Source organism: Spirosoma gilvum, from assembly GCF_054776815.1.
The window spans coordinates 1-56978 of the sequence record NZ_BAAHBH010000014.1 but is presented as its reverse complement, the minus strand read 5'-3'; the positions used below and the strand labels follow the sequence as shown (position 1 = coordinate 56978).

The window sequence follows — 56978 nt, the reverse complement described above, 5'->3', positions numbered from 1 at the left end:
TATTAATTTGATTATCAACTTATTATGTCTACCTTTAACACAATCAGTTCACACTGAGTTTCTTCTCCGTCACCTACATTCTCATCTGTCGGTCAAGTTTCTCCTCATCCGATAGACTTATGAACCCGGAAACGCTGGTATCAATGAATACCCAGGCCCGTCAGCGATTCAGTCAACATTGTCACGCATTGACCAATCGGATTATTAGTCTACAAACCAGCAACGAACAACTTTCCGGCCAGCTAGAAACCCTCATTCAAAAGAAGGTACTGCTGATTGATCGACTTAAGACAGCCTTAGCAAGATAGAGTTGCAAGAAAGCCATTGTAAAGACAAAGCTTTCTTCGCTTTGCTCGTCGGTTTCCGTTTTATCATAAACTTACATACCGAACCTGATAACGATGTAGCTTCGTACGCTAAATCCATATTGGCTTCCAGGCATGAAACCAGCCCTATTTTTCCTTCTGCTTTTAATGGCTCACTCCGGCCTGACCCAACCCAGACTAACTCCCGTACATAAGCCTGACATTCCTTCATCTGCCAGATATACCGGCCAGCTTAAACAAGCCGTTCGCTGGACCGACAATACCGGAGATCAGTTAGTGATTCTGACCGAAACCGGCCCGCAACAGTCGACAAAAGGTCAGGACGATTATCGGGAAGCTGCCTTATATGCCTATCATTATGCACTCGACGCTAGCGGCAGTCGGCTGACCTGGAAAGTGTATGATTTCGTAACGGAATGCCCCGTTGATATTGAGCTTTATTTTGTTGCTAAGACCTTCGCGGTAACCGACTTAAATAAAGACGGCAAAGCGGAAGTATGGCTCATGTACAAATCGGGCTGCCATGGCGATGTTAGTCCGATTTCCATGAAAATCATTATGTACGAGAATGGCAAGAAGTATGCAGTCAGGGGAGAAACTCGTGTGAAAGTGTCTGCAACCGAGTACATGGGAGGCAGCTATAGTTTCGATGCCGCGTTCAAAAGTGCTCCATCGCTATTCCGGCAATATGCCTCAACGCTTTGGCAACAACATCAACAGGAGACCTACACCAACTAGCTTCTGTTCGTTCGGTTTATTAGTAGATACGTTCGCGGCTTGGTACACTTCATCCAGTCAGCGATCAGGTCAATTTTAATTTTATCAGGCAAGTTGTACCTGGGGTTGTACATACCCCTCCCACTGTTCACGAGCGGAATGGCTGGATTTGAGTTCTTCAACTACTTCATGAATCCGTCGGCGCCCGATGGGGAGGACGGCCCCATTCTGCATCGTTATCTGCGCTATAATACAGGAAATAACGTGGCAACTATGAACATAATCCGGATTTATGAGGCTGGCCTTATGAATTCGGATGAAGTGTGGCCACCGGGTATGATACCATTTCAAGGTCCTACTGGACAGGATAACTGATCCGTTTTGAAGATAAACCGAACTATAATTTACATCCCCCGTCAGGTAAATCACCTGGCTAGGGTCAAACTTATGCTGGATTTGGGCAGCCGCTAAACGTTTCATGAGTAAGGTAAGAACACTGGTTGGCACAGCAATATACTACACTAAAATTTTGTTACCAAATTTTATTTTTGATAACTAATAATAAACTATGATAATTTATTATTAATATTAAGTACAAAAACAAGGCACAATCATTTATTTAATTTCAATTTTTCTTACTAAAGCCAATACCTGAAGAAAGCCTTATCGGTAGTGTCGTTAAAGGCTACAATTTTTACTGTTCAACTAACCCTATCATCAGGGCAAGACTGCTCGCCAGACTGTGGCACGGCTGATTCCATAGTTGATAGTCAGACGCTTGTATAAGCCGTGCCACAGTTTACAATGCACGCTCATCAGGGCAGATAAGGCCACAGGCTAATCAGACTAGATTCGCATAAAACAGACCCAGTCAAAGCGGCTGGGCCTGTTTTAATTACCGTCAAATTTTATTAGCACTTTAGCGAGACTATATAGTCTATAGGCAAATTAGCCAAAACAGAGGGTAATTACAGACGCTCACTAAGGTATTTCTTACGAAACCTCAGAAAATCTTTCTGAACCGATCCGCTTATCAACTTCTCCTGTGAAATTCTGGCCTGATTACCCGCTCATAGCTCAGGGTTGGCCACTACACTACCCTACCTGTTAGCTACAGAATAAGAGGAGTTTATTCTGCCAACAGCGGATCATACTACCATTCAGACAAAGGCTTACTCAATCCAGACAACGATTCTGTCAATTGAATCAAAGGCACCCTGTGAATTGTGCTGGCAGGCAGGACCTTTGAGCAAGCTACGTGTAGCAAAGAGCAATTCTATTCATTCGAATCTAATCATGTAAAGTCATGAAAAATGTATTTTTTCTATTGTATGGGACCCTGTTCAGTCTCCTCCTCTCCTGCAACAAGCCGGGCACTGAGTCGGTCGGTCCTGATCCATCGAGTCCCGAACGTGGGGTTGTTAAAGGCCGGGTTGTTGATGCTCAGGGGCTTCCTGTCCGCAATGCCGAAATCGTTGCCAGTAGTACAGATTATTACAGCAAAACCTCAACGGGTTATACCGACGCTGATGGGTACTACCGGTTTACGATCCCAACCGGTATCGCCGAAGGCTCATATAGCGCTGATGGCACCCTGACAATCGCCTATCATGGCAAACAAGTCAAAGTGGCCCTGTATCGGTCCGATAGCCGTGTCTTTTCGGCCTATGATGGAGCTGTTCGAAATTTTGTCTTTCGCCTGACGGGTCCCCGCAGTCCCGACGACGATGACTATGCCACTCCTTTAGGCGCTACGCTGGAAGTACATCCTCACCCCGGTCGTGTCGACGCTAGTCAGGTCGATATAATCCTGGAACCGGTTGGTGCGTTACTCGACGGCAGTACCGGCAAGAAACTAACCCTACCACTCGGCGATGGTAGTACTGACCTGGAAGACATTCCGCTGGGGTACTATAAAATCACGGCCCGAAATCGATCGACGGGTCAATTGTTGGGCGTGAAAATAAAGGATACGTCTGCTCAGTATACTTCATCGCTGACATCCCTCTTTGAAGACGACAATTTCGAAGGCAGTACAGAATTCAGGCTGGTTCTGCTGGTCGATACGCTATAAACTTACGGTCTGTTTGCCGGCTTTCAGGGGTAACGATTTGCCTTTCCAGCGTAAGGTACCCGTCAGATTAGCCGGTAAAGTTACACTGCCAGTCAAGCCGCCTGTCGATGTTTTCTGGAACTGCACGCCAATCTCGCCCAGGGGGTGCGGCATTTTACCATCCACCGTTGTCAGTTCACCCAGGAATGGCTCGATCCGCACGGTCCGAAAACCCGGTTCGCCTGGGCGAATGCCGCAGGTAATGGACAAAAACTCGTACAAAGGCGATGCACTCCAGGCATGACAATCGGAGCGGGTCGGTTCGGGATTTTCGGCAAAGGTGGTCAGTCCCATTGCGAGCATATCCCGCCAGGGTTTTAGCTGAGCAATGAACTGGTCGCCCATACCCGTTTTTTTCAGCGCTTCGAACAAATAAAACTTGAAGTAAAACGTAGCCTGCGTTAGTGAGGTATCGGCCATGGTTTTCTGTAACAGGTTCTTTTGCTGCTCAACCGGAACGGCGTTGGTCAGTACGGCCAGTATGTTGGCATGCTGACTGAACGAGTTTTTATCCGGTGTATCGGCAAACAGACTACGGCTGGCATCCCAGCATTGCTCGTTAACGGCTTTACTGAGTCGACGGGCCAGTTCGCGGTAGTGTTCGGCCCGTTCGTTCTGGCCGTAATGCGCCAGCAAATCGCCCGCCCGCATGTACGTGTAGGCTTGTTGCAGCGACAGAATACTCGAACCGCCCTTCCGCGCGCCGTTCGGAACTCCACCCGAAATCTCGTCCTTTGCATTTTTCCACTTCGACCAGTCGACAAAGTTCCACCATTCCAGCGGCCCGTTTAGCCCTGTTTTTGCAATCCGCTGTTCGTGCCAGTCCAGTACACTCAGCATACCCGGCAGAAGCGCCTTTATAAACGCATCGTCCTGCCGGTGCATCCAGTAGTCATGAATCATGCAAACCCAGAATAATGAAAACGTCGGAATCACCTGCAAATCGACCGAAGGGTAACGGCTTTGTGTCAGCCCATCGCTGAATCGGCTGTGGTCGTAATCCATGATGGCCTTGCGCATTAGCCGATCATCGCCCGATACATACAGCGAAATCAGGGCCTGAATGCGCGTATCGCCCGTGTACTGCAACTGCTCGTAGTAGGGGCAATCGTAGTAGGTTTCACCCGCACAGAGCCGGGCCGTTCGCCAGCCTACGTTCCAGAGCGATTTCAGCGTCGTATCGCTGGTTGTAAACTGCGCTTTCTCATCAAACGGATAGCCTGTAAACCGCCCGATCAAATCGTCTAAAACAAGCGGTTCGTCTTTCGTTTCTACCGTCAGTTGCAGGTAGCGATAGGTGCGGAACCAGAGGGGGCGAAACGTCCGTTTATCGGTTCCATCCGCCACAAACTGATCATCGAAACCGCGTAGGGTTCGCCCATTTACCTCATTCCGATTTCCTTTCTGGCCTTTGGCATCGATCAGTGCTTCGGCGTAAGAGAGGGTAACCACGGCTCCCTTTCCTTTGCTGACTGTCAATTCAGGATACGCGTTGGTCAAATTGCCCTGATCGAGCAAAAACACCGCCTTCGTATTCTTCGACACCGTCACGGGTGAATTCCCCTGCAAAAATGAATCGTCCATTTTTCCATTCTCCGTCCGTCGAACACTGGCCAGTCGAATGGGTTTCTCCTCCATCATCGGAATGGTTCGGGGCACTAATCCCCAGTTGCCATCCGACCCCAGGCCACGCGGTTTTGCCGGGAAGCCAAACGCCTTTGCAGCTACCCAGGCTTTGTCGTCAAAGGTTGGCAGTTCCCAACCCCACGGATACTGTGCCGCATCGACCCGGTCGCCATCGCCCATCACGATGTAGGTACGCAGTTTGGGAATGTCGTTTTTAATGGGCGAATAGGCGAGGTTATGAAACACCTTCCAACTGGCATCGGTATTGGCGATTTTTTCGGCATCGGTATCGCCCTGAACGATGAACCCAAGCTGGTAACTCATCTGCGCAAAGGGTGCTCCCTCGCCCATGTACCACACCTGTGCCGCCAGTACATTCCGACCGGCCTGTAAGTACGGAGCTAAATCCAGTGTTTCGTAGTTCCAGTTCAGCAAATCGCTGCGAGCGGGGCCCAGCGCAATAGCCTTCCCATTCACAAAAAACCGATAACGATTATCGGCTGATACATGCACCACAAACCGGGCGGGCTTTTGGGCCAGGTCGATGGCTTTACGAAAATGATAAATACCATATTGACGGGCTGAAGTGGTTGGTGGTTGGCCGGTGCCATGAACAATCCACCGGGCCGACCAGTATTGCGAGGTCCAGGGCGATGGGGTCGAAGGCGTTTGAGCAACGGCAACAACCGAAACAAAGAAGAGCAGGGCAAGAAAACGAGCATTCATACCTACAAAAGTGAGCAATTCAGAGAAAATAATGCTGGTCGTTGGCTCGAAACCTGTTGCAAATCATAAGAACCGATAACTTGCAACAGGTTTCGTCGGCCCTTCCTGTCTGTCCGGCGATTCCGTAAAATCTAATTCCATCCAATAAGCGAATGTATTTTCTTGGATTCGACCTCGGCAGCTCGTCTGTCAAAGCCTGTTTGATTGAAGCCGAAAGCGGCAAAGCTGTTGCATCGGCTTTTTTTCCTCAACCCGAAATGGTGATTGAAGCACCGCAGCCGGGTTTTGCCGAACAGCAACCCGACATCTGGTGGCAAAACGCCTGTTTGGCAAGCAAAGCCGTTATGCAGCAGGCAGCTATTCAACCCGGCGACGTAAAAGCCATCGGCATTTCGTACCAGATGCACGGGCTGGTGGTTGTCGACAAGGATTTCAATGTATTACGCCCATCCATCATCTGGTGCGACAGCCGGGCTGTACCCTATGGCAATGCCGCGTTTGATGCACTCGGCCACGAACGGACCTTACACCATCTGCTCAACTCACCGGGCAATTTTACAGCCGCTAAACTGGCTTGGGTAAAAGCCAACGAGCCGGATGTATACGCGCAGGTTGCCCACTTTATGCTCCCTGGCGACTATCTGGCGGCCCGCATGACTGGCGACATTGTGACGACGGCCTCTGGTCTGTCGGAAGGAGCCTTCTGGGATTTTCAAGCCAATGAACCTGCGCAATTTTTACTAGACTATTTCGGATTTGACTCGGGGCTTATTCCAGCTATCAAACCCACCTTTGCGCCACAGGGGGAACTATCAGCTTCAGCAGCCGCTGAACTGGGCCTTGCCGCCGGTACGCCCGTAACGTACCGAGCAGGCGACCAACCCAACAATGCCCTGTCGCTGAATGTGATGGAACCGGGGCAAATTGCCGCCACGGCAGGAACATCGGGCGTTGTGTATGGCGTTAGCGATCAGGCAAAATACGATCCACAATCACGGGTAAATACCTTCCTGCACGTGAGTCATACGGCCGAAGCGCCACGGTATGGCGTGTTGCTGTGCGTAAACGGTACGGGCATTCTGAATAGCTGGCTTCGAAACCAGGTGCTGGGCCGCTCGATCAGCTATGCCGACATGAACGTGCTGGCTCACGAAGCGCCTATTGGTGCTGATGGCCTGGTTTGCCTTCCCTTTGGTAACGGAGCCGAACGGATGCTCGAAAATGCCGATCTGGGGGCTTCGTTTCATGGCCTGCAACTGACCCGTCATGGCTTGCCTCACCTGATTCGGGCCGCGCAGGAAGGGATTGTGTTTGCCCTATATTACGGCATCCAGATCATGGAGAGTGTGGGTGTCGGACTGCAAACGATCCGGGCGGGCGAAGCCAACATGTTCCTGAGTCCGCTTTTCCGGGACACTTTAGCCAACCTGACGGGTGCTACCATTGAGTTATACAACACTGATGGCGCTCAGGGAGCCGCTCGTGGAGCCGGACTGGGCCTTGGTTATTACAAAAATGCACAGGAAGCCTTTTCGGGCCTTCACGTTACGAAAACCATTGAACCCGACATGCGGGCGCAGGAAGCGTATCGGAACGCCTACGAGCAGTGGTTGTCAAAATTGGACTCTCATTAAAGCAACGTTATTAAACAGTTTGTATATTCACGCAAAAACACACCATGAAACAGCTAGCTTTACTCTTAATGCTATCGGCAGGAGTTTGGGGTTGTATGCCGAATGTTCAGGTTGTTACATTGCGGGGCTCGAATGTTAGTCCTTCGCAGGAAGGGTTGGTGCTGGATAATGATACGCTTACTCTCCGCTACAATTTCGCCAGCGAGCGAGGGTTGATGCATCTTACTGTATTAAACAAACTGAACAAGCCCCTGTATGTCGATTGGAAACGCTCGTCGTTTATCATTGGGCAGGACAAAGTCGATTATTGGTCTGATGTGTCTGATGTCAATTTAACCGGTTCTGCATCGCGATATAGTCGCTATGCCTCCCCCGTCTATCTGAGTGGGACAATTAGTAAACAAGATCCGATTGCCTTCATTCCGCCCCAAACCAGGCTCGAAAAGAAGCAGTTTATTGTGGTTCCGCAAGGCAGTGTACGCCTAACGGGCCCATCTACTACGGAACAGGAAAAAGCGAAGTGGACCGATCGAAAAAAGCCCGTCGATATTATCAATTACGCGTATTCGGTCGATCAGTCGCCGTTAACGTTCCGTAATTACCTGACGCTTTCGACCGATAAGGATTTCAAGACCGAATTCACCATCGATACCAAGTTCTGGGCCTCTGGCGTGAAAGTGCTCCCTCGTGATCAGATTCTTAGTCAGCAATCTACCAGCAGTTATGACGGAAGAGGCTATTACATACCCGCAGACTTCAAACAGCCTGATGCTTTTTACGTCCAATTACCGACTCAATAACCGATAAACTCATTTACGAACAACGTACGTCAATGAACCCTATTTTCGCCAAACTGAATTACAGAGCCCAGTCTGAAATTGCTGTAATTAACGCACCCGACGAGTTTTTACCCGTTATGGATGAAATGCGCTCACTGGCTACGATTGTCACCGAACCCGATCAAATTCAGGCTGGTACGTTTGCCATTGCTTTTGTCAAAACACAGAAAGAAGTGGATGCGATCAGCCAGCAGGTAAGCGAAAAAATACAGGGCGATGGCCTGCTTTGGCTGGCTTACCCGAAAGGATCATCGAAAAAATACAAATGCGATTTCAACCGTGATACGGGCTGGGCTACCCTTGGTCAGTTAGGTTTTGAGCCAGTCCGAATGGTAGCCATCGATAACGACTGGAGCGCCCTGCGATTCCGGCGGGCCGAATACATTAAAAAAATGACCCGTAACGAAAGCGGAGCCCTTTCCGAACAAGGCAAAGCCAAAGTACGTGGGGAAGCGTAACGTTGATTGACGTTTGTGGTGTCAGATGCCCACATCTGACACCGTGAGGTTTCTCAAAACCGAACAAAAAGAACCACTCGGTTTTGAGAAACCTCACGGGTCGGGTTTAAGAACCCGACCTCACGTACAGCATTTTAAACCGTAACCTAAACTTGATTAAACGATGTACACAATCATTGGACTGGGAGGCATCGAGCTTATGTTTATTTTACTCGTTGGTGGATTCTTACTTATTCTTCCCATTATGGCGCTGGTCGATGTGGTTCGCAGTGAATTCCGTGGACCAAACGATAAGCTGGTCTGGGTTATTATCGTTGTTTTCCTTAACATTATAGGCGCTTTACTCTATTTCTTTATTGGACGAAACCAGCGTATCTCATGAAATTACTCCTATCGATTATCGGGCTATGCCTGGCTATGTCTTCCTTTGCTCAGTCGCAGGATGAAGCGGCTGTCAAAACAACCATTAACCTGATGTTTGATGGCATGCGTAAAAGCGATTCCACGCAGATCAAGAATGCGTTTATGCCCGGTGCTTCGCTGCAAACCATTGCCCGGAATAAAGAAGGTGTAATTTCGGTCCGCAACGAAGACATTGGAAAATTCGCGACTTCGGTGGCCAAGTATCCAGCCTTTACGCTCGATGAACGCCTGTCGGGTATGGAGATAAAGATTGATGCTGAGTTAGCAACAGCCTGGACACCCTATGTTTTTTATCTGAAGGATCAGAAAAGTCACTGCGGTGTGAATGCCTTTACGCTCGTGAAAGTAAACGGCAACTGGAAAATTCAGAACATCATCGATACCCGTCGGAAAGACAATTGCCCGGATCTACCAAAACCCTAAACGTATTACGATAAACCCCAATTCGGTGGCCGTTTTTCCAGAAAAGCGGCCATACCTTCTTTGGCATCAGGCGTTTGCTGAAGCTGCTGAAATTGCTCGTACAGAAAAGCCTGCTGTTCACTCGATGGCAGGCTTTTTAATTGCTGAAACGCCCGAAGTCCAAACTGCATAGCTGTGGGCGAAAATTGTTTTAACTCATTGACCAGGTCAGCCACCCCACGATCCAGTTCATTCGTCGGTACCACATGCGTAACCAATCCCACGGCCTTCGCATCAATCGCGGAGAGCGTTTGTGCCCGTAAGCATAAGTCTAATGCCGTACGGGCAGGCATAATCTCAAGTAACACAGCCAGTACCTGGAATGGGAACAACCCGCGTTTTACTTCCGGCAAACTAAACGTTGTGGCTTCAGACACCACCACATAGGTACTTCCTCCTACCAGCAAAAACCCACCGGCATATACCGGACCCTGCACGCGTGCAATACAGGGCTTATGTAAACCCGCTATCAACTCGCCCAGTCGAACAGGTCCCGATGGTTCGGGTACGGTAGGCTTTTCGCCATCGCCCAGCGAAAGACTTTTCAGGTCCATACCGGCGCAAAACGTATCACCTTCGGCCGCCAATACTACGATCCAAACATCGTGATTGTAATGCGCATAAGCCAGCGAAAACGCCAGCTCGGCCAGCATCGGCGGATGCAACGCATTCTTCTTCTGAGGTCGGTTGAGCTTGATGGTCAACACATGATCATCGAGCGTGGTGAGCAGGTAGCGAAACCCTTCAGCGGGCATCTGAGCAGCTTGTTCGGCAGTGTATAACATGGCTGAAAGGTAGGAAATTACCGTTTACAAAATCTTTTCAGAGCCGATATATGGTTATGTACTCATTTTGAGTTATGTGGATAAATAAAGCTTTTCCTATACTTACCCATGAGAACCATTACGCTTCTGTGCCTGATGCTGTTAGGCATTACAGCCGTTCGTGCAACGCATTTGCTGGGGGGCTATGTCCAGGCAACTCCGATTTCTGGCCCTTCCCTTACGTATCGGGTTTCAGCCGTGCTCTACATGGATGAGATCCGTGGGAAACAGGCAGCCGATCAGGCTAATGCCATCCAGCTCTGCCTGGGCGATGGCACCACCGCCACTGCCTATCGAGCCAATCGACTTATCACCAACGACAATACCACCAGTATCAACAGTTACACCCTCATCCATACCTACTCAGCTCCCAGTACGTATACGGTAAGTTTTGTGTTGTCGAGCCGAACTGGTGTTCAGAATATTACCAACGCCGATACGCAACTCTTCTCGCTGAATACAACATTTCTAATTAATTCATCCAACTCAAACCAAACCCCAACAGCAGGCTTTCCCCAACTTCGTATTGGTACTGCCCGAAAGGCTACCCTCCTGCTGAAAGCAACTGATGCGGATGGCGATAGCCTGGTTTATGAGCTGGCAAAACCACTGGCGGGTATTGAGCCATGCGGTTGGAAAGCAGTACCTTCTTACCGATTTCCGAACGATATTACTCAGCAAGGCACGTTTAAATTGAATAGTCAAACGGGCGACCTCGTATGGGATGCTCCGGTAGCACTCGGTTATTACAGCATTTCGCTGCTGATTAGTGAGTACCGAAAAGGGGTGCAGATCAGTCAAACAACGCAGGAAATCACCGTGATTGTCGAAGATCAGCCGGGCAGTACGACACCCATTCCACCCTACGAACCCGCCACTGCTGGTACGGGCAGCATCGTCACCGAAACCGTTCTTTATTCCGACCCCGACATTATGTTCGTGACGTTTCCAAATCCAGTCGAGAGTCGTTTGCAAGTGGTTCTTCAGACGAGTAACCCAACGACGGCAACGCTGCAACTGTCGGACGTAAATGGCAAAAAACTTCAGGAATTAATCTTTAATCAAGCGGCCCGTCAACATGAACAAATCATGGGAATGGACGGCCTTAAGCCAGGAATTTATCTGCTCCGTGCCGATGTGAATGGACGTTCTTTCCTGAGGAAACTGATTAAAAAGTAATGCGACCACGCCAGCAATTCAACCAGTCCCTTATCGATGAAAACGTTCCTGCTTATTTGTTCAGCGTTGGTTAGTACGCAAGTGGTTCAGGCCACACATTTACTAGGTGGGTATATTCAGGCCAAATCAGTGGCGGGGTCGGCGCTGACCTACGAAGTAACACTGGTGCTGTATATGAATACCAGCACAGCCGCTACTTCTCAAACCACGTCTTCACTCATCTGTTTTGGCGATGGGAGTTCGGCCACAGCTACCCGCGTAAGTCAGCAAGCTGTTACGCTCAGTTCACCAGGCCTCTACTCAGGAGTTACCATTAGCCAGTATCGAATCATTCATACCTATGCTGGCCCAGGGACTTACACGCTAGCGACATCAATAGCCAATCGAACGCCTTCTAAAAACATTCTCAATAGCGACACGCAACAGGAGCCACTTACGTTAACAACGACCTTTTCAACAGTCTCAGCCAGTAACCAAACGCCAACCCTATCGATTCCGGCGACTGGATTTGAAGTTGCCCTGGCGCAGAAGGCTGTACTTTCGCTAAAAGCTACGGATGCCGATGGTGACAGTCTGGTCTATGAATTAGCCAAAGCCTCAACCAGCAACGCCAACGACGCATGCAATTACCATTTCCTATCCACCTACCAGTTTCCCAACGACCTGACTCATCAGGGGACATATAAACTGAATAGCCGAACCGGAGAATTCGTCTGGGATGCGCCTGTTCAACAAGGCTATTATAGCATCGTGTACACCGTCAACGAATACCGAAATGGAGTTCTAATTAGCCAGACGACGCAGGAAATCCCACTGGTTGTCGAAGACCGTCCTGGCACTCCTACACCTATCCCATCTTACGAACCGGCCATTCTGGGCAATGGCAGCGTCGTAACAGGTACCACACCTTATGCCGACCCCGACATCCTGTTTGTTACATTCCCAAATCCGGTCGATGGTCCAATGCAGGTTGTGATTCGGACCAGTAACCCGACAACAGCCACGATTCAACTGACGGATGTAAACGGCCGAAAAGTACACGAGTTGACGTTTTCGAAAGCATCGCGCCAACACGAGCAGGTCATTGGCATGGATAGCCTCACACCCGGTGTCTATATGATCCGCGCTGACGTCAATGGCCGGTCGTTGCTCCGAAAGATTGTGAAACGATGATGTTTGTCATGAACTGTGTCATGCTGACTACACTGTAATTTAAGTTTGCTTGCGTTTATCCTCCACGGTCTGTGTCCTCACAGAACGTTCATCCGGCAGGCAAACCAGGCTGGCGCACAAGCGGTCTGTGCGGACACAGACCGCGGGGAGGGCTCTCGTTTGTACTATTGGAAAACTTACATTACTAGTGTACTGACGAAGGAAGCATGACAAAACAAATTCAAAACAATTGCTTCCAGGTACCTTTCATCCAGTTGTATTTCAGTGTACTAGGGAGCGCCCGCCAGAAATATTTGTTCACCTCAACGGCAAAAGATGGCTGCATATAGCAGTTAATGGCGCAGCCTTCGCAGCCCGGCAAGCGACCTTCCAGGGCCACTAGTTTCTGCACGTCGTCGGAGCGGTAGAGGTCGTATAGGTTATTGTCAATGAGGAATTCTTTCAGTCCTAAATGATAGCAGGGCAGCACGAGCTTGTTCTCAGGCGAGATGACAATGGTGGTACTGCCCGCCCGACAAACGGGGTCTTCGACCTGATTACCTCCATTGCGTCGAAGCTGAATAAACGCGTCGTTCAGGTAAACATTCGACTGCTTCCCCCACCACGACATCTGCCGCAGCGCATCGTCTGAAAACCGCTGCCCCGTCTCGACTGTGTTGTACTCAAAAACCGGATTCAGGATCAGGACCAGGTCGTTTGGCCGACAGATTTCTTCCTGTAGCTGCCTGATCTGATGAACGTTGTGCTCAAATACAGTAAACAGAATATCAGGCCGTTCGCCCAGTTTTCGGGCAATGGCAATGGACTCCATCACCTTATCGAAGCACTTTACCCCACGAGATCGGTCATGTTCTTCAGCAACGGGCGAATCGAGCGAAAAGTGAAGCATATCGACCAAACCACGGAGCCGTTCGGCCTGTTTGGGGTACAGCAGCGCATTAGTGGTTACGGTCGTAATAAAGCCAAGCCGTTTGGCTTCCTGGAGTAGTTCGGGTAGTTGGCGGTGTAACAAAGGCTCACCACCCGTAAAATCGATAACCCGTACGCCCAGTCGTTTTAAGTCCCGCAGATTCTGGCGGACGTTTTCGAGCGTAACGTACGGAGAAGGCCGCTCCCATATATCGCAAAAACTACAGGTCGCATTGCAGCGATAGGTAATGTAGTAGTTGCAAAGAACCGGATGGGAGATTAGGCGCATGAGAAAGGAGCGAGGAGTTAGGAGCGAGTAGTGAGGAGTGAGAATGGCTGACGCATTAAGAAAAATATGCGCCAGCCATTCTCACTCCTCACTACTCGCTCCTAACTCCTAATAAGATTACACCAACATCCTAAACAACGTCACGACTTTCTCTTTCAGGTCTTTTCGATCGACGATGAAATCGAGGAAGCCGTGTTCGAGAACAAATTCGGCGCTCTGAAAACCTTTGGGCAGATCTTTACCGATGGTTTCGCGAATAACGCGGGGGCCTGCAAAACCGATCAGTGCTTCTGGTTCGGCAATATTGAAATCGCCCAGCATAGCATACGAAGCCGTAACGCCACCCGTGGTCGGATCGGTCAGGAGCGAGATATAAGGCAGTTTCGCTTTGTCCAGCAAGGCAAGCTTGGCCGATGTTTTGGCCATTTGCATCAGCGAAAAACCGGCTTCCATCATCCGGGCACCACCCGACCGAGAAATCATCAGAAAGGGCGTTTTGGTGGCAATGGCATGATCGATGGCTCGGGCAATCTTTTCGCCGACAACCGATCCCATCGAACCACCAATAAAGTTAAAATCCATGACGGCCATCGTAACGGTCAATCCGTTCATGGGGCCATAGGCCGTGCGCACCGCATCTTTGAGTCCGGTTTTCTCAATGGTCGATTTAATCCGTGCTGGGTAGGGCTTGGTATCGACAAATTTGAGTGGGTCGGCCGAGCGCATATTGGCGTCGAGTTCAGTGAACTCATTATCGTCAAACAGCAGCGAGAAATAGGCTTCCGAGCCAATTTTTTCGTGGTAATTGCAATGAATGCAGGTATAGGCATTGAGTTTATGCTCCCGCGTTTGCATTGCTTTTTTACAATTTGGGCATTGATACCACAACCCGTCGGGAGCTTCCCGCTTCATTTCGGTTGGAGTTTGAATACCCTTATCTTTTCGGACGAACCAGGACATTTTTCAGTTTGCGATTTTCTGGAAAGGGTCGTAAAGGTACGAAGAAAACAAGACCATCCTCTTAAAGTTACTGCTATAGTCAATCATCCAACTGTCGAATAGTTATAGAATCATCCTGTTCGACCTAAAACCAGATAGTCGTTTTTACGGCATATGGCTTTTTTATGCCCAATAAACGTGTTGTTTTGTGGTCATGAAACATATATTCACCGTTTTACTGCTGGGCGTTACCTTCTCGGCTTTCAGTCAGGCTTCGGTAGCCTACTACCCGTTCAATAGCCTGGTCACGGTCAGTACAAACGCAGACCGGGCTTTCTGGCTCGATGCCCGAATGCAAACGAACACCGTATTTGGCTCACTCAGCACCACTCTATGCCCGATGATCAACGTGGCCCGGAAACCACAGGTCAATTACTACACAGGGCTAGGTGTGCGATTCAATGTACTCAATAACCTCGACGACCGGGATATTCTGGAAGGGTATTCGCTTCACGTAGGGGTACGCGTGCGCCCACTGACGATGTTCCCCAATTTGCGCGTCGCCTTTGAACTTGCTCCGTACTCGCGCAAAGACTTTAAAACCGGCAATCTTCAGTCATTCCTGGGCCTGGTCTATCAGTTTAGCAAAAAACCAAAGCCTGCACAATAGGGTATCCATTACTGAACCGTTCTCCCGTGTCTGTGAGGACACAGACACGAAGATAGATACGGGTATCATCAACGATTCTCAATCTCAGTGGTTTTACTACCTCGCCCCTGCCGGTTGAATACCCGTAATTTGATCAGTCCTTTCGCTGGCAACGGTGTGGTGTACAGCGAGCTGTTCCGAGTGGGTTCTGAGCCGTCGGTGGTGTAGCGAATCTGAAAACCGGGGAATTGAGTATTCGCCAGTACCTTGCCATCGCGTAGGATCATCCCTGCGTTTGGAATCCGGTAGTTAGCTCCACCATGAACGGAATCGAGCCGGGGGAGTTCACGCTTACCCAATTGGTTGGCAAAAACAGACCAGTCTTTTCGATAGAGCGTTGCGGCAGTCAGGCTGTCTTTTTCGGTTGCCCAGGCCGGGCTCCGCGCCCACGAACGCTCGGCCAAAGCCAGCAAACGGGGTAGAATCATGTAGTCGAGCAGGGAATCGGACACCATGTTTTCGCTCCATAACGCCCCTTTCATTCCGACAATATGTTGCTGACCAGTAGGTGTTAATCGCTCTTTCCGATCAAAATAGCTGGCCGGTCGAGCGTTGCCGGTTACGTCGATACGGTTGTTTTTAAAATAGTCGAAGGGAATAAAGCTGTAGAGTTTATCAATATCCAGATAGCCAATCCAGGCATCCCCCGGTTCCTGAAATCCCGTACGGTTGGGCAGGTCGAAATATAAGTACTCGAAGCAGGCCAGCACGGTTGGATAACCGGCATTAGCGATTCGATAGGGCATATCTTCATTGCCCCCCATATTCCACCAGGCATCCAGCAACACCCGGTCATTGAGATAACCGGCTTCCTGTTTTACCTGCCGGGCTTGCGTAACGGGCGCTTCCTGAACCACCAGTTCTTCCCAGCCTTCCATTGTGAGCCCACGCGCTTTGAGCATATCCTTCACTCGACCGAAGAAATACCTCGACAAGGCATGTCCCGATTTGATCGAATCGGCTAGTTGCGCGTTCGCGCGGATCGCTGGCGACTGCTCCCAGGCTCCATGCGGTACTTCATCACCGCCAACATGCATCATTGACAAGGACGCTCCAGCTTCGGTATACATTCGCCGGACCTCATCGATTACTTTTTCAACAAACTGATACGTTGACGGCAGCGCAATGTTCATCACGTTATCGTTAAAACGCTGTGGACTGCTGTAGTGTGAACTATCCTGTGATTCATCGAGACGAAAGCGATTGGCCTCTGTTTCATTGCCCACTTTTCGATAGGTCTCATACCGATACCGCATAGCTTTGATGGCGGCCCGTGCATGTCCCGGCATTTCCAGTTCAGGAATTACACGGATGTGTCGTTGAGTAGCATACCGCAAGATCTCGATAAAATCAGCCTTTGTGTAAAAGCCACTTCCATACGAATGCTCGGCATCAGCTCCTGACCCGTAGGACGGTTGTAACTGTTGATAAGCCGCAAACGGATACCCGCGTTTGGCTCCTACTGTCGTTAGTTCGGGCAGTCCGGGAATTTCCAGCCGCCAGCCCTCGTCGTCCGTTAGATGAAAATGAAACACATTCAGCTTATACAACGCCATGACATCCAGCAACTTCAGAATGGCCTCCTTTCGATGAAAATTACGGCCAACATCGAGCATAAACCCCCGATAGGCAAAACGGGGTGCATCCGACACGGTTACAATCGGCAACTGGATCGTAGCCGAAGGTGACTGCCAAACCGTAGGTGGCAATAACTCCTTAAGCGACTGAATACCATAAAAAATACCCGCGCCATCCGCTGCGGTGATCAGGATTTGCTTTCCCTTTGTGACGAGCTGATAGGCTTCGGAAGTCATTGTTGCCCGTTGCAGTCGGATCGTAGCCGATTTATTTTCTGACGGATTCACCGCTACGTTTCGGCCGGTAAACCGTTGAAGCTCTTCGGCCAGGTAGTTGGCTTCGGGGAGAAATGAAGGGTCGGTCGAAATGGTAACGGCACCACTCAGCACAAAAGAACCTTTATCCTCCTGATACCGAACAGGGGCTGGCAGAATCTTAGGCAGTGCTGATTCTGGAATATCTGCTGTGTATTGGTTATCCGCATAGGCACGAGCGGCATCCGCGAACGACCATTTCTCAGCCTCCGGCAAAGGACCAATCGAAACCGTTTTTAGAGCAATCGCCTGTTGCGGTGCGGCATCATTGACCCAGAACAATCCCGACGGCACATCCTGATAGTTACCAATACGCCGACCGCCCACAAAATCCATTCTGGCCGATTCGCCCGAACCCAACCCATGGAAAGCCGTTGTTGGTGCGATATAAAATAGGTCGCCATTAACGTGTTGAATGGTAAAGTTTGGGTTAAGGGATGTAAGGGCAATATCATGATACCGCAGGCTAAAGTAGAGTTTCCAACCCGATGTGGGTACCGGAGTTGCGCTGGTATTCTTTAGGGTAAGGCTGGCCAGAAACTGGGGCTTTTCCTGATAGCGGTTTTGGCCGAGTTGCCAGCTTACCTGCACGGCACGGGCGTCGAACGACTCATTTTTTTGCGCCCAACCCGAATGCGTCATGAACAGGCTTAGCCAACCTAGATAGAATACAACGGTTCTGTGTTGCATCGCTTTCACAAATGGGCTCATTTTCGCACCAGTTTATCCCGAATTTCGCGCCAGGTAATCAGTTTGATGTTGTTTTTCTTTAGGAGTTCGCCACATGCCGGACTCATGAAAAAGTCGAAATCCTTTTGCCGCCACTCACTATGATAAATGGTATAACCCATCGTCACGGCCCGCATCTCGTCGGAATCATAACAGGTATGAATCAGCAGGCAATGTAGCCCTGGTTGCAGGTTGTTCAGGACTTTTTCGTAATACTGCGCCATACCGGCCTGATGATCGGCAGGGAGGGCCATGTAAATATTATCGACCACCACATCCTGCCCGTTCACAAAACTGCCCAGATTATCATAGCCACCGACCATCTTCAAATGTTCTTTGTTCAGCAGCACCGGCACGCGGTATTCGCGACCTAGTTTGATGTAAGCCGCCAGAAATTCGGGTTTCATCAGTACGGCTCCCATGTGCGTGTCGAAATGGGTTGGATCGACTCCAAAGGCTTTGGCTCGTTCGATCTGCGCCCGAAGTTCCCGCTCTACTTCTGATCCAACGCCGTTCTGACCCAGAGTTTTCGAGGTTTCATGCAGGTATTCCTGTTGATCCATCAGGCTTTTAACCTCGTTTTTCGACGTTACCGGCCCCCATTTATATAACTTCCATTCGCTGGTCAACGTAAAATGCAGGCCCAGGTCTTTCGTAGGATTTTTTTTGGCATAGTCGGCGATTTCGGGAAACCACGGGCAGGGCACCATAATACTACCCGAATTAACATAGCCCGATTCCATGATTTTGATCGAGGCCATGTTTTCGGCATGGGTTACGCCTATGTCGTCCGCGTGAATAATCAGTAATTTGGTGTTTTTGGGATAACCGAGTCGTTCCTGCATCGTCAGGTTTTGCGCCACTAACAGGTTACTGACCAGGCATCCCAGCCATAAGAATAATGGTTTCATGGGTTTATTGTGTTTGCGAACAATGGGTAAGGAGAACTACACTTTAACGAATAGTTTGCGCTTGTAAAACCAGACCAGAATGCCAAACCAGATGAACAGATACGTAATAGCTCCTGCCAGCGACGCGTTTTTGGGATCAGCGAAGTAGGGCAGAAACAGGTGATTGTAGAGCCACTCTTTGAGGTTTACCTGCGGATGGTCGACATTGCCGGGTTGGGCAACATGAATCATGAGCAACGCCCGTGGAATAATACCCGACACGAAAAAGACCACAATCGGATTCATACCGAAAATGACAAAGGGCTTTGTCCAGGCTCCGCCTAACTCCTTGACCTCAATCAGGTAATAAAGAATTCCGAGTATGACCAGGGCGATGCCAGCAGCATACAACACATATGAGCTGCTCCACAGAATTTTGTTGATCGGCAACGACGTATTCCACAGTAGCCCAACCAGAATACCAACCATACCAGCCCCCAGCAAATACATCGCCTTCTTGCTTTTCGCAAACGAATTGGCAAGAAGCTGCCCCGTAAACACGCCAATTAACCCCGTGCCGATGGCCGGAATTGTACTCAGCGTACCCTCCGGATCCCAGGTTTTGGAAACCGTCCAGACATGGTGTGGCAACAACACGCTATCTAACCAGGCCGATAAGTTAGTCGCTTTTTCATAATTGGCCGGACCGATGCCCGGTACAGGAATCAACGCCATAGCTGCCCAATAACCCAGCAGACAGACCAGCCCGACAATCAATTGAGTAGTGGTAGAGGTGGTCAGGTAAAGGATAGAGATAATCAGATAGACAATGGCAATGCGCTGCAATACGCCCGGAATCCGAACATCGTTATAAGCCTCAAAGCCGCCATAGGCCAGCACCATCATGAAGACAAACAGTCCGATGGCTACATACAACTGCCTCCTACGGTCATAGTCGTCAAGCAACAGCACCATAATGATCGCTGTAATGACCAGACGGACCAGCAACAATGGAACGCCGTCAAGCGAACCTACCGTAATACTGAGGAAGAAGTTCTGAAACAATCCCAGCAGGAAAATCCGAAAAAAACGAGTCACAATCTTTTCGAGAACAACCGCATTGAACCGCCGTTCGGGCATCGACAACACTGTCGAAATTCCCACAATAAAAAGGAAAGACGGGAAGACCAGATCCGTTGGCGTGCAGCCGTGCCACTCGGCATGTTTGAGCGGGGCGTAAATGGTTGCCCAGTCGCCGGGGTTGTTCACAATGGTCATGAGCATGACCGTCATACCCCGAAATACATCGAGGGAGGTCAGTCGGCTCGTTAGTCGCGACCTAAGGCCCGCCTTGCTTTCGGTCGCGATTTCGGGAGACGTGGAGCTAGCGGGCGTCATAGATGATCGGATTTAAGGCGCTGTCGGCGGTGGTTCCTATCGCTTTACTCTGCAACCAGGTTTTCCAGTCGGCGATCCGATTGTCGTTATCCGGTTCAGCAACCTGTATGTCCTTATCCATATAAATCATGGTCATGACCCGACGCGCCTGCGACGAGCTGTTGGCCCCCGCCCGGTGGAAGGTCCAGCCTGCGTGAAAACTAACTTCCCCTAATTCAAAAGGCGTTTCATTGACCGGAAAGGTCTTTAAGGTTTCGGCAATCTGCTTTTCTGACTCATCCGATATTCTGAGATCCCGGCCTATATTGACCGACTGACTGCGTTCGGCAAACGCCAGAGGTCCCATTTCATACGGTGTGTCCTGAAACGGAATCCAGACAGTAATGGTCTTATCGCTCGACAGTGGCCAGTAGTATTGATCGGCATGCCAGGGCGTTATGCCGCCCGAGGGTTCTTTGTACAAAGCCTGGTCGTGGTAGAGTCGCACGCCCTCAACGCCCATCAGTTTGGCCGCAATTCGGGCCAGTCGCCGGGAGAAGACAAACGTTTTGATCTCGTCATTCTCGCGCCAGAGATTCATCACCTGTAAAAACGCCCGTTCGTAGGTGGTCCGTTCTTCCATCGGCTTGATAAGCGTATTCAGCTTAAACACCCATTCGGTAATCAAATCACCGTAGTGAGCCAGTACCTCGGGACTAAGAACGTGTTTGAGTTTTACATAGCCATTTTCCCGGTAAAAGGTAATGGACTCTGTCGACAAGGCATACGGTTCGTCAAGTTGCGCCTGTAGATTTTCAGTTGAGTTACTTATCATGGTTCGCGTTGGGGTTGATACTCAATTCGTACCTTAAAATTCTCGTTTCAACCGCAGAACCAAATCCCGTGATTTATCCAGAAAATGTGAAATTTTATCCTACTTTATGGCAGGTTTGTTAATTTAGGCAAATCAATGGCATTTTCTAAAAATGAACCTGTTTAAACTTTTTAATTTTCAGTATAACTGAATCGATTTTTTGTCATTCCGACGAAGGAGGAATCTCAAGCTTGATTGATGAGCAACGTTGAGATTCTTCCTTCGTCGGAATGACAAAAAAGGGTCTTAAATTTTATACAATACGGAAAGTTTAAACAGATTAAATAGATAGCGCTTATAGTATGCGTGCACAACGAGAAAAGACCTTGCTTCAGGACGAACGATCCGTGTTGGCTCAGCGATTCACTGTCCCTTATTTTGTGTCACCTTTCCATTTCCATCCCGAATTCGAACTGACCTACATTGTTCAGGGAGCGGGTAAGCGGTTCGTTGGGGTAAGCATCGATAATTTTGAAGCGGGCGATTTAATCCTGTTGGGTTCTAATCTGCCGCACTACTGGCGCAGCGATTCAGAGTACTACCAGAATCCAGCGTTGTGTTCCGAAGCGATTGTTGTACACTTCTCTCTTTCGTTTTTTGAGCAGATCATTCAGCACATACCCGAATGTCGGTCCGTGGTTCATTTGCTGACCCAGGCGCAACACGGCATTCAGTTTCCGGAAAGTCAATCACTCATCGACAATCTTGCCAAACTGGTTGATTTAAAAGGCGTCAGGCAGGTTTCTGCTTTTCTGGAGTTATTGGAATCGCTGGCCAGCCATACAGATAAACGACTGTTAAACAGCTCGGTAAGCTCGTTCAGCGCCAAAGAAGTTGAAAATGACCGAATGAAGCGGGTGATCGAATACACGCTGGCCAATTTCCAGAACGACATCAACCTGAGCGATGTAGCGAATGTGGCCCATCTGACGGTAACGTCGTTTTGCCGCTACTTTCATAAATACACCAGCAAAACCTACATCGCGTACCTCAACGAAATTCGCATTAGCCACGCCCGTAAATTACTGGTCGACAGTCCACTGAGTATTCAGGAAATAGGCCTTATCAGCGGCTTTCAGAACCTGTCCAACTTTCACCGACTATTCAGACTTCAGACCGGGCTGTCGCCATTGGCTTTCCGTAAAGAAGGACAGCTAGCCTGAAGCAGGAGCCACAACTTCCGTGTACTTTTGTGTTTTCGTTCATTTCACTCATCTATTAGTTATGCCCATTTTACGTTCTACCCTTTCCTTTGCTTTTCTCTTCATTCTTACGCTCAATGCGCTGGCCCAGCAAGCACAGAAAACTGCATCGGGCAATCCCGTTTTCCCAGGCTGGTATGCCGATCCCGAAGGAACTATTTTCGGTAAAAACTATTGGATTTATCCAACTTATTCAGCTCCGTATAACCAGCAGGTGTTTTTCGATGCCTTTTCGTCGCCCGACCTGGTGAACTGGACCAAGCACAGCCGTATTCTGGATTCAACCGCCGTCAAATGGGCTAAACGAGCCATGTGGGCACCGGCCATCATCGAAAAAAATGGTAAGTATTTTCTGTTCTTTGGGGCCAACGACGTACACGAAGGCGAAACTGGCGGTATTGGCGTAGCGGTAGCCGACAATCCAGCGGGGCCATTCCGGGATTATCTGGGTAAACCTTTGGTGGGGCAGATTCACAATGGCGCCCAACCCATCGATCAGTTTGTTTTTAAAGACAAGGACAACCAGTATTACCTAATTTACGGCGGTTGGGGGCACTGCAACATCGCCCGGCTTAAGGATGATTTTACTGGGTTCCTGCCCTTTTCGGATGGCACAACCTTTCGGGAGATAACCCCAAAAGAATACGTAGAAGGTCCAATTATGTTCGTGCGAAAGGGCGTTTATTACTTTATGTGGTCAGAAGGTGGCTGGACGGGGCCGAATTATTCAGTTGCCTATGCCACATCGTCCTCGCCGTTTGGTCCGTTCGAACGAGTTGGCAAAATTCTTCAGCAAGACCCCAAAGTAGCAAGAGGTGCCGGTCACCACTCTGTCATTCAGGTTCCTGGCACCGACGAATGGTATATCATCTACCACCGCCGACCTCTGACCGAAACCGATGGTAACCACCGCGAAACCTGCATCGACCGGATGTATTTCGATGAAAAAGGCGGCATCATGCCAGTCAAAATTACGGTTGAAGGCGTAAAAGCAAGGCCTTTACGGTAGTGTTTTGATAAGAGTAGTCAAAATTGGTCAGGGGTGGTCAAGAATGGTCAAGTATTGTCGGCTAAACGACATTTGACCATTCTTGACCACCCCTGACCAATTTTGACTTTACCTAGCTACCCTTTTACTTCTGGTTATACGTCATCGGACTGTGCTCCAGTTTGTCGGCCCGGTCGAACAGCTTAAGTGCTTTTTGGTAGGTATCATCCGATTGGCCGATTACCTTAAAGAACTCGTTGTTCTGACCGGCTTTGTTCGCCTTCTGGTAAACCGAGCGAGCTACCAGCGCTTTGATCTGATTTTTGATATACGCTTTCGAGCGATTGTATTCTTTCTCGTTGAACTTAATGCCTTCATTAGTCGCCAGCTTAACCAACTGATTCATCTGGTCATCAGAGAGGTTGACGGTTCGGTTAAACTCGTCGAACGGCATTTTTTCGAGCTTTTTGTGGTTATCATTCGCATACTCCATTGCGTATTCCCGGATTATGTTTTTACCATAAAGCTGCACCAGATACATGGTCTGCCAGGTTGAATCGCGCGGAATGAAGTAATCGGGTGTAATGCCACCACCGCCATAGACCGTCCGGCCACCATCGGTTTTAAACTTCAGTTTTGGATCGTTCTTGATTGAGTCAGCAATGTAATACTCACCCCGTTTCGAACGCTGTTCGAGGTCTTTCTCGTAATCGCCTTCCTGACCCGGCACATAAGGCTTCTGAATACTCCGGCCACTCGGTGTGTAGTACCGCGAAATCGTCAGCCGCAACTCCGAACCATCAGACAGCGTTACGGGCATCTGCACCAGACCTTTCCCAAACGACCGGCGACCGGCAATCAGCGCCCGGTCGTGATCCTGCAAAGCACCCGATACAATTTCAGAAGCCGAAGCGCTCCCTTCATCAATCAGCACAACCAGCGCTCCATCTTCAAACTGCCCGGCAATGTGGGCGTAGGTTTTCCGGTCGTAGCGATTGTCTTTGCCATCGGTATACACCAGCAGTTTATTGCCCGAAATGAACTCGTCAGCAATGTTGGTAGCCCGGTCCATATAACCACCCGGATTATTCCGAAGATCAAGCATCAACTGCTTCATTCCCTGTGCCTTCAACGATCCGAGGGCCGTTTTGAACTCATCGTAGGTTGTTTCGGAGAAGCGGTTGATCTTGAGGTAACCCGTTTTACCATCGATCATATACGCAGCATCGACCGAATAAGTTGGTATCCGATCGCGGGTAATCATAAAGTCTTTCGACTGCTTATCCCCTTTCCGTAGAATGGTCAGTTTTACCTCCGTACCCCGTTTTCCACGCAGGGCTTTGAACACCGAACTGTTTTCGATTTTACTACCTGTGGCCAATGGCTTGTCATCGACCTTGATGATCTTGTCGCCACTCATAATACCGGCGGCTTCAGAGGGCCCACCAGCCAGTGGCGTAACCACATAAACGGTATCTTTATAGATATTGAATTCAACGCCGATACCATCGAATCCGCCTTCCAGTTGCGAACGGGCGGCAACGGCATCCTGTGGGTTCATATAAGCCGTATGCGGATCGAGTTTTTCGAGCATTTTCGTAATCGAATAATCGACCAGATCGTCGGTATTGACCGTATCGACATAGTTGTTTTCGATCAATTGCAGAATTTCCCGGTATTTGGTGTAGCCCCGACCGATGTTATTCAGGCTTTTGGTACCGCCAAAAAAAGTAGCGCCGACGAGCATACCGCCAGCCAGCGTAATGCCTAACAGCATCGGCAAACGAACCGTTGCCTTATCATTCTGTATGTGATTGCCAGGTCTGTTAGGCTGGCCTTCAGGCTGATCATCAGTAGTGTTTGCTCGATCCTCCATGTATGTAGTACTTAACTAGTGTCGTTTACCTTCTAAACGTTTTGAAGATAGCGAAATGTTTGCCAGAAATGGTATCTGTTCTTAAAATTTCATAAATCCTCAAACAACCTCGGTTTGCTGCTGCCAGAACTGCGAATACGCTTTGCCATTTTTCAGCAAATCCACGTGTTTTCCTTCTTCAATAACCCGGCCCTGTTCCAGCACAATAATCTTGTCGGCTTTCCGCACTGTACTCAGCCGGTGGGCAATCACAATAATCGTTTTACCGGCTTTCCGCAGTTGCTGAACGGTCCGCTGAACATATTGCTCCGAAACGGAATCCAGCGCCGACGTTGCTTCATCCAGGATCAATACCTCTGGCTGGCGATACAGTGCTCGGGCAATCGCGATTCGTTGGCGCTGTCCACCCGAGAGGGTGGCACCGTTTTCGCCCAGGTAGGTTTTAAAGCCATTGGGCATTCGCTCGATAAAGTCGGTAATGCCCAACTGATCACAAATGACCAGTAGCCGTTGCATATCGGGCGTTTCTTCGCCAATGGCAATATTTTCGATCACATTACCGGCAAACAGGTCGATCTTCTGCGGCACAACACTCACTACCTGACGAAGGCTATCAGAATGCAGGTGTTTAATATCGTAATCGCCAATAAAAATGGAGCCGCTTTGCAGCGGATAGAGCCCTTGTACCAACGACATAAGCGTCGATTTGCCCGACCCGCTTTCGCCAACGACAGCGGTAATTTTACCCTTCGGCATCATTAAGGTCAAGTCATCGAAAATGGTCGCGCGTGAGCCGTAGCGGAATGTAACATGCTGAAATCGAATTGGCCCCACCATGTCGGGTTGTAGCTGCACTTTGTTCTCATTCGACTCCCGGTCAAGGTCCATGATCTCGAAGAGCCGGTCGGCGGCAATCAGGGCTTCCTGAATACTCCGGTTAGCCCCAATCAGGCTGGCAGCCGGTCCGGTAAAATAACCGATCAGCGCATAAAAGGATAGCAATTCGCCGGGTGTCAGATCGTTTTGTAGCACATATCCCGCTCCTACCCAGAGCAGAACAATCGTGAAGAGTCGAGTGATAAATTCCGACGCATTGCCGGCATAAATGCCTGCGCTGCCGGTTTGAAAGATCGTCTGCAACAAGCCCACGAACCGGTTTTCGGTTTTCTGGCTGGCAAACTGCTCCAGACCAAACCGCTTGATAGTGGGCATGGCATTCAGCGATTCGACCAGTTGGGCTTCCAGGTCGGCTGAGTTTTCCATCAGTTTTCGCTGATACCGCTGATTGAACCGGTTCATTGCCCAGTAGATAGCCGCATAAAAAGGCACGACCATAACCAGAATCAGAGCGAGTTTCCAGTAATAGGAAAACATAAGCCCGAACGAGAAGATCACGATCAGCACATTCACCAGCAGACTGAGGGCAATGTCATTAACAAACGTTCGGATTTTAACGGCATCATTGATCCGCGAAATGATCTCCCCTACCCGCATGGTATCGAAAAACGACTGCGGCAGGGTCATCAGGTGTTTATAGTATCCCAGAATCAGCGCGGCATCGATCCGTTGGCCCGTTTTCAGGTTGAAAAAGCTTTTGGTAGCGCCGATAAAAATCTGCAATACCAGCAGGCCAATCATCACTACACTGAGTAGGTTGAGCAGATTACGGTTGCCATTCACAATCACGTTATCAACAATCTTCTGAATGTAGATAGCTGATGAAAGGCCAAGTACGGTGTAGATCAACGCGCCAAACAGGGCCTGATACATGACCGAACGGTGAGGTTGCAACAGTTGCCAGAACCGCTGCAATACCGGCACTTGCTGGTTCCCTACTTTAAAGGTTTCGTCGGGAACCAGTAGAATCAACAAACCCGTCCAGACAGCCTTGAACGCGTCGGGCGATAGCTGTCGCATTTGCCCATCGGCCGGGTCCATCACCGTTATACGTTGGGGAGTTACCCGGTAAATGACCACATAATGCTGAAGCTGGCTGTTGGGTATAGTTATATGAGCAATGGTAGGCTGTGGTATTTTCGACAGGCTTTCGAATGGCGCTTTCACACCTTTGGCCTGAAAACCCAGTTTCTGAGCGGCTTCGACCATACCCAATACCGTGGTCCCTTTCTGATCGGTAGCCGCCATTTGCCGGATTCGGGCAACGGGCAATAACAGGCGATAAAAAGCTGCTACCGACACCAGACAGGCAGCTCCGCAGTCGGTAATATCCCGCTGCTTAACCCGCACACGACCGCTAATACCTTTTTCGGCCACCCATTCCTTAATCCGTTTCAGACTACCCAATATAGTATCACTCTGTGGCTTATTTACTTCACTCATATCGCTTTACCGCCCTCCTTCTGCGGGGTCGAAGCAGTACCGGCCTGGCTGTCGATGGCTGGGTTGAGCCAGTCGTCGGCCTTGTCGTATAATAACTGGAACAGGGAGCGACGGGCCACCTGAAAGCGTGCCTGCACCGTCATTCCCTTTTTCAAACGCCCCTGATACCCGCTGGGCAGTTTCAGATACGGATGATCCAACTGGCAGCGAACTTTAAAAACCGGCTGTCCATTCGATGTCGTAAAATCGTTGGCAATGTCGATAACACGTCCGGTGAGCAGGCCCCATTGGTTATAATCGAAGGCATCGACCTGTAATCGGACCGGCTGGCCGGGTTTCAGCAGACCAATATCTTTTGACGATACGTACGCTTCGGTGATTAAGGTTGAATCGGGCGAGATCACGGCCAGCACATCGCCCGGCTGAACATAACTGCCCGCATAGCGACCCGACAACTGCGTTGCTGTGCCCCCAACAGGAGCCTTCAACATGTATAGTTCCTGTTCTTCCCGAAGCTGTTGGATCTCCGATTCCAGATTCTCCAGGTCACGTCGGATCTGTGTCAGGTCGGTTTGCCAGTCGCTACGTTGCTGCTGAACGAGCGTATTATAACGACCCAGCGCTGCTTTGTGAGCATAGAGGGCATCTTCGTATTCGAGTCGGGCTATTACTTTCTGGTTAAAGAGGAGTTGGGCGGTTTCCAGTTCACGCTTCCGCTTCTCCTGTAAATTCCAGCTTTCTTCGACAATCGCCCGAAACTGGTTGTATTCCTGTCGGTATAAAGGCGCGGTCAGGCTCCCTACGGCTTTCCAGGGTTTATTCGTTAATTGCTCCAGATCCCGAATAAAGGACTGCTTTTCCTGTACCTGTTTATCAATCAACTGCTTACGCGTATCCAGCGCATCGGATCGAAGCTGAAAAAGTGGCTGGCCTTTTTTGACTGGTTCCCACTCCTTCACCATTACTTTCTCTATAACAGCCCCGGCCGTCGATTTTACTTCGCTACGTTCCGACACTGGGCGAACCAGGCCATTTGCCTGTACTGAGATGTCAACATAAATAAAAGGTAAGGCCAGTAACGTTAGAAACACAACGCCCAGCACTGTTGTGTAAATGATCTGACTTCGCACACTGACCCTGGGCAGGTACGTGACCAGACCATATGAAAAATCCGTTTCGTTCATGGTTTCGTTGAGTCATTTCCGGATGATATACGTATAACTAAAAAACAGGGATTTGGCCTTCGAGCCGGAAACAAAAAATAGGTTTCCTACTCCTCGGGCCAAATCCCTGCTTACGTTGAATGGATAATGAATAATGGACAATGCTTACTGCCATTATCCATTATTCATTATCCATTTATTCTATGAATTCTGAGTGGTGAAGTTCAACCACGAATTTGTGGTTGGGTTCACGCTGGTACTGTTGCCGCTGAATAGCCAGCTATCGCCGTTGAACAGGCTGTTTCCACTGACATTGGCCAGATCGGCAACGAGTATTGATCCTATATTACCGATGCTGGTTGAATCACCACCACCGTGGTTATTAATTAATTCCTGGTTGGTTAGCTCCTCGACACCGAGTTGAGCAAAATCGAACGTTTTCATAACGATAAAAATTAAGTGAAAAAACTTTACTCAATTATCTGCTTCGCGACTTCAAAAATCGCTTATGATTCACTCGTGCCAACACTAACGCTGACACTTGTGCCGGGACTTACACTGGTGCCGTTGCCACTAAACAGCGAGTAGTTACCATTAAAGAGGCTATTGCCGCTTATATTCACTAAATCGCTAATTGTGATATCGCCAATGTTTATTAAACTGGTGTTGTCGCCCCCACCATGGTTACTAATCATTTCCTGATTTGACAGCTCTTCGACACCGAACTGAGCTAATTCTAACGTTTTCATAACAGGTTGAACGTTTACGTGAAACATATACCTGACCGATTCTATATTGACTGGATTAATCAGGTTATTTTTCTTGCAATCGGTTAGTTATGAATTGCTCGAACTAAAGTTAAAGAGCGTATTGGTTACTGGGCTGAGGTCTGTTGTATTACCGCTGAACAGCGCATAGTTCCCATTAAACAGACTGTTGCCACTGACATCAAGCAAGTCGCCAACGGCAATTGAGCCAATGTTGGCAATGCTAGTCATATCACCACCGCCGTGGTTGTTGATCATTTCCTGGTTGGTTAGCTCTTCGACACCGAATTGAGCCAGTTCTAAGGTTTTCATAACAATTTGAATTTAAGTTGAGACAATACTGGTCAGATTAAAGAATGAATCAGCCAGTTTTTCAATTAAACTACTTGATTAATCTATTTATGATCGGCTCGTACTGAAGTTGAAGAGCGTACTCGTCATTGGACTAATGTCTGTCATGTTGCCGCTAAACAGCGCCGTGTTTCCATTAAACAGACTGTTGCCACTGACATCGACTAAATCCCCAATGGCAATACCGCCAATGTTACCGATGCTGGTACTGTCGCCACCACCCTGATTGTTGATCATTTCCTGATTGGTTAGCTCCTCAATACCGAGTTGAGCAAAATCGAACGTTTTCATAACGATGTATATTATTAATGCCTACTCTATAAGCTTTTCAGCAACCGCTGGGCAACTGGCGGAGCGTTCGATTCGAAAACCTCGGGCTCGATTGCCGTTTGCCTGGGACAAAGTTGGGGGATAAAACGGCTCAGGCTGATAACTGGTTTTTATAAAAAAATAGCTTTCAGTTATAACTTCATAACCAGCATAGTGCAAGGCTTTAAAAAAAATCTGCTAAAAATAAATCTAAACCCAAGCCTGGGTTCGTACGTTTATCTACCAATTTACAAGAGAATATAGTCTGCCTATGCCGCATTGATTTACTTGTTTATGTTTTTTTATCCATAAAATAGTGAACATATGCTAGTACTATCGGAAAAGCTTCGTCGGTTACGTCAATTTTTCGGTTATTCGCAGGAGTACGTTGCGTTTAATATGGGAATGACCCAGCCTGCTTATTGCAAATGGGAAAGTGGGCAAACTCAGCCACCAATCAATAAGCTGGAAGGTCTGGCGAATATTTATCAGTTGAGTCTGGGCGAATTGCTAACAGAAAACGATATAGATATTATACGCAAACTGCTCGCTGATGAACGATTTGCCGAGAAACTGATGGGGCGGGGAGGAGTAAGCTAAGGGCTTTACCTCACTTTTTAGGCTTACCGGAAAGTATTCTTACTTTTACGGGAGCATTTTCAAGTTCCTCCTAACCAAGTTTATGTTTATACATACCGTCTTTTTCTGGCTTCACCATCCCGAAAGCCAGACCGACCACGACGCCCTGCGTGCGGGTCTTGAATCACTCAAAGCGGTTACCGACATTTCGGCTGCTTATGTCGGTACGCCTGCCGAAACGCGTCGGCCGGTTATCGATCACACCTACGACTTTTCGCTGACATTCGTCTTCGCCGATAAAGCCGCTCACGATACCTATCAAACTCACCCCATCCACCTGGCTTTCGTCGACCAGTGCGCCCATCTGTGGCAGCGGGTGCAGGTGTATGATGTGGTTGAGTAATAGTAGTAGGAGCGAGGAGTTAGGAGTGAGAATGGCTGACGCATTCAAAAAAATACACGTCAGCCATTCTCACTCCTAACTCCTCGCTCCTAACTACTTTATACCATCACCTCAATTTTCATCTCCATATTGCCTTTTACGGCTTTTGAATAGGGGCATACAGCGTGGGCTGTTTCGGCCAGTTGCTGTAGTTCGTCATGATCCATACCGGGTGCCTTGACGACTATCTTCCCCGACAGAAACATTGAGTTGCCATCTTTATTGAGCGAGATGCTGACCTCAACGGCATGTTGGGGCAGGATTATTTTTCGCCGGGAGGCTACTGTAATCAGGGCGCTATTGTAGCACGAGCTATAAGCGGCCGCAAATAGCATTTCCGGGTTGGTAGCTCCTCCCTCTCCATGCATCTCAACCGGCTTCCGGACATTTAATTCTAAAATACCATCGAGCGATTTTACATCGCCATCGCGGCCACCAACGTTACTGACTGTGGCTGTGTACACTGTTTCCATTTATCTATACTATCTATTTTGTTGATTAGCCCGATGGCTATATCAAAGTTAAACACGCTCGTGACTGAAAAGTTACATATTTATTCAGGCAATAAACATGCAACATTCCCACCAGTTGGGCGGTCTCTATATAATAAGGCAAACTAGTTGCATAGAAAATGGAAGGCAGTGTTTGCGTGGATGTTAACTATACCCCATGCCTTGAACCCCTTGCCTTATGCAAATCATTTCGTATTTTGAACTACCTTTGTCTAAGGAACTTACTCACACTTAAGCTGCAATAGATCGAGGTAGAGCACGTTTTTGGTAAGTACGTTTGCTTATAAGCTGACCAGCATGAATACGTTATATAAATTTTTCTGGAATCAACTTCTCATTAGCGGTCTCGGTCTGCTGCTCTGGTTTAGCCCATCATCGGTTTCGGCCCAGCGCCGACGCGAAAAAGCCGGTCCTGATACGACCTTAGCTAAAGCAGCTACGACAACAACAGCCCGCATTGAATCAGAAACACAATTTACCGAAGGCGTCCGTTATCTAATGACTGATGAACCCGCCAAGGCAATTGCTCAGTTCAACAAACTGCTCCAGAAAGAACCCGGTAATGCAGCAGCACAATATTCAGTCGCCACAGCCTTACTTAAAACCGGTAAAATCGCGGAAGCCATTCCACACGCCACCAAAGCTTATTCGCTGGATAATCAGAATAAATACTATTCGCTGCTGCTGGCCGAGTTGTATGTGAAACAGAAACGGTATACCGAAGCCGAAGAGTTGTATGAAAAGCTTCTGAAAAAAGGTCCCGAAAATGCCGAATATGGGGTTGAATTGGCAGCTATTTATCTGTTCAATGACAAACCCGACAAAGCGCTGGAAGCCTATAACAATGTAGAGCGTGAACTGGGGCTGAATGAAGAAATTCTCCGTCAAAAACAGCGCATTTACCTCAAACAGAATAAAATTGATAAGGCTGTTGAAGAAGCCGAAAAATTAGTAGCGTCAGAACCAACCGATCCGGATTACCTGCTCGAAGGCGCGGAGCTTTTGATGGCCAACGACCGGACCGATCAGGCTGTTAACTGGATTGAACGGGCGCTTAAGCTCAGTTCCGATCTGCCGCAGGCTCACGTCCTGCTGGCCGATATTTACCGAAAGAAAGGTGATATGACCCGTGTCAGCCAGGAATTAAACCTCGTGCTATCGAACCCAAATCTGGAGGCTGGTCTGAAAGCCAGAGTTCTGTCGAGCTATGTGGGCATGACAAGTGAGAGTCCGACCGCTCAGAAGGACGCCCTTTCGATGGCGCAAAATCTGGCTAAAAGCTCACCCAACGACCCAAAAACACAGATTATGCTGGCTGATTTATTGATGCAGCAAGGCAAGAAAGCCGAAGCTCGCGACACCTACGCCAAAGCAGCCCGGCTAGACGGATCGGTCTACGAAGTATGGGGCGCATTACTCCAGTTGGATGGCGAATTGAATCAGGTAGATAGTCTGTTAGTTCATTCAGAGCAGGCCCTGGAAGTATTCCCAACGCAGGGATTATTCTGGTATTCGAATGGCTCGGCTAATCTCTATAAGCGTAAGTATCAGCAGGCCGTCGATGCGCTGGAGGAAAGCAAAAAATTACTGGCTGCCAGCTCAAGCGCTGAAATAAAACGTGGCATTGATGCTCAGTTGGGCGACGCCTATAATGGTCTGGGTGATCATGCTAAATCAGACGAAGCCTATGAGTCCGTTCTGAAAGCTGACCCGCTTAACGATCATGTGCTGAATAACTATAGCTATTTTCTGTCGTTGCGGAAGGAAAACCTGCCACGGGCTATACAACTGGCTCAGAAACTCGTTGAACGAAATCCAACGAATGCAACGTATCTGGATACCTATGCCTGGGTCTTGTACGTCTCCAAAGACTATGCAAAGGCCCGGCAATATCTGGAAAAAGCGCTGGCCGATCCAGCCAATGTCAGCGGCACCATTATTGAACATTACGGCGATGTGCTGTACCAGCTTGGGCAGCACGACAAAGCCGTTGAGCAGTGGAAACAGGCCAAGACCAAAGGGGGTGCTGGACCTGATTTAGACAAGAAGATCGCTACTGGAAAGTTGTAAAACGGTTTACAGTTTACAGTTTACGGTTGGCTGACGCAAAACGGGTTGGTGCGTCAGCCAACCGTAAACTGTAAACCGAAACCGAAAACCGCTCAAATGAATAAATTTCTGTGCTTTATTGCATCGCTGATTGTAGTATTAAATTCGGAAGGTTGTCGACGACAGCATATGTCGCGTTCTGCTAATCCGGCCACCCCGCCTACTTCGACCTCCGCTCCTACCGTTGACTCGACTCTGGCAACCCGCCCTTCGTCAACTACACCCATTGATTCAATAACAACTGCCCGGCCAGCTCGCCCAGGCATTGAGGAAGCCAGAGCGAATGTATCTGAAATTGATTTCCGGTACTTGACGGCTAAATCGAAAATTTCGTTTAAAAGCCGCCAGCAGGATATCGACAATGCCAACGTAACAATTCGGGTTCGGAAAGATAGCCTGATTTGGGTGTCGGTGTCAAAGCTCGGCATTGAAGCCGTTCGGGGACAGATTACCCGCGATTCCATTACAATCATCGACAAAATTCACAAGGAATATTCTGTTTATGACTTCCCGACTCTGAGCCGACAGTTTAACTTCAACATGAATTTTGAATTGCTTCAGGCCTTGATTGTTGGCAACCTGCCCCTACCCAAGCGCCCGGCGCAGAAGATTAAAAACGAACGGGATTATCTGTTACTCCGGCAAAGTGAAGGCAAAGTACTGGTTGAGAACTATATCGGCGAAAACGACCGAAAGCTGAAAAAACTGATGGTTACCGAGCAGCCAACCAAAAACACGCTGCGGCTGGATTATGAGGACTTTACGTCGCTCAATAACTTTCTGTTTCCATACACCAGTCTAGTTACTGTTGATTATCAATCGAAAGCCGACGGGCAATTCTACCAGACATTACTTCGTATTAAGCATAATAAAGTTGAACTGGTTGATAAGAGTCCAGGTTTTCCGTTTTCTATTCCAGCTTCCTATACTCGTCGACCTTAACCCACCGAACATTGTTGGTTTCAAAAGCCATGTCCCCCAAATTTCCGTTTCTTTCCCGCGCTGTAGGCTGGTCCGTTTTCCAACTGATATTGTTCAGCATGGGCTGGTTTGTTGCTACAGCGCAGGCTCCGCAGACCCAGCGGAATCGGCAGGTGCTTGAACGAGAAAAAAAGCAGAACCTGGAAAAAATGAATCAGATTCGCACGATTCTGAAACAAACCGCATCGGAAAAGCAGGTTGGCTTAGGGCAACTAAAAGCCATTGAACAGCAGATTCAAACACAGTCCCACCAGATTGGTCTGTTGAATAAAGACCTAAAACTTACTGAATCAGAAATTACCGAGCTTCGGCAGGCTAGTCAAGCATTGACCAACGACCTGAATAAGTTAAAAGCCGAATACGGCTCTATGGTGTACGCAGCCGATAAACGACGTCAGCAGGTGAACCCACTTGGTTTTTTGTTTGCGGCCAATAACTTCAATCAATTAGTAGCTCGGTATCGCTACTTACGCCAATATTCCGACGCCCGACAAAGCCAGGTCCGGCAGATGAACAACGTTCAGACGATGTTGCAGGACAAACAAAAGGCCACTCAGCACAAACGTGAGGAGCAAAAAAATACCATAGGCGCGAAAGTAAAAGAAGCTAAAAAGCTCGAAACACTGAAGGTTGAGAAAAATGTCGTTGTAAAAGAATTAAGCAAGAAAGAAGCTGAATTACAGGCTGAACTTGCCGAAAGCCGCCGGGCCATCAATCGTCTGGAAACCATGATTACCCGGCTGATTGCCCGTGAAGCAAGAGAACGCGCCGAACGGGAAGCCCGCGAACGTGCCGAACGCGAACGCCTTGCCCGTGTCGAAGCCGCTCGTAAAGCAGCCGAACGTAAACGAGCCGAAGAGGCCATAGCAGCCGCCGAAAAAGCGGGTGAAAAACCGGCTGCCGAAGATGTAGCCAAGGTAGAGCGCCCTGCTGAGCCCGAACCGGTTGCCAAAAAGCCTGATGAGCGACGCAATAATAATCTGAATGATGAAGAAACGGCCCTGGCCTCTTCCTTTACAGCGTCACGGGCCCATTTGCCCTGGCCGGTTACCAAAGGCTTCATTTCGGACCATTTTGGCCGTAAGCCGCACCCGGTTCTGAAAGGTATCTTTGTCGAAAATCAAGGCGTGGATATCCAGACCAATGCTGGCGAAGAAGTCCGGGCCGTTTATGATGGCGTTGTGCAGGACGTGACTAACATACCCGGTATGAACAATGTAGTGGCCATACAGCACGGCGACTACTTCACCATCTACGCCAAACTGAAGAGTGTAGCCGTTCGGGCGGGGCAACGCGTAAAAGCTCGGGATAACATCGGCACGGTAGCCACCGACAAAAACGGTATCTCTGAAATGCAGTTCCAGATCTGGAAAGAGTTTACCAAACTAAACCCCGAATCGTGGCTGATTTCACGGTAAACAACACAACGTTGTAAAGTCATAAAGTTATAGAGTTGTATAGTGTATTCTTAGCTGCTCACATCTATATAACTTTACAACGCTATAACTCTACAACTCAAAAATGTCTGTTCACAATCCCGACATCAAACGCGTTACGACGCACACCATTCAGGAGCTAAAGAATAAAGGTGAAAAAATATCGGCACTGACAGCCTACGATTACTCGATGGCACGGGTAGTCGATGCGGCTGGTGTCGAATTGATCCTGGTGGGCGATTCGGCCTCCAATGTTATGGCCGGGCACGAAACCACCTTGCCCATTACCCTCGACCAGATGATTTATCATGCCAGCTCGGTAGTTCGGGCCGTCAAGCGGGCGTTGGTCGTGGTCGACCTGCCGTTTGGGTCGTACCAGGGCAACTCATCGGTGGCTTTGCAGTCGGCCATTCGAATCATGAAGGAATCGGGTGCTCATGCCGTTAAGATGGAAGGTGGCCTCGAAATCAAAGAGTCGATCATCCGAATTCTGAGCGCTGGTGTTCCGGTCATGGGCCATCTCGGCCTGACTCCTCAGTCTATCTACAAATTTGGCACCTATGCCGTTCGGGCTAAAGAACAGGCCGAAGCCGAAAAATTAATGGCTGACGCCCGCATGCTTGAAGACTTAGGCTGTTTTGCCCTGGTGCTTGAAAAGATACCCGCCACGCTCACCAAAATGGTGTCGACTAGTCTGACAATACCTACCATCGGAATCGGGGCAGGTCCCGACGCCGACGGGCAAATACTGGTGATTCATGACCTGTTGGGGATCAATAATGAGTTTAAACCCCGCTTCTTACGTCGGTACGCCGACCTGCATCAGATTATGACCGAGGCCATCGCTCACTATGTCGATGATGTAAAAGCGAACGACTTTCCGAACGAGAAAGAAGCGTATTGAGTTATGTAACGCGGGTGGAAACCCGCATTCTCTTACTAGTACGGGTTTCCACCCGCGTTACACATGAAAAAGAAACCTTATCAGGTAGTTTACGAAGATAATCACCTGCTGATTGTCAATAAAGAACCGGGTATTCTGGTCCAGGGCGACCGTACCGGCGATATTACCCTACTGGAGGTACTGAAAGAATATATTAAAGAGAAATACAACAAACCAGGTGAGGTATTCCTGGGTCTGGTACACCGACTCGACCGCCCGGTTAGCGGCCTGGTTGTGTTTGCCCGTACCTCAAAAGCCCTGGAGCGCATGAACGAAATCTTTCGGAAACGCCAGGTACAGAAAACCTACTGGGCCGTCGTTCGGCAGAAGCCACCCAAAAATGCCGACAAGCTCGTCAACTGGCTGGTTAAGGATGAACAGAAAAACCAGGTAACAGTCTATGATTATGAATTTCCTAATTCCCAAAAAGCTGAGTTATCGTATCGGGTATTAGGCAAAATCAACGAGCATTACCTACTGGAAGTGAATCCAATAACTGGCCGTCCTCATCAGATTCGGTCGCAGTTGGCTCATATGGGCTGCCCAATTCGGGGTGATGTCAAATACGGGTATGACCGAGCCGTGGCCGATAAAAAAATCTATTTGCACGCTCGGCGTCTATATTTTGTTCATCCCGTCAAAAAAGAGCCGCTCATTTGCAAAGCTGGACTCCCGAATGACCCATTCTGGGAGGAGTTTCTGGAGTTGGACGATGAGGATTACAAGGACAAAAACCTCGATTACGTATTTGAATAACGCTTTCTACCAAACGTTACTAGAAACGAAAAGGCCGCACCTTCTGCTCCCCAGAAAATGCGGCCTTTTATGCTGAAAACTGGGGTATAATTCATTCCCCCAATTCTCAATATACGATCAGTAAGTCAGGGCTCCGTCACAGGTGATGTTGTTGGCTGTTCCGTAGGGGCCACATCCAAAATAATCTGCTCCATCACACGCTCAATCATCTGCACAATCCCACGCAACGCTCCGAAAATGATACAAAGCGGTAAAATAATGGGCAGAAAGAAAACCCATTGAAAAATCATGTACAAGCGAAAATTTCTCATTGGTTTAAGGAATAATTTTTAACGATTAAAGTTACGGCTACGGACAAATCAACAACTTACTTACTAACGTTCAATCTACCATTCTATTCTTATTCAAAATTAAACTTGCCTTAATACAAAAACAAGCTCAATTTGAAAAAGTTTGCTACAGATCAAAGAGTCTGGTGCTTTCTACTCGTTAATTTGTTGTCACTTGCCTAACCTACTTTACCGCTTGTCAATTTTAGTGCCAATATCATATCCTCTTTTCAAATTACTTAATATATAGCTAACATTTACACTGTACCCACCATTAATCATAAATTATTTTATTAACTATACCCAATCACGGCATTATCCTATAATTCATATAAATCCAGTGGAGTAACCATACAATATGACCATAAAAAGTTACAGGAGTTGGATGACTGGCAATATAGTTAATGGCCAATCATCCAACTCCTGTAGCTAGGAATGTATTTCGTACTTTTTCGCTTAATTCAGCGTAGCCACTGCATCTTTAATCCGCTGGATGGCTTCGGTAAGCGATTCATCCGACGCAGCCGTTGAGATACGCAGACAGTTAGGAGCCCCAAAGCCCGAACCGGCTACAGTTGCTACAAATGCTTTATTGAGCAGCCATAAAGCAAAATCGTCGGAATTTTCAATCATTGTCGTACCGTCCGATTTGCCATAGTAGTAGCTAATATCCGGGAATGCATAAAAAGCTCCCTCAGGGACATTCGTGCGGAAATGCGGAACCTCTTTCAGTAACTTAACCACCAGATCACGACGACGATGGTAGGCTTTGGTCATCTCCATCGATGGCTCCAGCGGTCCTGTCAGAGCAGCAACCGTAGCTTTCTGGGCAATGGAATTGGTTCCCGATGTAACCTGTCCCTGTAACTTCTCAACGCCATCGGCAATCCACTTGGCCGCACCGATATAACCAATCCGCCAGCCGGTCATCGCATATCCTTTCGCTACACCGTTTACAGTAATAACCCGCTCCGCAATGTCGGGAATCGACCCCATGCTGAAATGACCTTCGGGCGTGAAGTTGATGTATTCGTAAATTTCGTCGGCCAGTACATAAATATTTTCGTGGCGAGCCACTACTTCACCAATCGCCCGCAACTCCGCTTCTGAATAGATGGAGCCGGTCGGGTTATTGGGCGATGCGTACATCACGATTTTGGTACGATCCGTAATAGCCGCTTCGAACTGTTCGGGTGTTACTTTGAAATTATTTTCGAACGACCCGTCAACAACCACGGCTTTGCCTTCGGCAAGTTTCACCATTTCGGAGTAACTAACCCAGTATGGCGAAAAAATAATCACCTCGTCGCCAGGATTAATCAGCACCTGAATCACATTTGCCAGCGAGTGTTTGGCGCCTGTAGAAACAACGATATTTTCAGGTTTCCAGTCAATGTTATTGTCGCGCTTGAATTTATCAGCAATGGCTTTGCGAAGATCAGGATAACCGGCAACGGGCGAATAGCCGTGGAAACCATCGTCAATGGCTTTCTTGGCAGCTTCGCAAATGTGTTGTGGGGTTTTAAAATCCGGCTCTCCGACGCTCAGGCTAATAACTTTGTGGCCCTGAGCAGCCAATTCACGAGCTTTTTTGGTCATCGCCAGCGTGGACGATTCTTCCAGCGCGTTGATGCGGTCGGCTAATAAACTCACGGTGTCAAGCGTGGCAGACATAATTCCTTGTAGTTTTAATAAAATGATAACAAACTGACCGCAAAGGTACTACGTTTTCATCGGAGCGGCTATATTATTTAAGAATTAAAAATAAATCTGCTATAAGCGACGGTGCAGAGGTTTATGATTACGCTTATAGGTGAATGAAACAATAGGTTCACTATAAGTAAACTTATTGCCTAACGATAGCGTTCAACCCATAAATACCCAGAGGCAAAGGAGTTGCTGATGGACTCTATGCTTATAGCATGTTCAATATCATAGCACGACGAACGCTACTTGCTTATTGCCAACAATATCCATCTGCATCAAACGCCTTAAAGCAATGGTATGCTGAATGGCTGGAACATAGTTTTACTAACTTCAATGAACTAAAAGCAACTTATGACTCAGTAAGTATCGTTGGCGATGACCGGGTCGTCTTTAATATTATGGGCAATAAATATCGATTAGTCGTACGTTTGGTATTTGAGTATAAAACCATCCAGATTAAATGGTTTGGCACTCATGCTGAATACGATAAAATTGATGTGGCAACTGTACAATACCAGAAATTATGAAGCTAAAACCCATCAAAACGGAGAACGAATACAATGATATGCTGGATTGGGTTGATGAGCAATTTGACAAAAAAACGTCTCCCGATAGTCCAGAAGGAGATGTATTGCAAATAGCTCTACTGCTCATTAAAGCCTATGAAGACGAGCACTATCCAATCCCAGCTCCCGACCCAATTGAATCGATCCGGCTTAAGATGGCAGAAAAAGGGTATCGCAACAGAGATTTTGTAGGAAAAGTGGGAAGCAAAAGCTATGTATCAGCCGTCTTGAACCGACGTAAGCCGCTAACACTCGAAATGGCGAAATTCTTCCATAAAGAATTAGGTATTCCGGCCAATATACTACTCAGCTAAACCGGCCCTACTAAACTTATTATTCAACCATATATAAGCCAACCTCACTTGTATCCGCGCACTCAGCTAGTAGTTCGAGCGATGTTTTCTGAAGGATCGGGTGGACAAAGTCAGGGGATATCTCGGCCAGTGGTACCAACGTAAACCGACGCTGATGCAAATACGGATGGGGAATCGTAAGCCGTTCGGTTTGTAGCTTAAGTTGATCGTAATACAAAATGTCGATGTCGATCAGCCGGGCTCCCCATCGCTCAATTCGAACCCGGCCCAACTCCTGCTCAATCGCCTGCGTTTGATTCAGCAGTTCTTCAGGTTTTAAGGTTGTTTCAATGGCCAAAACCTGATTCAGATACGTCGGCTGATCGGTTACACCCCAGGGAGCTGTTTCATAAATCGCTGACTCCTGCCCGACAGAGCCAATTCGCTCAGCAATGAGGTCAATGGCTCGATTTAACGTTTTTATTCGATCGCCGAGGTTAGCGCCAAGAAGGAGATAGACACTAAAAGAGCGAAAGAGTGAAAGAGCGAAAGAGTGCTCACTCTTCACTACCCACTCTTTCGCTCTTTCGCTCTTTCGCTCTTTCGCCATTAATAGTCTTTAATCACTTTAATATCGTAATACGACTTTATCTCGTCGTCGCTGGGAGTTTTGGCTGGCCGGACGATCCGAAAACCAACAAACGATGCGGAAGTTAGCCACCAGTCGGATTTAGGACTCTGCGGATCAAGAATTTTCCAGGCCGGAGCCGATGGTGTCCGGGCGGCTGAGCGTAATACCTCAGGGTCGTCGTCCCATGATCCACCCCGAACGGCGTTCGGGTAAAGTGTAGTAGTTGGCGCATATGGTTCTTTTACCTTTCCGCTAGCCACTTGTTTGTAATAGTCTTCAATGTATTGGTCCTTCGTCCATTCCATCACGTTGCCGTGCATATCGTACAGCCCAAAAGGGTTTGGCTTTTTGGTTCCTACTTTCTTATACCCTCCCCCACTATTGCCATTGAATACAGCATATTCACCCAGTTTTTTCACATCAGCACCAAACGAATACGGTGTAGTGGTATTGGCCCGGCAGGCATATTCCCATTCGGCTTCAGTTGGCAGTCGGTAAAATATACCCGTTTTGGCATACAGCCAGGCACAGAATTTTATGGCAGCGTATTGAGTCATATTGATAGCCGGATAGCCCGATCGTCCCATCCCGAATGACATATCGACATACGGAGGACTAGGCCGCGTAGTTGCATCGGTTTTAGTCAGATTGGCGTCGGCCTGGGGATACTTGGCAGCCATTTCCTTCTCCATATTGGTAAAGGCAAATAGGTCATATAGATCCCAGGTGACCTCATACTTACCCATATAAAAAGGCTCAAGGGTTACGCTATGTTGCGGCCCTTCGTCGGGTTTATGGCCTTTTTCTGTAGCCGCGCTACCCATCATGAACTTTCCTCCTGGAATAGCCACCATCGCATAGGTCTGATCGCTACCGGGAATGACCTGAGTGTAGGATTTAAAGTCTGTAGTGGTTTGGGCGCTGGTCAGACTACTTGCCCCAAGGGTTAATGCAAGAATGGACAGGAGATGTTTAGGAAGCATTTTTGGTTATATAGAAAAGAACCATCATTGACCGGTAAAAGTACGAACGATTTTCTTTGTGTACCTTTGTCATTCTGCCGTTTTGTTCAGAATCATAAGCAATAAACGTTCAACCAATATGACAATCAAACTCAGCAAGACAGCAACAAAAGATGAAATTGCTAACCAGCTTCAGCAGTTAAAGCCGACAAAAAAATTAGATGTTCAAAAATATGCTGGCAAGTTAAAATGGGGCCAAGATGCTCTAAAGTATCAACAAGAGTTAAGAAATGACTAATCCATCAGGCTTGTTTGTTGATACAAATGGTCTAATCCGTTTGCTGGAAGGCGATGAATTGGTTGTTACTTTATTGGCCGATCAACTCGTATATATATCCGTGATAACGGAGATCGAGATGCAATGTAAACCTAATCAACCATCAGAGGATCGAAAATTAATAAAAAGCTTGCTGAACGATTGTTTTATTATTGAATTAACACCACAAGTTAAAAACGAAGCCATTAAAATCCGTCGATCTACTCGAATGAAGTTAATGGATTCAATAATTGCTGCTTCAGCTCGAACAATGGGATTACCGTTTATAACAGGTGATCAAGCCTTTGAGCGCGTTCCCCAATTAGACTTGATTCTTATACCTCCTCGCTAATAATTTTAGCCAAGGAGCCTTTATAATATGAATTACCTCTCAGCCGAAAATTTAACGAAGTCGTACGGCGACCGCATTCTATTCAAAAACCTGACGTTCGGCGTGAACCGGGGCGACAAGGTTGCTATCGTAGGTGCCAACGGCTCTGGAAAAACAACTCTGCTTTCCATCCTGGCCGGTGCCATTCCGCCAGACGCTGGTATTGTGAGCCATCGGAAAGACATCACGATCGGTTACCTGGATCAACAACCCGACCTGAACAACGCTCTCACCGTGATGGAAGTAGTGCTGGCCGGTGAAAGTGCCCAACTCGATGCCGTCCGTGCCTATGAGCTGGCGCTTGCCCATGACGATCATGCCGCTTTGGAGCGAGCCATGGTCGATATGGAAAAGCTCGAAGCCTGGGATTACGAAGCCCAAATTCGGCAGATTCTGGGCGAACTGGGCATTCACAATGTGGAGCAGCCCGTGAGCTCGTTGTCGGGTGGGCAACGCAAGCGAGTGGCACTGGCCCGGGTTCTGATCCAAAACCCCGATCTGCTGATTCTGGACGAGCCAACCAACCACCTCGACCTGGAAGCCATCGAATACCTCGAAAACTTCCTGAATACCAATAACGGCACACTCCTGATGGTATCGCACGACCGGTATTTTCTGGATCGGGTCTGTAACCAGATTGCCGAATTGGACAATGGTCAACTTTATACTTACAAAGGCAACTACGCGTATTTTCTGGAAAAGAAAGACGAACGCGAAACCGCAGCCGCTTCCGAACTGGCGAAAGACCGAAATACATTCCGTCGTGAACTGGAATGGATGCGCCGACAACCGAAAGCGCGGGGTACCAAAGCCCAGTATCGTATTGATGCCTTCGAAGACTTGAAAGAGAAAACAAGCGGACGGCGCAACGACGGCGAACTTGACCTAAATCTGCGAACCACCCGACTGGGCACTAAAATTCTGGAAGTCGAAAACCTAAGTAAGCGCTTTGGTGAAAAGGTCTTGCTCGACCATTTCAATTATACCTTTAAGCGATTCGACCGGGCGGGGCTAATTGGTAAGAATGGGATGGGCAAAACCACCCTGCTCAATCTGCTTACTAGTCAACTACGACCGGACTCAGGAAAGATCACAACAGGTGGCACCGTCAAGTTCGGCTACTATACCCAATCGGAACTGAATTTACCTGAAGAGCAACGAGTGATCGATGTGGTGCAGGAAGTGGCGGAGGTCATGAAACTGGAAAATGGCGACACAGTCACGGCCTCCCAGTTGCTCAGTCGATTTCTGTTCGATCGCCATAAACAGTACGATTATGTATCGAAACTGAGCGGTGGCGAAAAACGCCGATTGCAATTGCTGCTGGTGTTGGTGCAAAACCCGAACTTCCTCATTCTGGACGAGCCAACTAACGACCTCGACATCACGACGCTAAACGTTCTGGAAGATTTCTTACTAAATTTTTCGGGCTGTGTGCTCATCGTGACGCACGACCGTTACTTTATGGATCGGCTCGTGGAGCACGTGTTTGTGCTGGAAGGCGAAGGCAAGGTCCGTGATTTTCCGGGCAACTACACCGACTACCGTGAATGGCGGGATTCGCAGCCCCGAAAGTCAACTTCACAAAATGATAAACCATCTTCGGCCAATTCAAAGAACCAATCTCCCTCGCCTGTAGTTTCTTCCGCAACGGTTCCGACCAACCCGGCAAAGAAAAAGCTGTCGTTCAAGGAGATTCGTGAATACGAAACCCTGGAAAAAGAAATTGAGTCGCTAGAGCAACGGAAAGTGGAGGTGATGGGTCTTCTAAACACAGGTGGCCATCATGAAGAGCTCATGGCCTGGGCCCGTGAAATTGAACAAATCGATCAAAGCATCGCCGAAAAATCGGACCGATGGCTCGAATTGGCAGAATATATGTAATTCTGAATGAGGGATTGAGCGATTGAGTGAATAGCTGATGCAAAATGTATCTGCCGGATGGCATTCACTCAATCATTCAATCACTCATTCACTCATTAATCATGGATCAGATTATTGAATTCTTTCGCTACCTGCTTAATTCCGAGGAAGTTATCCGTACGGGTGGATTAGTGTTGATTACCCTTATCATTTTCGTTGAGAATGGTATCTTTTTCGGTTTCTTCCTTCCTGGCGATTACCTGTTGTTTCTGTCGGGCGTATTTGCCGGAACCAAACTGCTGAATGTTCCCCTCTGGCTGCTTCTTACCTGTATTTTCTGTGCGGCTGTGCTGGGTTCAGCAACGGGCTATCTGACAGGTTATTACTTTGGCGCGAGAATCAAGAATCGACCGGACTCCCTGTTTTTCAAACAGAAATACATCGACAATACGCGTGATGCCTTCATGAAGTACGGCAACAGCGCGTTAATAATCTCACGCTTTCTGCCGGTGGTTCGTACGTTTGCTCCGCTGCTGGCTGGTCTCATTCATATGCCTGTTCAGTATTTCATGCTGTACAACGTCATTGGTGGAGCCATTTGGGTACTGACGCTGGTAGGTGGAGGTTTTTACTTTGGCGAGCGCTTTCCCTGGATCGTCGATTATGTGCAGTATATCATCATTTTCTTCCTGGCGATTACCACATTTACGGTTGTGAAGGGGTACCTGAACGCCCGGAATGAAAAAAAAACGGAAAAGATTCCTGAGTAAGACGCTGTATGATGTATGATATATGATGTAATTGCTTCCGCCGACCTACATCATATATCATACATACTATATCCTACATACCTTTATTGTTCTCCTTTTTCGAGTTCGGTAACCAACCGATACATGGTGTCGATCACCTGTTCCATACGATCATGGCCGACGATCGAATCGAATTTGGTACGGGCATCCTGCATGCAACCCTCCAGCTTAACAAACAATTCTTTACCGCGATCATTAAGGAAGATGATGCTGGACCGCGAATCATTGGGGTTCTTCTGCGTATAAATGTATCCCTGTTCTTCCAGCAGACCAACAATTTTACTCATCATCTGCTTCGTCACACAGGCCTTTTTAGCTAATTCATTATTCGTTGTCCCTTGTTCGTCGATACTCGACAGGAACATCAGATAACTCATTTTAAAATCTGTGTAACCAAGCGCATGCAAGCGCGGTTCTATATAACTGGACGTAAATCGTTTTAGTCGCCAGAACAACCGTCCCACCGACCGCTCCCGAATCAGACGAAATTGGTCAAAATCAAAGGAATTCTTATGCGTTTCCAATATCATGAAAGCAAAATAAGAAAAACTGAAACAATTCTTTTCAAAATATTGTACAAATATAGTCAACCTGCTTGACTTTATAGTCAACCTAGTTTACTTTTGCCTCAATAGTCAAACAAGTTGACTAAATGAATGGTTCGACATTCACTTACGCACAGCGCAATTGCCTATTATTTTATTGAACGCAGCACATATGGCAACTCTAACTCAGGAACGAACAACAACGGAAGAGAAAAGCGGTCTCCGTACCTTTTTACCCCGCATCATCATCGGTGTGGTCCTTTTGGTAGGTGGATATTTTGGTTATCAGGCTTACCGGCATGCTCAGCAATATGAAACGACAGACAACGCACAGATCGAAGGAAACTCAGCCCCTGTACTGGCTCGGGTAGCTGGCTATGTAACGTCGGTCAACGTCGATGATTATGCAAACGTCAAACAGGGTCAGCAACTCATAACTATTGACCCTCAGGAATATGATGTGGCTTTAGCTCAGGCCGAAGCCGATTACCAGCAATCGCTGGCTGACCTCGAAAATGCCCGTGCCGACCTGCAAAATGCACAGGCAAGCGCCCGCAATGTAGCCCAGAACGCCCGCGTGGCCCAATCGAATGCGCAGGTTCAGGCGGCTCGTCGGGATAAAGCACAACAGGATTTACAACGTGATCAGAACCTTTACAAAGAACAGTCGCTGACCCGCAAACAACTGGAAGACACCCAAAACAATGCCGAGGTACAGCGCCGTCAGTACGAGGCCAATGTAGAGCAGATCAGCCTTGCCCAAACGTCACAAGGGGTAGCCCGGGCGGGTATTGCTAAAGCGCAGGCCAATATTCAGAAAATTCAGGCCGTGCTAAAAGTAAAGCAGGCAGCTATCGATAATGCCAAACTGAAAGTAGGCTACGCACATATCTCGGCTCCGATTGCCGGAAAAATTGGTCGAAAAAACGTAGTTGTCGGTCAGTACGTCCAACCTGGGCAAAACCTGTTTACGATTGTGGCCGACTCGACCTTCTGGGTAGTCGCCAATTTCAAAGAGACACAACTGGAAAAAATGCAGGTTGGTCAGCAGGTCGACATCAAACTGGACGCCTATCCTGAATTGGACATAAAAGGGCGCGTGTCCTCAATGTCGGAAGCTACGGGTGCTCGCTTCGCACTGCTCCCTGCCGACAACGCATCGGGCAACTTCGTCAAAATCACCCAGCGTGTGCCGGTGAAGATTGAAATCCTCAACCCGGAAAAATTCAAAAATCAACTCCGTGCCGGCTTAAGTGTAGACGCAGAAGTTCGGGTAGCAAATTAATTAGTATTAGGAGTGAGGAGCGAGAAGCGAGGAGTGAGAATGCTCCGTTCAGCGAGTTCGCGTCCGAATTTTCACTCCTCACTTCTCGCTCCTAATACTTAAAAAAATCATGGTACAACAAAGTGGCTTTGGTCGCTGGATCGTCGTTATTACGGCCGTATCCGCAGCGATCATGGAACTGATCGATACCTCGATTGTCAATGTCGGACTGAACGACATTGCGGGCAATCTGGGCGCAACGATCGAAGACGTAGCCTGGGTAGTAACGTCGTATGCCATTGCCAACGTCATCGTGATTCCGATGACGAGCTTTTTGCAGCGGTATTTTGGTCGTAAGAATTACTACATCGGCTCTATTATTTTATTCACCCTGGCTTCCTACGGCTGTGGCTTTGCCAGCGATCTCTGGACCCTGGTTTTCTTCCGATTTCTTCAGGGTATAGGCGGTGGGGCGTTACTCTCTACCTCACAGGGGCTAATGTATGATGCTTTCCCGCCTTCGCAACGGGCGGTGGCCTCGGCCTTGTTTGGTATGGGTATCGTGCTGGGCCCAACGCTCGGACCAACATTGGGTGGCTACATCATCGATAATTATCACTGGAGCTGGATGTTTTACATCAACGTTCCCATCGGGATCATTGCGGTCATGCTCAGCTCGGCCTTTATCGAGAAAAAAGACGACGAGATCAACATCGACCGAAAGTCAATTCCTATTGACCAGATTGGTATTTTGCTCCTTGCCGTTGGTATTGGTGCGTTACAGTATGTGCTGGAACGGGGTGAAGCCGACGACTGGTTCGACGACAGCGTGATTCGGTGGCTAACCGGCATATCGATTTTTGCCATTCCGGCTTTTATCTGGTGGGAACTGCGGGGAACGAAAGAACCGGTGGTGGATTTGCGGGTAATGAAAAACCGGAACCTGTTTATCGGTTCAATTCTGGTGGTTGTGGTCGGCTATGGGTTGTTTACTTCTGTGCTCCTTTACCCATTGTTCGCCCAGCGGATTGTTGGCTTAACGGCAACTCAAACGGGTAAACTGCTCATACCGGGTGGCCTGGTTACGCTTCCCATGTTCGCTATTACGGGTCGTATGCTGGCCAAAGGGGTTTCGCCCCGGCTTATCGTAACGTTGGGTTATATAGCCTTTGCTTCCTTCTGTTTCCTGATGTCGACCTATAACATGAATGCGTCCAATGGTGATTTCATCACGGCGCTCATCATACGGGGAATTGGTCTGGCGTTGGTCAACGTACCGCTTATTAACCAGTCGGTTTCGTCGCTCGAACCCCGCCAGATGCCAACCGGTATTGCTATTGTGAACATGATGCGGCAGATAGGCGGTGCCTTCGGAGTCGCCATTACCAACACCTATGTGACCCAGCGCACAGCCGTTCACCGGGGGGATCTGGTCACGAATTTGCAACCTGGTGAGATGCTGACGACCGAACGACTGAATAGCATGACACAGGCTCTGATTTCCAGGGGTGTCAATGCGATGGATGCTGTATCGGGTGCGTATAAGAATCTCGACCTGATCATTTCCAAACAGGCACTGATGATTTCGTACCTCGATACCTTCCGACTGGCAGGGTTGTTTTTCGTGGTCTCTTTCCCACTTCTGTTTTTACTCCAAAAGAAAAAAATGGACGCTGCCACCGCCAAAGCGGTAGCCGAGTCAGCGCACTAAATACGTTTCAGGTTTCAAGTTGGTTAACGCGAGCTTGTACATAAGCCAACTTGAAACCTGAAACCTGAAACGTATATAAGCTCATGAACATCAAACTTCTAATACTGACCTTCCTGCTGGCGATCGGAACGGTACAGGCCCAAAATCAACCTGTTCCCGACGATCTAAAAGCCCTGATTCAGCAGGCAACCAATTATTACCCAGTGCTGAAACAGCAACAACAGCAAATTCAGGCAGGTGATCTACGAACCGACATTGCCCGCTCGGCGCTAAAGCCGAATGTATCGGGAAACGCGTCCTACCAATATCTAACTCCCGTTGCCCAGGCTACATTGCCGGTCGATGGTGTGAATCGAACCATTCAGTTTCAGCCGAACCATAACGTGAATGCCTACGTGGGCGTTGGACAAACGATTTACGATTGGGGACGAACTAAAGCGGCTGTGCAACAGGCGGCCGATAACGTACAAGTGCTTCGTCGAAATATGGAAATCACTCAGCAATCGTTGGCCTATCAGGTTGCCGCTGCTTATTACGGCGTAGGCTTTCTGCAACGGAGCTTATCGGTTCAGGATTCAGTGATCCGCACGGCAGGTGCGAACGTGCAGTTGCTGGCTACCCGATTACAGAATGGCGATGCGCTTCAGTATGATGTACTAACGCAACAGGTACGGGTTAAAACAGCGCAGAACCGTAAAATTGAGATTCAGAATCAGTTGGAACGTCAGCTTGCCCTGCTGACTTACCTGACCGGAAATCCAAACCCCGATATTAGTCAGGCGGTCAATCAGTTCAATCTGGAAACGGCGGGTAATAACGTAACCACGCAGCCGTACACGCTGGCAAACGATGCGCAATCGGCCCTGGCCGGGAACAAGGATGTGCAACTAGCCCAGGACCGGATTCGTCAGGCAGAAACCGATATCCTAGTTAACGGCTTATCGGGCCGACCGAATGTTAGTTTCTCAGGATCAGCCGGTTACCGAAACGGTTACCTACCCGAAATCAATACACCCCGATTTAATATTGCAGCAGGCGTATCATTGGCTGTACCAATTTACTCGGGAAACCGTTATAAGTTACAGAATCAGGCAGCTCAACTCAACCTGAATGCCAGCCGGTATGCGCTGGAAAGCGCCAATGCGCAGGTTCGCCAAAGCATTGCCCAGCTTAACGCTGATATCCGCAGCAATCTAACCCGGCTGGCCAATCTGGAAACACAGGTCATACAGTCCAAAAAAGCGCTTGAGATTGCCAACGCCCGACTGCGAAATGGGGTCATTACCAATGTGGAGCTACAGAGCGCTGAAACAGGTGTTGAAGAAGCCGAATTAGGTCGCTTGAATTTTCAGTATCAACTATTGCTCAACCAATTGGAGTTAAAACGACTGTTGGGCGAGAATCTGCTTTAAGGCATTACCCTTTATTAAAATTTCATAAATCCACATACTAAACTGCCCGAATAAGGCTTTTATAAGCGTATAGTAGGTTGAACTAAACAAAAGACCATGGTATGAAAGAACGAGTGATTGACATCCTGAAGCAATTTGGTGTCTCCGAATCGTCGGTTACGGAGCAGACCCATTTCTCGCGTGATCTTGGTTTAGATAGTCTCGATAGCGTTGACCTGATTATGCAACTGGAGCAGGAGTTCGGCATCCGCATTCCCGACGAAGATCACCACAAACTGGCTACGATGCAGGGCGTGCTGACCTATCTGGAAGCCGAACAGGCCGTTGTTTAATCATCTTTACACCTTCTCAGCACGAATTACCGCATCGGACTACCCCTTCTCTTTCACCGATCATTAAAAAACGCCAACCGGAGCCTATCGAACTCTGGTTGGCGTTTTTGGCTTATTTTAATCTTTGCAACGTGATGTCAGGTGCTCACACCTGACATTGTGAGGTTTCTCAAAACCGAACGGTACCAAAGGATACAGTAGGTTTTGAGAAACTTCACTTTCCGTGTCGGTTTCTAAAACCGACACGGAAAGTGAAGTTGAGCGTAGCATCGTTACAGATGCCGCAATCAATAGCCTCGTGCTGTATTATCAGCTCTGGGGTCGGATGCACCTTCGTAAGATCCATCGGGGCGAACTAGTACGCAATCCATACGACCAAGTGTATTGGTAAGTTTCTCCAGCATATAACCCCGGCCCTGTAGTGCCTGAATCGTCGCTTCGGAGAAAGCACCGTTTTCAAACGTGGTTTTATCGGGAAGCCACTGGTGGTGGAATTTAAGCGCGTTAACGGCCTGCTGCATCGTCATACCATGCTCAATCACGTTCAGGATGGTTTGATAAACTGACGTAATGATCGTTGAGCCACCGGGCGTACCGACTACCATAAAGAGCTTGCCATCTTTTTCCAAGATCGTCGGCGTCATAGACGAGAGCATCCGTTTGCCTGGCGCAATGGCATTGGCCTGATTACCGATTAAGCCAAACATATTTGGAACGCCCGGCTTCACGCTGAAATCGTCCATCTCGTTGTTCATGAAAAATCCAGCCCCGCCAATGACCACACGGCTGCCATACCCCCCATTGAGCGTCGTTGTAATACTAACTGCATTTCCTTCTTTATCGACCACCGAGAAGTGCGTGGTTTCCAGGCTTTCATAACCGGGGATAGTTCCGCCTTTTACATTTCGACTATCGGTTGCTTTGGCCCACGAAAAATCGGTCCATCGGTTGCGCAGGTAATCGGGGCTGATCAGTTGGCTGACGGGCACTTTCACAAAGTCGGGGTCGCCCAGAAATTTGGCACGATCGGCATACACCCGTCGTTCGGCTTCGATCATCACCTGCACCGTACTATCGCGGTTCCAGCCCCATTTACGCAACGGGTAAGGTTCGGTAAACCGCATCATCTGCAATAACGCTACTCCCCCACTTGAGGTCGGCGGCATTGTAATCACATTGTATTCCTTATACTTCGCCTGAATGGGTTCCCGCCAGGTCGAATGGTAATTTTTCAGATCTTCTTCGGTAATCAGTCCTTTGCCCCGCACCATTTCTTCGGCAAGTAGCCGAGCGGTTTCGCCCTCATAAAAACCAGCCCGTCCCTGCGCCTGAATCCGTTTTAAGGTTTTGGCCAGATCCGATTGGACCAACAAATCACCCTTATGCCAGGTAATTGTATCAGCCAGAGCAGCACTTTTCAGAAAATAAGTTTTACCCGGATTAATCTTGAGCAAATCGGTTTTGATTCGGCTAAGGCCGAGGGCATCGCGTTCGGTAAGGGCAAATCCTTTGGCCGCCAGATCGACAGCGGGCTGCAATACCTGTGCCCAACTGAGTTTACCAAACCGCTTATGGGCTTCGACCATACCATCGACCGAGCCCGGAACGCCACTGGCCAAATGCCCGCTGATACTCAAACCCGGTATCACATTGCCCAGCGAATCGAGGTACATATTCTGCGTAGCGCGACCGGGTGCTTTTTCCCGATAATCGAGTGTATAAGCCTTACCAGTTTGATCGCGATAGACCATGAAGCCACCACCGCCAATGTTACCCGCGCCCGGATAGACCACAGCCAGCGCAAACTGCACCGCAACAGCCGCATCGACGGCGTTGCCACCCGCTTTCAGAATGTTCAATCCCACCTGCGATGCTTCAGGATGTGCCGAAGCAACCATCCCATTTCGGCCAATAACGCCCACGCGATCGGAGAAAAAAGGCTTTACCGACGGGTCTTCATCGCGGTATTGATAAACACCCTGGCTCTGATTAACCTGGGTATTAGCGGTAGTGGTTGGGGCCTGTGTTTTGCAGGCTGGTAATGCGCCGGCAACCAGCAGCCATAAAGAATAACGGATAAAGCGTTGGCTCATAGAGATATTCAGGTTAGTTCGTAATCGGTTGGTAAACTACAAAAATAACCGTCGACAGCAGATCACCAAATTGACCACTTATCCTGCATAAGTCTACCCTCATCCGAAATTAATTGGTATAAATGATGGCAAAGCTGTAGATTCACAAACTGGAATAATCTGTTCCTGAACGCGCTTTTCGCTTTTTTTCACTCTTTTACGCTTTACACGGGTGCGATTTCTACGTCAGATATTTGAAAGCTTCCGGTTCTCCTGGCAGGCCTTACGATCGAACCTGCTTCGTACCACGCTCTCCCTATTGGGCGTTACGGTGGGCATTTTTGCCATTATTGCCGTATTCACGCTGGTCGATTCACTCGAACGAAACATCAAGGACAGCCTGTCCTTTATAGGCGATAAAGTGGTGTATGTGCAAAAATGGCCCTGGATTTTTGGAGGAGAATTTCAATGGTGGAAATATTTCCAGCGCCCCGTACCTACCTATTCTGAATACCGTTTCCTGAGCGATCGGCTGGAAAGTGCAGAGGCTGTGGTAGCGATGGACTTCAAAGGAAGAGTAACCATTAAACACAACAACAACAGCATGGCGTCGCTCATTCAGGGAACTACGCTAGACTACAACAAAATTTCGGAAGTACCCATCGAGCAAGGCCGCTACTTCACCCAGCAGGAAATCGACGTTGCCCGTAACGTAGCAATCATTGGAGCAGACGTTGCCGAAAACCTGTTTCCCGGACAGGACCCCGTTGGCAAATCGTTTAAGTTGAGTGGTCATAACTTCACGGTTATTGGCGTACAGCGCAAAAAAGGTGAAAGCATACTAAACGTCGGGGGTAATCCCGATATTAAATGTCTGATTCCTTTTGGTGCGTTTGCCAAGATGTTCCACTCTGTCCAGCCCGACATCGACATTGCCATCAAAGGCTATGATACCGACGAAGGGCTCGTAGAACTGGAAAGCGAAATTCGGGGCTTACTTCGTACCCGACGCGGTTTGCGCCCATTACAGGAAGACAATTTTGCAATCAATCGACCCGAAGCTGCGGCACAAGCGATTAGTGGAATTTTCTCGGTTCTGACTATTGCCGGTTGGGTAATCGGCGGATTTTCTATTCTGATCGGTGGTTTCGGAATTGCCAATATTATGTTCGTGAGCGTAAAAGAACGGACCAACATCATCGGCATTCAGAAATCACTGGGAGCCAAAAATTACTTTATCCTATGTCAGTTTCTGTTCGAAGCTGTTTTGCTGAGCCTAGTAGGCGGCCTGGCAGGGATCTTTTTGGTTTATCTACTGTCGTTTATGAATTTAGGCAGTCTTGATCTTCAGCTTACCCCTGGCAATATTACCTTAGGACTAGGTGTATCGAGTGTTATTGGCATACTATCAGGTATCATTCCCGCCTTTTCAGCCGCCCGTATGGACCCCGTTATCGCCATTCGGGCGAAGTAGTTAATTGGTTAATTGGTTGTTGATAAAATAAGCAAAAATAAAAGATACCAGCTAACCAATCAACCAACCCCCTTTGGCACAACCAAAACGACGTCTTCTTTTTCGACAATGACCTGCCCTTCGGCAATACCTTTGGGTTTCCGAACGAACTTCTTGGGGGTAACGGTTACTGGACACAAACTATCGGTTCGCCGTTTCGAGTACCAGGCGGCTAACTCAGCGGCCCGTTCAATTACATTTTTTGGAAACGGTTTACCGGCCTGGTATTTAATGATCACGTGCGACCCCGACACATCGCGGGCATGGAGCCACAGATCTTCTTTGTAGGCATACCGCTGAGTCAGCAAATCATTATTCTTCGCATTTCGACCAATTAGAATACGAAATGAATCAATAGTTACCTGTTTGAAGAGTTCGTCAACGGCTTGCAGGGTCCCCGTTTTCTCTACACCATCTACCAATAAGTCATGTTGCTTTACATAGCGACGCAGTTCTTTTAAGGTTTGAATAGCCGCTAAATCCTGTTTTTGCTGTCCGATCAGCTCTACATCCGCTTCACGTGTTGTGATCAGATCGGTTAAATGCTGTTCTTCTATTTTCTCATTCTTTGCCTTACGGTAAAAGTTTTCAGCATTTTTTTGCGGACTAAGTTCCGGCTTGAGCTTCAGCGTAACAGGCTGGTCATGGTAAAAATCGTATAGGGTTACTCGTTCAGGAGACCGGGCTCCAGGTACCGGCGGAATGTCGTGCAGATTGGCCATCAGGATATGCCCCATCTCTTCATGGCTGATTCCCTCCTCTCGCGAAATTATTCGTTGAAGTGTAGCCTCCAGTTGCGACTCGGCCCGTTTCTGCCGTTTTTCGAGCAACCGAAGTAAATTCCCTCTCTCTGCTTCAAATGTACTCAGTCCATTATATCGGCTGTAGAATCGGTTCGCAGCTTCAATCGGGTCCGTAAACTCCTGCTGTACTTCGCTATAGGGCAACAGGCTTAGGGCGGGTTTATGATCGAAGCGAGTCAGATAATAATGTGGGTGTTCCAATTGCTGAAGAACATCCTGAACAATGGCCCATTTATCTTCAGGAGTCTTCAGTTTCGTCTGCTCCCATTGCTCGTCAATCCATCGGTTTACCAGCTTGCCAAACGTCGGGAACAGTTTACGGTAGTCGAAGCCTGCCTGCTCAAATGCTTCATAGGACTGGTCAATCGGGCGATCAAATGCCGAAAGCAACAGCCGTTCATCCGTTAGCAACTGACGGTTAAACAAATCGATGACTTTATCCTGATGGAATGCGAGTAAATTCGGACGATTGCCAAAAAATTTGAATACCAATGCGAAGTCATCTTCCAGTAAGATGGCTAAACATCGCTCGTTCAAAAAAGAGCGAATACCAACAATAGCACGTTCGTGGCCTTCTTCCCCAATGACCGTTCCAAACAGGTCAACACTATTGTTACGAGCACGCTGAACACGTTCAGGAAACATAATTCCTGAGAAATCTGGTCGTAGGGTAGCTTTTATATAGAACGGTTTGTAGTAGTTGACCTTCCCTTTAGCTTCGGCAAAAACCAATACGACTTCATCGCGATCCTGGCTGAAACACTCCATGAATCGAAGAGTTGTCGGCTGTCTTACGCTACCATCAAAAGGGCTAGTAAAATTACCTAATAGCTGCGATTGAAGTGCCTGAGTAAGTTGCCGTAGGAAGTAATAGTTTGTATGCATAACGTCACAAAAGTAACGTTAGAAGTACTTAAGTTTTTTATAAGTTGATTTTTCTAAAAAACTTAGTAAAATTTAATCTTCATATAACTAAACAAATATAAGATATAAATATTTTAAAATAATATCTTGAAAATCAGCAACTTAGCTAAATATAAGATATAATTTTATTAATAAAAAGATAATATACATCTTTTTTATAAGCGCTTTTTATTACGATTTCTTTTTGAAATATAATTTAACTAACCTAATATTGATGCGTTTACTCATTTTTCAAACCAACCTAATCTTCATGAAAGCATCGCTCTACAGGTTTCTGCAGACCGCTTTTCTGGGTGCAGTCCTACTGCTTTGGAGCCTCCACGCTTCAGCCCAAGACCGTCGATTGACGGGTAAAATTACGGGGGCGGATGGGGCCGTACCCGGAGCCAACATCGTCCTCAAAGGCACCCAAACCGGTACCTCTTCCGACGCTAGCGGCAACTTCTCAATCAATGTTCGGGGCAACAATCCAGTGCTTGTTATCTCGGCCATCGGCTTTAAAACCCAGGAAGTAACTGTCGGCAATCAAAGCAGCCTGGAGGTCAAACTCGAAGACGAAGCCACCGCCCTGAGCGAAGTGGTCGTCACCGGGTACTCTACCGAAAACCGACGGGATGTGACCGGCGCCGTCTCGACCGTTAAACCGGCGCAGTTAAAAGTCGTTCCCTCCACC

At 48.2% G+C, this 56978-nt stretch carries 56 protein-coding genes; 32 read left to right on the top strand and 24 right to left on the bottom strand.

Annotated features, from left to right (window positions below; all coding sequences use genetic code 11):
- Positions 1–119: 119 nt before the first annotated feature.
- Both ACYVFD_RS29740 and ACYVFD_RS29735 read left to right on the top strand, forming a co-directional pair.
- Positions 120–308, top strand: a complete 189-nt coding sequence (locus ACYVFD_RS29740; protein WP_461094191.1) for a hypothetical protein — start codon at positions 120–122, stop codon at positions 306–308.
- A gap of 132 nt (positions 309–440) precedes the next feature.
- Positions 441–1064, top strand: coding sequence for a M949_RS01915 family surface polysaccharide biosynthesis protein (locus ACYVFD_RS29735; protein WP_461094189.1), 624 nt, complete (start codon positions 441–443; stop codon positions 1062–1064).
- A gap of 84 nt (positions 1065–1148) precedes the next feature.
- Here the strand turns inward: ACYVFD_RS29735 and ACYVFD_RS29730 are convergent, their stop codons facing one another.
- Positions 1149–1523 (bottom strand): LytTR family transcriptional regulator DNA-binding domain-containing protein, encoded by a 375-nt coding sequence (locus ACYVFD_RS29730; protein WP_461094187.1) that lies wholly within the window; start codon positions 1521–1523, stop codon positions 1149–1151.
- A gap of 826 nt (positions 1524–2349) precedes the next feature.
- On the opposite strand from ACYVFD_RS29730, the gene ACYVFD_RS29725 reads away from it, so the two are divergent.
- Complete coding sequence (locus ACYVFD_RS29725) at positions 2350–3117, top strand: carboxypeptidase-like regulatory domain-containing protein (RefSeq protein ID WP_461094185.1); 768 nt, start codon at positions 2350–2352, stop codon at positions 3115–3117.
- Here the strand turns inward: ACYVFD_RS29725 and ACYVFD_RS29720 are convergent.
- Positions 3112–5508 carry a family 78 glycoside hydrolase catalytic domain gene (locus ACYVFD_RS29720; protein WP_461094184.1) on the bottom strand — a complete coding sequence of 799 codons (2397 nt, stop codon included), beginning with the start codon at positions 5506–5508 and terminating at the stop codon, positions 3112–3114. The two genes, ACYVFD_RS29725 and ACYVFD_RS29720, sit on opposite strands and share 6 nt — an antisense overlap.
- A 152-nt stretch (positions 5509–5660) precedes the next feature.
- Here ACYVFD_RS29720 and ACYVFD_RS29715 point away from each other — a divergent pair, with 152 nt between their 5' ends.
- From ACYVFD_RS29715 to ACYVFD_RS29695, 5 genes are all read left to right on the top strand, one after another.
- The gene (locus ACYVFD_RS29715) at positions 5661–7142 is read left to right on the top strand and encodes a xylulokinase (RefSeq protein WP_461094182.1); all 1482 of its coding nucleotides are present in this window, start codon (positions 5661–5663) and stop codon (positions 7140–7142) included.
- Positions 7143–7186: 44 nt separating this feature from the next.
- Positions 7187–7942: a hypothetical protein gene (locus ACYVFD_RS29710; protein ID WP_461094180.1), complete on the top strand. Its 756-nt coding sequence runs from the start codon at positions 7187–7189 to the stop codon at positions 7940–7942.
- A gap of 32 nt (positions 7943–7974) precedes the next feature.
- On the top strand, positions 7975–8439 hold the full coding sequence (locus ACYVFD_RS29705; protein WP_461094178.1) for a hypothetical protein: 465 nt from the start codon (positions 7975–7977) through the stop codon (positions 8437–8439).
- Between the two features lie 163 nt (positions 8440–8602).
- A complete protein-coding gene (locus ACYVFD_RS29700; RefSeq protein WP_461094176.1) occupies positions 8603–8821 on the top strand; it encodes a PLDc N-terminal domain-containing protein in 219 nt (72 codons plus the stop codon).
- Positions 8818–9285 (top strand): nuclear transport factor 2 family protein, encoded by a 468-nt coding sequence (locus tag ACYVFD_RS29695; protein ID WP_461094174.1) that lies wholly within the window; start codon positions 8818–8820, stop codon positions 9283–9285. Before ACYVFD_RS29700 ends, ACYVFD_RS29695 begins: the two co-directional genes overlap by 4 nt.
- Before the next feature lie 5 nt (positions 9286–9290).
- Here the strand turns inward: ACYVFD_RS29695 and ACYVFD_RS29690 are convergent, their stop codons facing one another.
- The gene (locus tag ACYVFD_RS29690) at positions 9291–10109 is read right to left on the bottom strand and encodes an enoyl-CoA hydratase/isomerase family protein (protein ID WP_461094172.1); all 819 of its coding nucleotides are present in this window, start codon (positions 10107–10109) and stop codon (positions 9291–9293) included.
- A 108-nt stretch (positions 10110–10217) separates the two neighbouring features.
- On the opposite strand from ACYVFD_RS29690, the gene ACYVFD_RS29685 reads away from it, so the two are divergent.
- Together ACYVFD_RS29685 and ACYVFD_RS29680 are read left to right on the top strand one after the other, a co-directional pair.
- Complete coding sequence (locus tag ACYVFD_RS29685; RefSeq protein ID WP_461094170.1) at positions 10218–11327, top strand: T9SS type A sorting domain-containing protein; 1110 nt, start codon at positions 10218–10220, stop codon at positions 11325–11327.
- Positions 11328–11363: 36 nt separating this feature from the next.
- Positions 11364–12500, top strand: coding sequence for a T9SS type A sorting domain-containing protein (locus tag ACYVFD_RS29680; protein ID WP_461094168.1), 1137 nt, complete (start codon positions 11364–11366; stop codon positions 12498–12500).
- A gap of 220 nt (positions 12501–12720) precedes the next feature.
- Here the strand turns inward: ACYVFD_RS29680 and ACYVFD_RS29675 are convergent, their stop codons facing one another.
- Positions 12721–13698 (bottom strand): radical SAM protein, encoded by a 978-nt coding sequence (locus ACYVFD_RS29675; RefSeq protein WP_461094166.1) that lies wholly within the window; start codon positions 13696–13698, stop codon positions 12721–12723.
- Positions 13699–13815: 117 nt separating this feature from the next.
- Positions 13816–14658 carry an acetyl-CoA carboxylase, carboxyltransferase subunit beta gene (accD, locus tag ACYVFD_RS29670; RefSeq protein WP_461094164.1) on the bottom strand — a complete coding sequence of 281 codons (843 nt, stop codon included), beginning with the start codon at positions 14656–14658 and terminating at the stop codon, positions 13816–13818.
- A gap of 193 nt (positions 14659–14851) precedes the next feature.
- On the opposite strand from accD, the gene ACYVFD_RS29665 reads away from it, so the two are divergent.
- Positions 14852–15307 carry a hypothetical protein gene (locus tag ACYVFD_RS29665; protein ID WP_461094162.1) on the top strand — a complete coding sequence of 152 codons (456 nt, stop codon included), beginning with the start codon at positions 14852–14854 and terminating at the stop codon, positions 15305–15307.
- A gap of 68 nt (positions 15308–15375) precedes the next feature.
- On the opposite strand, the gene ACYVFD_RS29660 is transcribed toward ACYVFD_RS29665, so the two are convergent.
- From ACYVFD_RS29660 to ACYVFD_RS29645, 4 genes are read right to left on the bottom strand one after another with little or no spacing between them, the layout of a single operon-like run.
- Complete coding sequence (locus tag ACYVFD_RS29660; protein ID WP_461094161.1) at positions 15376–17949, bottom strand: family 20 glycosylhydrolase; 2574 nt, start codon at positions 17947–17949, stop codon at positions 15376–15378.
- On the bottom strand, positions 17946–18878 hold the full coding sequence (locus ACYVFD_RS29655; RefSeq protein ID WP_461094160.1) for a polysaccharide deacetylase family protein: 933 nt from the start codon (positions 18876–18878) through the stop codon (positions 17946–17948). The genes ACYVFD_RS29660 and ACYVFD_RS29655 overlap by 4 nt, the downstream gene beginning before the upstream one ends.
- Before the next feature lie 36 nt (positions 18879–18914).
- Complete coding sequence (locus ACYVFD_RS29650; protein WP_461094159.1) at positions 18915–20255, bottom strand: acyltransferase family protein; 1341 nt, start codon at positions 20253–20255, stop codon at positions 18915–18917.
- Positions 20242–21069 (bottom strand): phytanoyl-CoA dioxygenase family protein, encoded by an 828-nt coding sequence (locus ACYVFD_RS29645; RefSeq protein ID WP_461094158.1) that lies wholly within the window; start codon positions 21067–21069, stop codon positions 20242–20244. Before ACYVFD_RS29645 ends, ACYVFD_RS29650 begins: the two co-directional genes overlap by 14 nt.
- A gap of 341 nt (positions 21070–21410) precedes the next feature.
- On the opposite strand from ACYVFD_RS29645, the gene ACYVFD_RS29640 reads away from it, so the two are divergent.
- Positions 21411–22271, top strand: coding sequence for a cupin domain-containing protein (locus ACYVFD_RS29640; protein WP_461094157.1), 861 nt, complete (start codon positions 21411–21413; stop codon positions 22269–22271).
- Positions 22272–22332: 61 nt separating this feature from the next.
- On the top strand, positions 22333–23319 hold the full coding sequence (locus ACYVFD_RS29635) for a glycoside hydrolase family 43 protein (protein ID WP_461094156.1): 987 nt from the start codon (positions 22333–22335) through the stop codon (positions 23317–23319).
- A 124-nt stretch (positions 23320–23443) separates the two neighbouring features.
- On the opposite strand, the gene ACYVFD_RS29630 is transcribed toward ACYVFD_RS29635, so the two are convergent.
- From ACYVFD_RS29630 to ACYVFD_RS29600, 7 genes are all read right to left on the bottom strand, one after another.
- Positions 23444–25174, bottom strand: a complete 1731-nt coding sequence (locus ACYVFD_RS29630; protein ID WP_461094155.1) for a S41 family peptidase — start codon at positions 25172–25174, stop codon at positions 23444–23446.
- A 99-nt stretch (positions 25175–25273) separates the two neighbouring features.
- Positions 25274–27514 (bottom strand): peptidase domain-containing ABC transporter, encoded by a 2241-nt coding sequence (locus ACYVFD_RS29625; RefSeq protein WP_461094154.1) that lies wholly within the window; start codon positions 27512–27514, stop codon positions 25274–25276.
- Entirely contained in the window at positions 27511–28698 is a 1188-nt protein-coding gene (locus ACYVFD_RS29620) for an HlyD family secretion protein (protein WP_461094153.1), read from the bottom strand. Before ACYVFD_RS29620 ends, ACYVFD_RS29625 begins: the two co-directional genes overlap by 4 nt.
- 180 nt (positions 28699–28878) lie before the next feature.
- Positions 28879–29121: a hypothetical protein gene (locus ACYVFD_RS29615; RefSeq protein WP_461094152.1), complete on the bottom strand. Its 243-nt coding sequence runs from the start codon at positions 29119–29121 to the stop codon at positions 28879–28881.
- A gap of 62 nt (positions 29122–29183) precedes the next feature.
- A complete protein-coding gene (locus tag ACYVFD_RS29610; RefSeq protein WP_461094151.1) occupies positions 29184–29426 on the bottom strand; it encodes a hypothetical protein in 243 nt (80 codons plus the stop codon).
- Positions 29427–29513: 87 nt separating this feature from the next.
- Positions 29514–29756 (bottom strand): hypothetical protein, encoded by a 243-nt coding sequence (locus ACYVFD_RS29605; RefSeq protein WP_461094150.1) that lies wholly within the window; start codon positions 29754–29756, stop codon positions 29514–29516.
- Between the two features lie 87 nt (positions 29757–29843).
- Complete coding sequence (locus ACYVFD_RS29600; protein WP_461094148.1) at positions 29844–30086, bottom strand: hypothetical protein; 243 nt, start codon at positions 30084–30086, stop codon at positions 29844–29846.
- Between the two features lie 342 nt (positions 30087–30428).
- Between ACYVFD_RS29600 and ACYVFD_RS29595 the strand changes: the two genes are divergently transcribed.
- Both ACYVFD_RS29595 and ACYVFD_RS29590 read left to right on the top strand, forming a co-directional pair.
- A complete protein-coding gene (locus tag ACYVFD_RS29595; protein WP_461094146.1) occupies positions 30429–30704 on the top strand; it encodes a helix-turn-helix domain-containing protein in 276 nt (91 codons plus the stop codon).
- A gap of 82 nt (positions 30705–30786) precedes the next feature.
- On the top strand, positions 30787–31086 hold the full coding sequence (locus ACYVFD_RS29590) for a Dabb family protein (protein WP_461094145.1): 300 nt from the start codon (positions 30787–30789) through the stop codon (positions 31084–31086).
- A 98-nt stretch (positions 31087–31184) separates the two neighbouring features.
- Here ACYVFD_RS29590 and ACYVFD_RS29585 read toward each other — a convergent pair whose 3' ends face one another.
- Entirely contained in the window at positions 31185–31598 is a 414-nt protein-coding gene (locus ACYVFD_RS29585; RefSeq protein ID WP_461094143.1) for an Ohr family peroxiredoxin, read from the bottom strand.
- Between the two features lie 336 nt (positions 31599–31934).
- On the opposite strand from ACYVFD_RS29585, the gene ACYVFD_RS29580 reads away from it, so the two are divergent.
- The 5 genes from ACYVFD_RS29580 to ACYVFD_RS29560 all read left to right on the top strand — a co-directional run bounded on the left by ACYVFD_RS29580 (position 31935) and on the right by ACYVFD_RS29560 (position 37862).
- A complete protein-coding gene (locus ACYVFD_RS29580) occupies positions 31935–33707 on the top strand; it encodes a tetratricopeptide repeat protein (protein WP_461094142.1) in 1773 nt (590 codons plus the stop codon).
- Positions 33708–33803: 96 nt separating this feature from the next.
- The gene (locus ACYVFD_RS29575; protein WP_461094141.1) at positions 33804–34688 is read left to right on the top strand and encodes a DUF4292 domain-containing protein; all 885 of its coding nucleotides are present in this window, start codon (positions 33804–33806) and stop codon (positions 34686–34688) included.
- Between the two features lie 29 nt (positions 34689–34717).
- A complete protein-coding gene (locus tag ACYVFD_RS29570) occupies positions 34718–36145 on the top strand; it encodes a murein hydrolase activator EnvC family protein (RefSeq protein WP_461094140.1) in 1428 nt (475 codons plus the stop codon).
- 103 nt (positions 36146–36248) lie between these two features.
- Entirely contained in the window at positions 36249–37067 is an 819-nt protein-coding gene (panB, locus tag ACYVFD_RS29565; protein WP_461094139.1) for a 3-methyl-2-oxobutanoate hydroxymethyltransferase, read from the top strand.
- A 63-nt stretch (positions 37068–37130) separates the two neighbouring features.
- Positions 37131–37862 (top strand): RluA family pseudouridine synthase, encoded by a 732-nt coding sequence (locus ACYVFD_RS29560; protein ID WP_461094138.1) that lies wholly within the window; start codon positions 37131–37133, stop codon positions 37860–37862.
- Between the two features lie 125 nt (positions 37863–37987).
- Here the strand turns inward: ACYVFD_RS29560 and ACYVFD_RS29555 are convergent, their stop codons facing one another.
- Both ACYVFD_RS29555 and ACYVFD_RS29550 read right to left on the bottom strand, forming a co-directional pair.
- A complete protein-coding gene (locus tag ACYVFD_RS29555) occupies positions 37988–38173 on the bottom strand; it encodes a hypothetical protein (protein WP_461094137.1) in 186 nt (61 codons plus the stop codon).
- Between the two features lie 474 nt (positions 38174–38647).
- Positions 38648–39865, bottom strand: coding sequence for a pyridoxal phosphate-dependent aminotransferase (locus ACYVFD_RS29550; protein ID WP_461094136.1), 1218 nt, complete (start codon positions 39863–39865; stop codon positions 38648–38650).
- A gap of 248 nt (positions 39866–40113) precedes the next feature.
- Here ACYVFD_RS29550 and ACYVFD_RS29545 point away from each other — a divergent pair, with 248 nt between their 5' ends.
- Entirely contained in the window at positions 40114–40425 is a 312-nt protein-coding gene (locus ACYVFD_RS29545) for a type II toxin-antitoxin system HigB family toxin (RefSeq protein ID WP_461094135.1), read from the top strand.
- Positions 40422–40778 carry a helix-turn-helix domain-containing protein gene (locus ACYVFD_RS29540; RefSeq protein ID WP_461094133.1) on the top strand — a complete coding sequence of 119 codons (357 nt, stop codon included), beginning with the start codon at positions 40422–40424 and terminating at the stop codon, positions 40776–40778. Before ACYVFD_RS29545 ends, ACYVFD_RS29540 begins: the two co-directional genes overlap by 4 nt.
- 19 nt (positions 40779–40797) lie before the next feature.
- On the opposite strand, the gene folK is transcribed toward ACYVFD_RS29540, so the two are convergent.
- Both folK and ACYVFD_RS29530 read right to left on the bottom strand, forming a co-directional pair.
- Positions 40798–41367, bottom strand: coding sequence for a 2-amino-4-hydroxy-6-hydroxymethyldihydropteridine diphosphokinase (gene folK / locus ACYVFD_RS29535; RefSeq protein WP_461094131.1), 570 nt, complete (start codon positions 41365–41367; stop codon positions 40798–40800).
- Positions 41367–42371, bottom strand: a complete 1005-nt coding sequence (locus ACYVFD_RS29530) for a formylglycine-generating enzyme family protein (protein WP_461094129.1) — start codon at positions 42369–42371, stop codon at positions 41367–41369. Before ACYVFD_RS29530 ends, folK begins: the two co-directional genes overlap by 1 nt.
- 118 nt (positions 42372–42489) lie before the next feature.
- Here ACYVFD_RS29530 and ACYVFD_RS29525 point away from each other — a divergent pair, with 118 nt between their 5' ends.
- The 4 genes from ACYVFD_RS29525 (at position 42490) to ACYVFD_RS29510 (ending at position 45690) form a co-directional block, all read left to right on the top strand.
- The gene (locus tag ACYVFD_RS29525) at positions 42490–42648 is read left to right on the top strand and encodes a hypothetical protein (RefSeq protein WP_461094128.1); all 159 of its coding nucleotides are present in this window, start codon (positions 42490–42492) and stop codon (positions 42646–42648) included.
- On the top strand, positions 42641–43018 hold the full coding sequence (locus ACYVFD_RS29520) for a PIN domain-containing protein (protein WP_461094127.1): 378 nt from the start codon (positions 42641–42643) through the stop codon (positions 43016–43018). Before ACYVFD_RS29525 ends, ACYVFD_RS29520 begins: the two co-directional genes overlap by 8 nt.
- Positions 43019–43045: 27 nt before the next feature.
- On the top strand, positions 43046–44941 hold the full coding sequence (locus tag ACYVFD_RS29515) for an ABC-F family ATP-binding cassette domain-containing protein (protein WP_461094126.1): 1896 nt from the start codon (positions 43046–43048) through the stop codon (positions 44939–44941).
- Positions 44942–45042: 101 nt separating this feature from the next.
- Complete coding sequence (locus ACYVFD_RS29510; RefSeq protein ID WP_461094124.1) at positions 45043–45690, top strand: DedA family protein; 648 nt, start codon at positions 45043–45045, stop codon at positions 45688–45690.
- A gap of 83 nt (positions 45691–45773) precedes the next feature.
- Here the strand turns inward: ACYVFD_RS29510 and ACYVFD_RS29505 are convergent, their stop codons facing one another.
- Positions 45774–46259, bottom strand: a complete 486-nt coding sequence (locus tag ACYVFD_RS29505; protein WP_461094123.1) for a MarR family winged helix-turn-helix transcriptional regulator — start codon at positions 46257–46259, stop codon at positions 45774–45776.
- Between the two features lie 187 nt (positions 46260–46446).
- Here ACYVFD_RS29505 and ACYVFD_RS29500 point away from each other — a divergent pair, with 187 nt between their 5' ends.
- The 4 genes from ACYVFD_RS29500 (at position 46447) to acpP (ending at position 50993) form a co-directional block, all read left to right on the top strand.
- The gene (locus ACYVFD_RS29500) at positions 46447–47559 is read left to right on the top strand and encodes an HlyD family secretion protein (RefSeq protein WP_461094122.1); all 1113 of its coding nucleotides are present in this window, start codon (positions 46447–46449) and stop codon (positions 47557–47559) included.
- A 109-nt stretch (positions 47560–47668) separates the two neighbouring features.
- Positions 47669–49249: a DHA2 family efflux MFS transporter permease subunit gene (locus tag ACYVFD_RS29495; RefSeq protein WP_461094121.1), complete on the top strand. Its 1581-nt coding sequence runs from the start codon at positions 47669–47671 to the stop codon at positions 49247–49249.
- Positions 49250–49332: 83 nt separating this feature from the next.
- Positions 49333–50661, top strand: coding sequence for a TolC family protein (locus ACYVFD_RS29490; RefSeq protein WP_461094120.1), 1329 nt, complete (start codon positions 49333–49335; stop codon positions 50659–50661).
- 101 nt (positions 50662–50762) lie between these two features.
- Positions 50763–50993, top strand: coding sequence for an acyl carrier protein (gene acpP, locus ACYVFD_RS29485; RefSeq protein WP_080058234.1), 231 nt, complete (start codon positions 50763–50765; stop codon positions 50991–50993).
- 287 nt (positions 50994–51280) lie between these two features.
- Here the strand turns inward: acpP and ggt are convergent, their stop codons facing one another.
- Positions 51281–53086, bottom strand: coding sequence for a gamma-glutamyltransferase (gene ggt, locus ACYVFD_RS29480; RefSeq protein WP_461094119.1), 1806 nt, complete (start codon positions 53084–53086; stop codon positions 51281–51283).
- Between the two features lie 211 nt (positions 53087–53297).
- Here ggt and ACYVFD_RS29475 point away from each other — a divergent pair, with 211 nt between their 5' ends.
- Positions 53298–54539: an ABC transporter permease gene (locus tag ACYVFD_RS29475; protein WP_461094118.1), complete on the top strand. Its 1242-nt coding sequence runs from the start codon at positions 53298–53300 to the stop codon at positions 54537–54539.
- A 59-nt stretch (positions 54540–54598) separates the two neighbouring features.
- Here ACYVFD_RS29475 and ACYVFD_RS29470 read toward each other — a convergent pair whose 3' ends face one another.
- A complete protein-coding gene (locus ACYVFD_RS29470; protein WP_461094117.1) occupies positions 54599–56266 on the bottom strand; it encodes an NFACT RNA binding domain-containing protein in 1668 nt (555 codons plus the stop codon).
- A gap of 289 nt (positions 56267–56555) precedes the next feature.
- Between ACYVFD_RS29470 and ACYVFD_RS29465 the strand changes: the two genes are divergently transcribed.
- Positions 56556–56978, top strand: a 423-nt coding sequence (locus ACYVFD_RS29465) for a carboxypeptidase-like regulatory domain-containing protein (RefSeq protein WP_461094115.1), incomplete at its 3' end; no start/stop codon positions are given.

Bases quoted from the DNA above. Each gene is read 5' to 3' on its own strand.
- ACYVFD_RS29520 (WP_461094127.1), top strand. From the start codon at position 42,641: ATGACTAATCCATCAGGCTTGTTTGTTGATACAAATGGTCTAATCCGT.
- ACYVFD_RS29490 (WP_461094120.1), top strand. From the start codon at position 49,333: ATGAACATCAAACTTCTAATACTGACCTTCCTGCTGGCGATCGGAACG.
- ACYVFD_RS29560 (WP_461094138.1), top strand. From the start codon at position 37,131: ATGAAAAAGAAACCTTATCAGGTAGTTTACGAAGATAATCACCTGCTG.
- ACYVFD_RS29715 (WP_461094182.1), top strand. From the start codon at position 5,661: ATGTATTTTCTTGGATTCGACCTCGGCAGCTCGTCTGTCAAAGCCTGT.
- ACYVFD_RS29675 (WP_461094166.1), bottom strand. From the start codon at position 13,698: ATGCGCCTAATCTCCCATCCGGTTCTTTGCAACTACTACATTACCTAT.
- ACYVFD_RS29665 (WP_461094162.1), top strand. From the start codon at position 14,852: ATGAAACATATATTCACCGTTTTACTGCTGGGCGTTACCTTCTCGGCT.
- ACYVFD_RS29510 (WP_461094124.1), top strand. From the start codon at position 45,043: ATGGATCAGATTATTGAATTCTTTCGCTACCTGCTTAATTCCGAGGAA.
- ACYVFD_RS29590 (WP_461094145.1), top strand. From the start codon at position 30,787: ATGTTTATACATACCGTCTTTTTCTGGCTTCACCATCCCGAAAGCCAG.
- ACYVFD_RS29655 (WP_461094160.1), bottom strand. From the start codon at position 18,878: ATGAAACCATTATTCTTATGGCTGGGATGCCTGGTCAGTAACCTGTTA.
- ACYVFD_RS29695 (WP_461094174.1), top strand. From the start codon at position 8,818: ATGAAATTACTCCTATCGATTATCGGGCTATGCCTGGCTATGTCTTCC.
- ACYVFD_RS29500 (WP_461094122.1), top strand. From the start codon at position 46,447: ATGGCAACTCTAACTCAGGAACGAACAACAACGGAAGAGAAAAGCGGT.
- ACYVFD_RS29595 (WP_461094146.1), top strand. From the start codon at position 30,429: ATGCTAGTACTATCGGAAAAGCTTCGTCGGTTACGTCAATTTTTCGGT.
- ACYVFD_RS29735 (WP_461094189.1), top strand. From the start codon at position 441: ATGAAACCAGCCCTATTTTTCCTTCTGCTTTTAATGGCTCACTCCGGC.
- ACYVFD_RS29730 (WP_461094187.1), bottom strand. From the start codon at position 1,523: ATGAAACGTTTAGCGGCTGCCCAAATCCAGCATAAGTTTGACCCTAGC.
- ACYVFD_RS29495 (WP_461094121.1), top strand. From the start codon at position 47,669: ATGGTACAACAAAGTGGCTTTGGTCGCTGGATCGTCGTTATTACGGCC.
- ACYVFD_RS29605 (WP_461094150.1), bottom strand. From the start codon at position 29,756: ATGAAAACCTTAGAACTGGCTCAATTCGGTGTCGAAGAGCTAACCAAC.
- ACYVFD_RS29640 (WP_461094157.1), top strand. From the start codon at position 21,411: ATGCGTGCACAACGAGAAAAGACCTTGCTTCAGGACGAACGATCCGTG.
- ACYVFD_RS29570 (WP_461094140.1), top strand. From the start codon at position 34,718: ATGTCCCCCAAATTTCCGTTTCTTTCCCGCGCTGTAGGCTGGTCCGTT.
- ACYVFD_RS29470 (WP_461094117.1), bottom strand. From the start codon at position 56,266: ATGCATACAAACTATTACTTCCTACGGCAACTTACTCAGGCACTTCAA.
- panB (WP_461094139.1), top strand. From the start codon at position 36,249: ATGTCTGTTCACAATCCCGACATCAAACGCGTTACGACGCACACCATT.
- ACYVFD_RS29725 (WP_461094185.1), top strand. From the start codon at position 2,350: ATGAAAAATGTATTTTTTCTATTGTATGGGACCCTGTTCAGTCTCCTC.
- ACYVFD_RS29505 (WP_461094123.1), bottom strand. From the start codon at position 46,259: ATGATATTGGAAACGCATAAGAATTCCTTTGATTTTGACCAATTTCGT.
- ACYVFD_RS29550 (WP_461094136.1), bottom strand. From the start codon at position 39,865: ATGTCTGCCACGCTTGACACCGTGAGTTTATTAGCCGACCGCATCAAC.
- ACYVFD_RS29680 (WP_461094168.1), top strand. From the start codon at position 11,364: ATGAAAACGTTCCTGCTTATTTGTTCAGCGTTGGTTAGTACGCAAGTG.
- ACYVFD_RS29690 (WP_461094172.1), bottom strand. From the start codon at position 10,109: ATGTTATACACTGCCGAACAAGCTGCTCAGATGCCCGCTGAAGGGTTT.
- ACYVFD_RS29700 (WP_461094176.1), top strand. From the start codon at position 8,603: ATGTACACAATCATTGGACTGGGAGGCATCGAGCTTATGTTTATTTTA.
- ACYVFD_RS29545 (WP_461094135.1), top strand. From the start codon at position 40,114: ATGTTCAATATCATAGCACGACGAACGCTACTTGCTTATTGCCAACAA.
- ACYVFD_RS29635 (WP_461094156.1), top strand. From the start codon at position 22,333: ATGCCCATTTTACGTTCTACCCTTTCCTTTGCTTTTCTCTTCATTCTT.
- ACYVFD_RS29620 (WP_461094153.1), bottom strand. From the start codon at position 28,698: ATGAACGAAACGGATTTTTCATATGGTCTGGTCACGTACCTGCCCAGG.
- accD (WP_461094164.1), bottom strand. From the start codon at position 14,658: ATGTCCTGGTTCGTCCGAAAAGATAAGGGTATTCAAACTCCAACCGAA.
- ACYVFD_RS29525 (WP_461094128.1), top strand. From the start codon at position 42,490: ATGACAATCAAACTCAGCAAGACAGCAACAAAAGATGAAATTGCTAAC.
- ACYVFD_RS29630 (WP_461094155.1), bottom strand. From the start codon at position 25,174: ATGGAGGATCGAGCAAACACTACTGATGATCAGCCTGAAGGCCAGCCT.
- ACYVFD_RS29740 (WP_461094191.1), top strand. From the start codon at position 120: ATGAACCCGGAAACGCTGGTATCAATGAATACCCAGGCCCGTCAGCGA.
- ACYVFD_RS29530 (WP_461094129.1), bottom strand. From the start codon at position 42,371: ATGCTTCCTAAACATCTCCTGTCCATTCTTGCATTAACCCTTGGGGCA.
- ACYVFD_RS29660 (WP_461094161.1), bottom strand. From the start codon at position 17,949: ATGAGCCCATTTGTGAAAGCGATGCAACACAGAACCGTTGTATTCTAT.
- ACYVFD_RS29585 (WP_461094143.1), bottom strand. From the start codon at position 31,598: ATGGAAACAGTGTACACAGCCACAGTCAGTAACGTTGGTGGCCGCGAT.
- ACYVFD_RS29610 (WP_461094151.1), bottom strand. From the start codon at position 29,426: ATGAAAACGTTAGAATTAGCTCAGTTCGGTGTCGAAGAGCTGTCAAAT.
- ACYVFD_RS29685 (WP_461094170.1), top strand. From the start codon at position 10,218: ATGAGAACCATTACGCTTCTGTGCCTGATGCTGTTAGGCATTACAGCC.
- ACYVFD_RS29600 (WP_461094148.1), bottom strand. From the start codon at position 30,086: ATGAAAACGTTCGATTTTGCTCAACTCGGTATTGAGGAGCTAACCAAT.
- ACYVFD_RS29645 (WP_461094158.1), bottom strand. From the start codon at position 21,069: ATGATAAGTAACTCAACTGAAAATCTACAGGCGCAACTTGACGAACCG.
- ACYVFD_RS29720 (WP_461094184.1), bottom strand. From the start codon at position 5,508: ATGAATGCTCGTTTTCTTGCCCTGCTCTTCTTTGTTTCGGTTGTTGCC.
- folK (WP_461094131.1), bottom strand. From the start codon at position 41,367: ATGGCGAAAGAGCGAAAGAGCGAAAGAGCGAAAGAGTGGGTAGTGAAG.
- ACYVFD_RS29625 (WP_461094154.1), bottom strand. From the start codon at position 27,514: ATGAGTGAAGTAAATAAGCCACAGAGTGATACTATATTGGGTAGTCTG.
- acpP (WP_080058234.1), top strand. From the start codon at position 50,763: ATGAAAGAACGAGTGATTGACATCCTGAAGCAATTTGGTGTCTCCGAA.
- ACYVFD_RS29615 (WP_461094152.1), bottom strand. From the start codon at position 29,121: ATGAAAACGTTCGATTTTGCTCAACTCGGTGTCGAGGAGCTAACCAAC.
- ACYVFD_RS29710 (WP_461094180.1), top strand. From the start codon at position 7,187: ATGAAACAGCTAGCTTTACTCTTAATGCTATCGGCAGGAGTTTGGGGT.
- ACYVFD_RS29515 (WP_461094126.1), top strand. From the start codon at position 43,046: ATGAATTACCTCTCAGCCGAAAATTTAACGAAGTCGTACGGCGACCGC.
- ggt (WP_461094119.1), bottom strand. From the start codon at position 53,086: ATGAGCCAACGCTTTATCCGTTATTCTTTATGGCTGCTGGTTGCCGGC.
- ACYVFD_RS29650 (WP_461094159.1), bottom strand. From the start codon at position 20,255: ATGACGCCCGCTAGCTCCACGTCTCCCGAAATCGCGACCGAAAGCAAG.
- ACYVFD_RS29575 (WP_461094141.1), top strand. From the start codon at position 33,804: ATGAATAAATTTCTGTGCTTTATTGCATCGCTGATTGTAGTATTAAAT.
- ACYVFD_RS29555 (WP_461094137.1), bottom strand. From the start codon at position 38,173: ATGAGAAATTTTCGCTTGTACATGATTTTTCAATGGGTTTTCTTTCTG.
- ACYVFD_RS29580 (WP_461094142.1), top strand. From the start codon at position 31,935: ATGAATACGTTATATAAATTTTTCTGGAATCAACTTCTCATTAGCGGT.
- ACYVFD_RS29705 (WP_461094178.1), top strand. From the start codon at position 7,975: ATGAACCCTATTTTCGCCAAACTGAATTACAGAGCCCAGTCTGAAATT.
- ACYVFD_RS29540 (WP_461094133.1), top strand. From the start codon at position 40,422: ATGAAGCTAAAACCCATCAAAACGGAGAACGAATACAATGATATGCTG.